The sequence below is a fragment of the Kineococcus rugosus genome (assembly GCF_050871975.1).
In the GTDB taxonomy this organism is placed as follows: domain Bacteria; phylum Actinomycetota; class Actinomycetes; order Actinomycetales; family Kineococcaceae; genus Kineococcus.
Genome location: NZ_JBJLSJ010000007.1, coordinates 55644 through 112904, shown reverse-complemented (window position 1 = coordinate 112904; position 57261 = coordinate 55644). Strand labels below are relative to the sequence as shown.

At 74.4% G+C, this 57261-nt stretch carries 56 protein-coding genes (2 of these 56 running past the window's edge); 38 read left to right on the top strand and 18 right to left on the bottom strand.

The genetic code is table 11. The features are described from left to right. The 3 genes from ACRYM6_RS05660 to ACRYM6_RS05650 all read right to left on the bottom strand — a co-directional run. Nucleotides 1–1465: the 5' portion of a SulP family inorganic anion transporter gene (locus tag ACRYM6_RS05660; protein WP_432541755.1), read on the bottom strand. Its footprint begins 14 nt before the window's first position; only the first 1465 of its 1479 coding nucleotides appear in the window; its start codon is at nucleotides 1463–1465; the stop codon falls past the left edge of the window. A 61-nt stretch (nucleotides 1466–1526) separates the two neighbouring features. Continuing rightward, nucleotides 1527–1700 (bottom strand): hypothetical protein, encoded by a 174-nt coding sequence (locus ACRYM6_RS05655; protein ID WP_432541753.1) that lies wholly within the window; start codon nucleotides 1698–1700, stop codon nucleotides 1527–1529. Nucleotides 1701–1797: 97 nt separating this feature from the next. Then, nucleotides 1798–2505 carry a methyltransferase domain-containing protein gene (locus tag ACRYM6_RS05650; RefSeq protein ID WP_432541752.1) on the bottom strand — a complete coding sequence of 236 codons (708 nt, stop codon included), beginning with the start codon at nucleotides 2503–2505 and terminating at the stop codon, nucleotides 1798–1800. Between the two features lie 293 nt (nucleotides 2506–2798). On the opposite strand from ACRYM6_RS05650, the gene ACRYM6_RS05645 reads away from it, so the two are divergent. Further along, nucleotides 2799–3938 (top strand): glycosyl hydrolase, encoded by a 1140-nt coding sequence (locus ACRYM6_RS05645; RefSeq protein WP_432541750.1) that lies wholly within the window; start codon nucleotides 2799–2801, stop codon nucleotides 3936–3938. A 20-nt stretch (nucleotides 3939–3958) separates the two neighbouring features. After that, nucleotides 3959–5302, top strand: coding sequence for an MATE family efflux transporter (locus ACRYM6_RS05640; protein ID WP_432541749.1), 1344 nt, complete (start codon nucleotides 3959–3961; stop codon nucleotides 5300–5302). 65 nt (nucleotides 5303–5367) lie between these two features. Here the strand turns inward: ACRYM6_RS05640 and ACRYM6_RS05635 are convergent, their stop codons facing one another. Together ACRYM6_RS05635 and ACRYM6_RS05630 are read right to left on the bottom strand one after the other, a co-directional pair. Further along, nucleotides 5368–5961, bottom strand: coding sequence for a serine O-acetyltransferase (locus ACRYM6_RS05635; protein ID WP_432541747.1), 594 nt, complete (start codon nucleotides 5959–5961; stop codon nucleotides 5368–5370). Further along, entirely contained in the window at nucleotides 5958–7415 is a 1458-nt protein-coding gene (locus tag ACRYM6_RS05630; protein WP_432541745.1) for a hypothetical protein, read from the bottom strand. Before ACRYM6_RS05630 ends, ACRYM6_RS05635 begins: the two co-directional genes overlap by 4 nt. A 435-nt stretch (nucleotides 7416–7850) precedes the next feature. Here ACRYM6_RS05630 and ACRYM6_RS05625 point away from each other — a divergent pair, with 435 nt between their 5' ends. Then, on the top strand, nucleotides 7851–9278 hold the full coding sequence (locus ACRYM6_RS05625) for a GumC domain-containing protein (RefSeq protein WP_432541743.1): 1428 nt from the start codon (nucleotides 7851–7853) through the stop codon (nucleotides 9276–9278). Nucleotides 9279–9377: 99 nt separating this feature from the next. On the opposite strand, the gene ACRYM6_RS05620 is transcribed toward ACRYM6_RS05625, so the two are convergent. Beyond that, the gene (locus ACRYM6_RS05620) at nucleotides 9378–10205 is read right to left on the bottom strand and encodes a hypothetical protein (RefSeq protein WP_432541741.1); all 828 of its coding nucleotides are present in this window, start codon (nucleotides 10203–10205) and stop codon (nucleotides 9378–9380) included. Between the two features lie 225 nt (nucleotides 10206–10430). Here ACRYM6_RS05620 and ACRYM6_RS05615 point away from each other — a divergent pair, with 225 nt between their 5' ends. Then, nucleotides 10431–12011 (top strand): malectin domain-containing carbohydrate-binding protein, encoded by a 1581-nt coding sequence (locus ACRYM6_RS05615; protein ID WP_432541739.1) that lies wholly within the window; start codon nucleotides 10431–10433, stop codon nucleotides 12009–12011. Between the two features lie 100 nt (nucleotides 12012–12111). Here ACRYM6_RS05615 and ACRYM6_RS05610 read toward each other — a convergent pair whose 3' ends face one another. Then, complete coding sequence (locus ACRYM6_RS05610) at nucleotides 12112–13110, bottom strand: glycosyltransferase family 2 protein (protein WP_432541738.1); 999 nt, start codon at nucleotides 13108–13110, stop codon at nucleotides 12112–12114. Nucleotides 13111–13605: 495 nt separating this feature from the next. On the opposite strand from ACRYM6_RS05610, the gene ACRYM6_RS05605 reads away from it, so the two are divergent. The 13 genes from ACRYM6_RS05605 (at nucleotide 13606) to ACRYM6_RS05545 (ending at nucleotide 25918) form a co-directional block, all read left to right on the top strand. Then, the gene (locus tag ACRYM6_RS05605; RefSeq protein ID WP_432541737.1) at nucleotides 13606–14703 is read left to right on the top strand and encodes a glycosyltransferase; all 1098 of its coding nucleotides are present in this window, start codon (nucleotides 13606–13608) and stop codon (nucleotides 14701–14703) included. Further along, nucleotides 14700–15845, top strand: coding sequence for a glycosyltransferase (locus tag ACRYM6_RS05600; protein WP_432541735.1), 1146 nt, complete (start codon nucleotides 14700–14702; stop codon nucleotides 15843–15845). Before ACRYM6_RS05605 ends, ACRYM6_RS05600 begins: the two co-directional genes overlap by 4 nt. A gap of 249 nt (nucleotides 15846–16094) precedes the next feature. Beyond that, a complete protein-coding gene (locus tag ACRYM6_RS05595; protein ID WP_432541734.1) occupies nucleotides 16095–16922 on the top strand; it encodes a glucose-1-phosphate cytidylyltransferase in 828 nt (275 codons plus the stop codon). A 20-nt stretch (nucleotides 16923–16942) separates the two neighbouring features. Next, nucleotides 16943–17989 carry an NAD-dependent epimerase/dehydratase family protein gene (locus tag ACRYM6_RS05590; protein ID WP_432541732.1) on the top strand — a complete coding sequence of 349 codons (1047 nt, stop codon included), beginning with the start codon at nucleotides 16943–16945 and terminating at the stop codon, nucleotides 17987–17989. Beyond that, a complete protein-coding gene (gene rfbC, locus ACRYM6_RS05585) occupies nucleotides 17986–18531 on the top strand; it encodes a dTDP-4-dehydrorhamnose 3,5-epimerase (RefSeq protein WP_432541730.1) in 546 nt (181 codons plus the stop codon). Before ACRYM6_RS05590 ends, rfbC begins: the two co-directional genes overlap by 4 nt. Continuing rightward, complete coding sequence (locus ACRYM6_RS05580) at nucleotides 18528–19817, top strand: NAD(P)H-dependent oxidoreductase (protein WP_432541728.1); 1290 nt, start codon at nucleotides 18528–18530, stop codon at nucleotides 19815–19817. Before rfbC ends, ACRYM6_RS05580 begins: the two co-directional genes overlap by 4 nt. Before the next feature lie 72 nt (nucleotides 19818–19889). Then, a complete protein-coding gene (locus ACRYM6_RS05575; RefSeq protein ID WP_432541726.1) occupies nucleotides 19890–20753 on the top strand; it encodes a Rossmann-like and DUF2520 domain-containing protein in 864 nt (287 codons plus the stop codon). Then, nucleotides 20750–21619, top strand: coding sequence for a pantoate--beta-alanine ligase (gene panC / locus ACRYM6_RS05570; protein ID WP_432541724.1), 870 nt, complete (start codon nucleotides 20750–20752; stop codon nucleotides 21617–21619). The genes ACRYM6_RS05575 and panC overlap by 4 nt, the downstream gene beginning before the upstream one ends. A gap of 20 nt (nucleotides 21620–21639) precedes the next feature. Then, a complete protein-coding gene (lysS, locus tag ACRYM6_RS05565) occupies nucleotides 21640–23154 on the top strand; it encodes a lysine--tRNA ligase (RefSeq protein WP_432541722.1) in 1515 nt (504 codons plus the stop codon). A gap of 44 nt (nucleotides 23155–23198) precedes the next feature. After that, on the top strand, nucleotides 23199–23378 hold the full coding sequence (locus ACRYM6_RS05560) for a hypothetical protein (protein ID WP_432541720.1): 180 nt from the start codon (nucleotides 23199–23201) through the stop codon (nucleotides 23376–23378). 120 nt (nucleotides 23379–23498) lie between these two features. Next, nucleotides 23499–23858 (top strand): histone-like nucleoid-structuring protein Lsr2, encoded by a 360-nt coding sequence (locus ACRYM6_RS05555; protein WP_432541718.1) that lies wholly within the window; start codon nucleotides 23499–23501, stop codon nucleotides 23856–23858. 231 nt (nucleotides 23859–24089) lie between these two features. Continuing rightward, entirely contained in the window at nucleotides 24090–25085 is a 996-nt protein-coding gene (locus ACRYM6_RS05550; RefSeq protein ID WP_432541716.1) for an ABC transporter ATP-binding protein, read from the top strand. Further along, a complete protein-coding gene (locus ACRYM6_RS05545) occupies nucleotides 25082–25918 on the top strand; it encodes a hypothetical protein (protein ID WP_432541714.1) in 837 nt (278 codons plus the stop codon). Before ACRYM6_RS05550 ends, ACRYM6_RS05545 begins: the two co-directional genes overlap by 4 nt. Nucleotides 25919–25921: 3 nt before the next feature. Here the strand turns inward: ACRYM6_RS05545 and ACRYM6_RS05540 are convergent, their stop codons facing one another. Both ACRYM6_RS05540 and ACRYM6_RS05535 read right to left on the bottom strand, forming a co-directional pair. Further along, the gene (locus tag ACRYM6_RS05540) at nucleotides 25922–26950 is read right to left on the bottom strand and encodes a LacI family DNA-binding transcriptional regulator (protein WP_432541712.1); all 1029 of its coding nucleotides are present in this window, start codon (nucleotides 26948–26950) and stop codon (nucleotides 25922–25924) included. A 31-nt stretch (nucleotides 26951–26981) separates the two neighbouring features. Continuing rightward, entirely contained in the window at nucleotides 26982–27581 is a 600-nt protein-coding gene (locus ACRYM6_RS05535) for a citrate/2-methylcitrate synthase (protein ID WP_432541708.1), read from the bottom strand. A gap of 369 nt (nucleotides 27582–27950) precedes the next feature. Here ACRYM6_RS05535 and ACRYM6_RS05530 point away from each other — a divergent pair, with 369 nt between their 5' ends. From ACRYM6_RS05530 to arfB, 5 genes are all read left to right on the top strand, one after another. Further along, on the top strand, nucleotides 27951–28421 hold the full coding sequence (locus ACRYM6_RS05530; RefSeq protein WP_432541706.1) for a citrate/2-methylcitrate synthase: 471 nt from the start codon (nucleotides 27951–27953) through the stop codon (nucleotides 28419–28421). A 231-nt stretch (nucleotides 28422–28652) separates the two neighbouring features. Then, complete coding sequence (locus ACRYM6_RS05525) at nucleotides 28653–31154, top strand: ATP-dependent Clp protease ATP-binding subunit (RefSeq protein WP_432541704.1); 2502 nt, start codon at nucleotides 28653–28655, stop codon at nucleotides 31152–31154. Between the two features lie 84 nt (nucleotides 31155–31238). Further along, complete coding sequence (locus ACRYM6_RS05520; protein ID WP_432541703.1) at nucleotides 31239–31769, top strand: amino-acid N-acetyltransferase; 531 nt, start codon at nucleotides 31239–31241, stop codon at nucleotides 31767–31769. Between the two features lie 17 nt (nucleotides 31770–31786). After that, entirely contained in the window at nucleotides 31787–32260 is a 474-nt protein-coding gene (locus tag ACRYM6_RS05515) for a gluconokinase (RefSeq protein ID WP_432541801.1), read from the top strand. 75 nt (nucleotides 32261–32335) lie between these two features. Beyond that, nucleotides 32336–32755: an alternative ribosome rescue aminoacyl-tRNA hydrolase ArfB gene (gene arfB, locus ACRYM6_RS05510; RefSeq protein ID WP_432541701.1), complete on the top strand. Its 420-nt coding sequence runs from the start codon at nucleotides 32336–32338 to the stop codon at nucleotides 32753–32755. Nucleotides 32756–32776: 21 nt separating this feature from the next. On the opposite strand, the gene ACRYM6_RS05505 is transcribed toward arfB, so the two are convergent. Next, entirely contained in the window at nucleotides 32777–33676 is a 900-nt protein-coding gene (locus ACRYM6_RS05505; protein WP_432541699.1) for an HhH-GPD family protein, read from the bottom strand. Nucleotides 33677–33741: 65 nt separating this feature from the next. Here ACRYM6_RS05505 and ACRYM6_RS05500 point away from each other — a divergent pair, with 65 nt between their 5' ends. Next, on the top strand, nucleotides 33742–34425 hold the full coding sequence (locus ACRYM6_RS05500; RefSeq protein ID WP_432541698.1) for a hypothetical protein: 684 nt from the start codon (nucleotides 33742–33744) through the stop codon (nucleotides 34423–34425). A gap of 44 nt (nucleotides 34426–34469) precedes the next feature. Here ACRYM6_RS05500 and disA read toward each other — a convergent pair whose 3' ends face one another. From disA to ACRYM6_RS05485, 3 genes are all read right to left on the bottom strand, one after another. Beyond that, nucleotides 34470–35549, bottom strand: coding sequence for a DNA integrity scanning diadenylate cyclase DisA (disA, locus tag ACRYM6_RS05495; RefSeq protein ID WP_432510328.1), 1080 nt, complete (start codon nucleotides 35547–35549; stop codon nucleotides 34470–34472). A 102-nt stretch (nucleotides 35550–35651) separates the two neighbouring features. After that, nucleotides 35652–37085, bottom strand: a complete 1434-nt coding sequence (gene radA / locus ACRYM6_RS05490) for a DNA repair protein RadA (protein WP_432541697.1) — start codon at nucleotides 37083–37085, stop codon at nucleotides 35652–35654. Nucleotides 37086–37176: 91 nt separating this feature from the next. Further along, nucleotides 37177–37542 carry a hypothetical protein gene (locus tag ACRYM6_RS05485; protein WP_432541695.1) on the bottom strand — a complete coding sequence of 122 codons (366 nt, stop codon included), beginning with the start codon at nucleotides 37540–37542 and terminating at the stop codon, nucleotides 37177–37179. Between the two features lie 115 nt (nucleotides 37543–37657). On the opposite strand from ACRYM6_RS05485, the gene ACRYM6_RS05480 reads away from it, so the two are divergent. Together ACRYM6_RS05480 and ACRYM6_RS05475 are read left to right on the top strand one after the other, a co-directional pair. Next, a complete protein-coding gene (locus tag ACRYM6_RS05480; RefSeq protein ID WP_432541694.1) occupies nucleotides 37658–38809 on the top strand; it encodes a GGDEF domain-containing protein in 1152 nt (383 codons plus the stop codon). Next, nucleotides 38806–40584, top strand: coding sequence for a putative bifunctional diguanylate cyclase/phosphodiesterase (locus ACRYM6_RS05475; protein WP_432541693.1), 1779 nt, complete (start codon nucleotides 38806–38808; stop codon nucleotides 40582–40584). The genes ACRYM6_RS05480 and ACRYM6_RS05475 overlap by 4 nt, the downstream gene beginning before the upstream one ends. Here the strand turns inward: ACRYM6_RS05475 and ACRYM6_RS05470 are convergent. Continuing rightward, nucleotides 40551–41237, bottom strand: coding sequence for a class I SAM-dependent methyltransferase (locus ACRYM6_RS05470; protein WP_432541692.1), 687 nt, complete (start codon nucleotides 41235–41237; stop codon nucleotides 40551–40553). The genes ACRYM6_RS05475 and ACRYM6_RS05470 overlap by 34 nt on opposite strands. Nucleotides 41238–41247: 10 nt before the next feature. Next, nucleotides 41248–42081 (bottom strand): hypothetical protein, encoded by an 834-nt coding sequence (locus ACRYM6_RS05465; RefSeq protein ID WP_432541691.1) that lies wholly within the window; start codon nucleotides 42079–42081, stop codon nucleotides 41248–41250. 86 nt (nucleotides 42082–42167) lie between these two features. Between ACRYM6_RS05465 and ACRYM6_RS05460 the strand changes: the two genes are divergently transcribed. From ACRYM6_RS05460 to ACRYM6_RS05435, 6 genes are all read left to right on the top strand, one after another. Continuing rightward, entirely contained in the window at nucleotides 42168–43130 is a 963-nt protein-coding gene (locus ACRYM6_RS05460; protein WP_432541690.1) for a Ppx/GppA family phosphatase, read from the top strand. A gap of 10 nt (nucleotides 43131–43140) precedes the next feature. Next, nucleotides 43141–43959: a sugar phosphate isomerase/epimerase family protein gene (locus tag ACRYM6_RS05455; protein ID WP_432541689.1), complete on the top strand. Its 819-nt coding sequence runs from the start codon at nucleotides 43141–43143 to the stop codon at nucleotides 43957–43959. Nucleotides 43960–44047: 88 nt separating this feature from the next. After that, nucleotides 44048–44815 (top strand): pyrroline-5-carboxylate reductase, encoded by a 768-nt coding sequence (gene proC, locus ACRYM6_RS05450; RefSeq protein WP_432541800.1) that lies wholly within the window; start codon nucleotides 44048–44050, stop codon nucleotides 44813–44815. Between the two features lie 82 nt (nucleotides 44816–44897). Continuing rightward, nucleotides 44898–46013, top strand: a complete 1116-nt coding sequence (locus ACRYM6_RS05445; protein WP_432541799.1) for an acetoin utilization protein AcuC — start codon at nucleotides 44898–44900, stop codon at nucleotides 46011–46013. Between the two features lie 189 nt (nucleotides 46014–46202). Further along, nucleotides 46203–46403 carry a helix-turn-helix domain-containing protein gene (locus ACRYM6_RS05440; RefSeq protein WP_179750884.1) on the top strand — a complete coding sequence of 67 codons (201 nt, stop codon included), beginning with the start codon at nucleotides 46203–46205 and terminating at the stop codon, nucleotides 46401–46403. Between the two features lie 169 nt (nucleotides 46404–46572). Continuing rightward, on the top strand, nucleotides 46573–46671 hold the full coding sequence (locus ACRYM6_RS05435) for a 30S ribosomal protein bS22 (RefSeq protein WP_012085056.1): 99 nt from the start codon (nucleotides 46573–46575) through the stop codon (nucleotides 46669–46671). A 75-nt stretch (nucleotides 46672–46746) separates the two neighbouring features. On the opposite strand, the gene ACRYM6_RS05430 is transcribed toward ACRYM6_RS05435, so the two are convergent. Next, nucleotides 46747–47949, bottom strand: a complete 1203-nt coding sequence (locus tag ACRYM6_RS05430) for a GH12 family glycosyl hydrolase domain-containing protein (RefSeq protein WP_432541688.1) — start codon at nucleotides 47947–47949, stop codon at nucleotides 46747–46749. Nucleotides 47950–48019: 70 nt separating this feature from the next. After that, a complete protein-coding gene (locus tag ACRYM6_RS05425; RefSeq protein ID WP_432541687.1) occupies nucleotides 48020–48838 on the bottom strand; it encodes an HAD family hydrolase in 819 nt (272 codons plus the stop codon). Between the two features lie 41 nt (nucleotides 48839–48879). Here ACRYM6_RS05425 and ACRYM6_RS05420 point away from each other — a divergent pair, with 41 nt between their 5' ends. From ACRYM6_RS05420 to ACRYM6_RS05390, 7 genes are all read left to right on the top strand, one after another. Further along, nucleotides 48880–49167 carry a glutaredoxin family protein gene (locus ACRYM6_RS05420; protein WP_432541686.1) on the top strand — a complete coding sequence of 96 codons (288 nt, stop codon included), beginning with the start codon at nucleotides 48880–48882 and terminating at the stop codon, nucleotides 49165–49167. Nucleotides 49168–49363: 196 nt separating this feature from the next. Continuing rightward, complete coding sequence (locus tag ACRYM6_RS05415) at nucleotides 49364–50083, top strand: redox-sensing transcriptional repressor Rex (protein ID WP_432541685.1); 720 nt, start codon at nucleotides 49364–49366, stop codon at nucleotides 50081–50083. Further along, nucleotides 50084–51418: a glutamyl-tRNA reductase gene (locus tag ACRYM6_RS05410; protein WP_432541684.1), complete on the top strand. Its 1335-nt coding sequence runs from the start codon at nucleotides 50084–50086 to the stop codon at nucleotides 51416–51418. After that, nucleotides 51415–52401 (top strand): hydroxymethylbilane synthase, encoded by a 987-nt coding sequence (gene hemC / locus ACRYM6_RS05405; protein ID WP_432541683.1) that lies wholly within the window; start codon nucleotides 51415–51417, stop codon nucleotides 52399–52401. The genes ACRYM6_RS05410 and hemC overlap by 4 nt, the downstream gene beginning before the upstream one ends. 5 nt (nucleotides 52402–52406) lie before the next feature. After that, complete coding sequence (locus tag ACRYM6_RS05400; RefSeq protein ID WP_432541798.1) at nucleotides 52407–54200, top strand: bifunctional uroporphyrinogen-III C-methyltransferase/uroporphyrinogen-III synthase; 1794 nt, start codon at nucleotides 52407–52409, stop codon at nucleotides 54198–54200. A gap of 23 nt (nucleotides 54201–54223) precedes the next feature. Then, a complete protein-coding gene (gene hemB / locus ACRYM6_RS05395) occupies nucleotides 54224–55204 on the top strand; it encodes a porphobilinogen synthase (protein ID WP_432541682.1) in 981 nt (326 codons plus the stop codon). A 725-nt stretch (nucleotides 55205–55929) separates the two neighbouring features. Next, the gene (locus ACRYM6_RS05390) at nucleotides 55930–57090 is read left to right on the top strand and encodes an aldose epimerase family protein (protein WP_432541681.1); all 1161 of its coding nucleotides are present in this window, start codon (nucleotides 55930–55932) and stop codon (nucleotides 57088–57090) included. Nucleotides 57091–57121: 31 nt separating this feature from the next. Here ACRYM6_RS05390 and ACRYM6_RS05385 read toward each other — a convergent pair whose 3' ends face one another. Continuing rightward, nucleotides 57122–57261 carry the final stretch of a metallophosphoesterase family protein gene (locus tag ACRYM6_RS05385; protein ID WP_432541680.1) on the bottom strand. Its footprint extends 1012 nt past the window's final position, so 140 of the gene's 1152 nt are visible here — the last part of the coding sequence; the start codon falls outside the window, past its right edge; its stop codon occupies nucleotides 57122–57124.

The following is a 57261-nucleotide window of genomic DNA, read 5'->3' as shown; positions in this document are numbered from 1 at the left end:
CCCGGCCGGCGAGGCGGCCGTGCAGCGCGGCCGTGGCGGGGTTCATCCCGGTGATGACGGCCTCCTTGCCGTGCTCGGCGTACTTGCGGCTCACGGCGTCGAGGGCGGCGATGGAGCTGGCGTCCCACACGTGCGCGTCGCTGAAGTCGATCGTCACGCGGTCGGGGTCGCCGGCGTAGTCGAACTGCGTCACGAGGTCCCCGGAGGAGGCGAAGAACACCTGGCCGTGGACCGTGTAGGCCCCGCCCTCGCCGCGGACCTCGACGAGGTGCGCGACGCGGCGGGCGAACAGCACGCACGCCAGCAGGGTCCCGCCGAGCACGCCGTAGGCGAGGTTGTGGGTCAGCAGCACGATGACGACGGTGACGAGCATGACGCTGGTCTCGCTGCGCGGCATGGCCCTCAGCGTCGCGGGCCGGACGCTGTGCCAGTCGAAGGCGCCGTAGCAGACGAGGAACATCACGGCGACGAGCGCGGCCGTCGGGATCTGCGCGACGACGTCGCCGAACACCACGACCAGCACCAGCAGGAAGGCGCCGGCGAGGAACGTCGACAACCGGGTGCGGGCCCCGGAGACCTTCACGTTGATCATGGTCTGGCCGATGACGGCGCAGCCGCCCATCCCGCCGAACAGCCCGGTGAGGATCTGCGCGGTGCCCTGGCCGACGCACTCGCGCGCCTTGTTCGAGCCGGTGTCGGTGAGCTCGTCGACGAGCTGGGCCGTCATGAGGGACTCCATGAGCCCCACGAGCGCGACGCCGACGGAGAACGGCGCGATGGTCCGCAGCGTGTCCAGGGTCAGCGGGACGTCGGGCAGCCCGAGCGCCGGCAGCGCCCGGGGCAGGTCGCCGTCGTCGCCGACGGTGCGGACGTCGACGTGCAGGACGACGGTGAGGACGGTCAGCAGCGCGACGGTGACCAGCGGGGCCGGGACGGACTTCACGAAGCGCGGCACCACGACGAGCAGGGCCAGGCCCGCGACGAGGACGGCGTACCCGGTGACGCCCGCGCCGCGCAGGTTGGGCAGCTGGGCCAGGAAGATCGAGATGGCCAGGGCGTTGACGAAGCCGGTGGTGACGCTGCGCGGGACGAAGCGCATCAGCCGGGCCACGCCGAGGAGGCCGAGGGCGATCTGCAGGACGCCCGCGAGCAGGATCGCGGCGACGAGGTACCCGACGCCGTGGCTGTGCGAGAGCGGGGCCACGACGAGCGCGACGGCGCCGGTGGCGGCGGAGATCATCGCCGGGCGGCCCCCGACGAAGGCCGTCGTGACGGCCATGACGAACGAGGAGATCAGCCCGACGCGCGGGTCGACCCCGGCGACGATCGAGAAGGAGATGGCCTCGGGCACCAGGGCGAGCGCGACGACGAGGCCGGCGAGGACCTCGGTGCGCAGCACCCGGGCGGACCGCAGCCACGACGGCCGGCGCAGGGCAGCGCCGGGCGGGGCGGGGGCGGAGGGCACCGACGAACTCTAACCTCGCGTCAGGGTGGCCCCCGCCGGGCGGCCCGCCCGGCTCACCCGATCAGCGCGGCCGGCCCGCTCCCGTGCCGCCCGCGCCGCCGCGGAACTTCGAGACGGCGTCCGTGAGCTTGCGCCGCGTCGCGGGGTCCTTCAGGGCGCGCTGCGCCTGCTGCGCGACCCGCCTGCCCTCGGGCGACTTCAGGAACTGCCCCAGCTTGCCCACCAGGCCTGCCACCGTGACCTCCTCCTGCGCGTTCGCGCTGTGCGCTCGGTGCGCTCCGTCCGTGAGGGTCCAACGGTGCCGCCCGCGGGGCGGTTCCGCGAGTCGGCGCCTACTTGCGCAGGACGACGGCGACGTCGGTGACCGCGAACAGGAACGTCCCGGCGCGCGCCGCGCGGCGCAACCCCTCGACCCAGCCCGCGGCGCGGCCGGCGAGGTCGGGGTCGTCGCCGGCGGCGGCGAGGATGCCGGTGGCGACCTTCCAGGCCACCGACCCCTCGTCGAAGCGGCGGTGCGGGTCGGCCCAGGAGTGCACGGACTCGACGGTGAAGGGGCTGGCGGCGGCGTGCCGCAGCAGCTTGCGGCCCGCGAAGCCGTCGGTGCGGGCGCCGCGGGCGGGCACGTGGGCGACGAAGCGGTCCAGCAGCTCGCGGGTCAGGTCGTCGTCGTCGCTGGTGAACAGCGCGGTGTCCCAGTCGGAGTGGGCCAGGACGGCCGTCCCGCCGGGGCGCAGGACGCGGTGGACCTCGTGCAGGTGGGCGCCGACGTCGGCGAGGTGCTCGACGGCGTTGAGGGTGACGGCCGCGTCGACGCTGCCGTCGTCGAGGGGGAGGTGGTCCAGCTCGGCGATGTGGGCGCGCACCCGCGGGTCGAGCAGGAGGTCGTCGTCGAGGGCGGAGCCGACGTCGACGGCGTGGACCAGGCGCGGGCCGGCGGCCAGCAGCGCGCGGGTCGTGCGGCCCTGCCCGCAGGCGAGGTCGAGGGCGACCGACTCCGGGGCGATGGCGGCGAGCTCGGCGACGTTCTCGAATCGGCCCACGCCGGAAGCCTACGATCACGGGCCGCGTCCGCGTCCCGGAACGGGATCGGCGCCTCGTTCCCTCACCGCCGGTACCGGCTCCGGAGCTGACCGTGACGGCGGTCGGCCACCCGGTCGAAGATTCGGTGAACGGCCACTCTCACGTGGCGTCAAAGTGTCGCGACCTCACCTACAGTTCCAGCAGCACCGACCAGCGGGTGCTCGCATGGCCGGGGGGCGGTGCGGTCGACGGCGACGGGGGTCCGGCAACGCCGGCGACCCCTGTCCGAGGGGGAAGGCGGAGTCGCGCAGTGGTGGACACGACGCACCAGGAGAGCCCCGCGACCGGTGGCCCGCAGGGGCCCCGCCGGCACGGGCGACGCAAGGTCATCGGCGCCGGGATCGGCGTCCTGGCGGTCGCCGCCGCCGGCGGTGGCGTCTACTGGGCCACCCGCGACGGCGGCGACCCCGTCGTGCGGACCCCCGCCCCGGACTGGACGCCCAAGGCGCACGTCCCCGCGAGCGACCTCGACACCAAGTGGGTCGGCATCCAGACCCACGACACCGCCGCGGCCGCCGCGTTCGGCGAGTGGCTGGGCCGGCCGCTGGACGTCGTCGTCGTCTTCAACTCCGACGCGAACTGGGCCGCGATCTCCGGCCCCTGGTTCGCGATGGTCCCCACCGAGGGCCAGGACTGGGGCCAGTGGGTCCGCGACGCCCCGGACGAGCGCACCCTCGTCGTCTCCACCGGCCTCGTCCCGGCCGACCCGCCGGACGACTGGCGCGAGCGCGGCGCGGCGGGGGAGTACGACGAGCACTGGCGGTTGTTCGCGTCCAACCTCGTGTCCAAGGGGCTCGGCTCCTCGATCGTCCGCCTCGGCTGGGAGCTCAACGGCGACTGGTACGAGACGCACTACATCGGCGAGACGCAGGAGAAGCGCGAGCAGTGGAAGGCCTACTTCCGCCGCATCGTGGAGACGATCTCGGCCGTGGAGGGCGCGGCCTTCGAGATCGACTTCAACATCGCCGAGGGCCAGCAGGACTCCGTCGTCATCGACGAGATGTACCCCGGCGACGACTGGGTCGACATCATCGGGGTCGACGTCTACGACTCCTACATCTCCCCGATCGACCCGACCGCGCGGTGGGAGGAGAAGGACTCCCGGGTCAACAGCCTGTCGGCCGTCATCGCCTTCGCCCACGAGCACGACAAGCCGATCAGCATCCCCGAGTGGGCCATGGTCGCCGAGGGCAGCACCCAGGGCGGCGGGGACAGCCCGGAGTTCATCGACCAGATCGCCGACGCCGTCGTGAGCGCGGAGGTCCGCTACCAGGCGTACTTCAACGTCCCCGACGGCGGGGTGGGCATGACCCTGGCCGACGCCCCGAACGGCTCGGCCACCTTCCGGCAGCGCTTCGGCGCTTCGGGTGACGCCGGGCCGACCGACGCGTGACGGCCGGTAACCTCGACGGCGTGACGGAGGTCGAGCAGGCGGTTCCGGGCGGCGGGTCCGGCCCGCTGGGCAAGCTCCGCAAGCTGCGCAGCGCGGGCATGACCCGCAGCCTGTGGAACATCGGCGACCAGGTCGTCGCCAGCGCGAACAACTTCCTCATCCAGTTCGTCATCACGCACGCCTTCACCAAGGACGTCTTCGGCGCGTTCGCCATCGCCTTCTCGGTGTTCTCGATCTCGACCGGGTTCTTCCGGGCGCTGTCGACCGCACCGGTCAGCATGCGCTTCGCCGACGCCGACGACCGCGAGTTCTCCCGCGCCGCCTCCTCGTCGGTGGCGCTGACCGTGGCCGGCAGCGCCCTCGTCGGCGTCGTCCTGGTGCTGCTCGGCCTGTTCGCGCCCTTCACCGAGTCGCTGTCGCACGTCTTCGTGGCGCTCGGCTTCGTCCTGCCCGGCCTGATGCTCCAGGACGCCTGGCGGCAGGTGTTCTTCGCCCGGCTCCGCCCCGCCGGGGCGTTCTTCATGGACGTCAGCTGGGTCGCGCTGCAGCTGCTCGGCCTCGGCGGCCTGGTCCTGTTCACCGACGAGGCGGACATCGCCGCGTACACCGCGGTGTGGGGCGGGGCGGCGTACCTGGCCTCCCTGCTCGGGCTGCTGCTCATGAAGCTGCGCCCGCGGCTGTCGATGGTCCGCGCCTGGCTGCGCGAGCAGGCCGACGTCACCCGGTACCTCGTGCCCGAGTACGTCATCATCCAGACCGGCGGGCAGCTCGCGCCCGTCCTCGCCGCGGCCGTCACGACGATCGACGCGGCCGGGTCGCTGCGCGGGGCGAACCTCGTGACCGTCCCGGCCACCATCGTCTCGACCGGGCTGATGAGCTTCGCCGTCCCCGAGCTGGTGCGGCGCCGCGCGCGCATGACGCCGAGGACGTGGCAGCTCGCCGCGGTCGCCGTCTCCGGGATCGTCGTCAGCGTCGGCGTGGTGTGGGGGGCGGTCCTGCTGCTGCTGCCGACCTCCGTCGGCGAGCTGATCCTCGACGACACCTGGGCCGGTGCCCGCACCGTGCTGCTGGCGACCATCGTGGGCCAGGCCGGTTCCGGCGTCACCGTCGGCTGCGCCGCGGTGCTCTACGCCACCGAGGGCGCGAAGGTCACGATGCGCCTGCACCTCGTCTTCGCGGTGTTCCTCATCGCCCTGTCGACGGTCGGGGCCTTCACGTACGGCGCGCAGGGCACCGCGTGGGGCATCGCCGCCGCCTTCTGGATCGTCGCGCCGTGGTGGCTGGTCTCGGTGCGCCGGCACGTGCGCTCCCTGCCGCCCGAACCGGCGCCCGAACCGGCGCCCGGTCCGGCCGACCCGGCCTGACCCGGCCCCGCACGCAGGACGCCCCCTCCGGCCACGGCCGGAGGGGGCGTCCTGCGTCCAGCGGCTCAGACGGCGCTGGGGGTGACCCCGGCCTCCCGCGCGAGCGCGTCGAGGCGCGGGTCCGACCCCGGCCGCCGCGGGCGGCTCGTCGCGGGCACCCCGACGGCGACGTGGTCGGCGGGGACGTCGCGGGTGACGACGGCGTTGGCGCCGATGACCGCGCGGTCCCCGACGGTGACCCCGCCCAGGACGCAGGCCCCGGCGCTGATGGTGACGTCGTCACCGATCGTCGGCTGCCCCGGCGTGGAGCCGTCGCCGAGGGTGACGTTCTGGTAGATCCGCAGCCCGCGGCCGATGCGCACGTCGGGCCCGATGACGATGCCGGTGGAGTGCATGAGGCACAGCCCCGGGCCGATCCGCGCGAACGGGGAGATCTCCGCGCCGGCCGACCGCAGCGCCCGGGCCTGCAGCAGGAGCGCGGCGGGCGTGAACCGGGGCGCGAGGACCTGCGCGGCCCGCAGTTGCACGACGGCCCGCACGCGCGGCACGAGCGCGACGCGCGCCGCGACGTCGGGCAGCCACGACCGGGTGGGGCGGCCCTGCGGCTCGACCATGTGCTCCAGGTCGCCGCGCAGGGCGGCGAGGGGACGAGGGCTCAACGGTTTCCTCCGGGGTTCCACGCGGGGACGGTGACGGCGACGGACGGTTCGGCAGCCCGGTCGCGCTGCTGCCGCTCCCGGACCGACAGTTCCGTGCGGCGGCCGACGAACAGGACGGCCATCGGCAGCAGCACGTAGAAGATGTTCGCCGCGAGGAAGCTCGAGGAGGTCACGGCGTTGAGGAAGATCCCGGCGAGCGCCACCGTCGGGGACGGCGACCGGCGCACGACGGCGACGTAGAGGAACACCCCGGCGAGGACCGAGGCGGGGACGCCGTACTCCAGGACCATCTTCACGGCCCCGGCGAAGCTGATCGGCAGCCCGGTGGCGGCGAAGATCTGGTCGGAGATGCGGTCGGCCATGCCGGGCCCGAGGCCGGTGAGGATCGACCACGGGTCGCTGGACCAGCGTTCGAGCAGGTACTCGTAGGGCTGGACGAACCGCAGGCTGCCGGAGGAGTTCGTCTCCCCGGCCTCGCCGGTGCGGCTGAGCAGGATGGAACCGACGGGGGAGAGCAGGGCGGCGACGCCGGCGACGGCCAGGACGACCGCCGCGCGCACGGCCCACCCGCCGCCGCGGCGCACGGCCAGGACGAGCAGCCCGAAACCCAGGACCATCATCCCGGTCCCGGTGACGGTGGCGACCAGCGCGACGGCGAAGACGGCGACGCGCCAGTACTGCCGCCCGCGGCTGAGCACCGACAGCAGGGCCAGGGCGAGGAACTGGGAGAACACCGACGGCTCGACGAACACGAACGCGTTGGCCTTGATGACCGGCGACCCGTACTCGATCGGGTAGGAGGTGTTGTAGCCCAGGAACAGCAGGTCCCTCGGGACGACGGTGGCCAACAGGTCGGTGTACGTCCAGACCCCCGCGAACTGCACGAGCATCTGCACGATCCCGATGCCGGCGAACACCAGCATGAACGCCTCGAAGCGCTGCTGGACGCGCGGGAACAGGTGCAGCCGGCGTTCGTCGACGCGGAAGCACAACGCGGCCCAGGTGACGACCAGCAGCAGCAGTGAGGTGAGCGAACCCGTTCCGCGCCAGGCGATGTCGACGAGGGCGAACACCGACAGGGCGCCCATCGCGAGGGCGTAGGTGCGCACGGCGGCACCGTCCTCGCGCACGAGCCCGTGGTAGGCGAGGTAGCCCAGGACGGCGGCGACGACGACGAGGGTCACCGGGACCGGCGAACCGAGGGGCAGCGCGATCCGCTGCAGGACGGTGAGCGCCACGATGACGACGGTCACGCCGACCATGACGCGGGCGTCGGCGGTGCTGGTGGTGCGGGGCGCGTCGGGGCGGCGGCGGGCCGTGACGTGGCTCGAGGGGTCGTCGGGTTCGGGCGCGGCGGCCCCGGCGGGCAGTCCCGGCGTCGCGGGCCGGACCGTCGGTGCCGGTGGTCGCAGCCCGCCGGCGTGGTCACCCGTCAGGTGCAGCGCGTCGTCCACGCGTCGATCCCCCCGTTCGTCGGCGTGCCCGCCGGGCGAGGGGCGGATCGTCCCTCGCCGAGCGTGCCGTCGCGGTCCCCCCGCGGGGGTTCATGCTAGGCCGAACCCGCTCGCGCCCGGGGCCGCTCGGGGACCCCCGGCGGCCGATCGGGCGGTGCCGGGGGGAGTCTGCGTGACAACTTCACACGTTCGCAGCACACCCCTCACCCCCGTTCGGCCGCCGGTGTGACAAGGCTCCGCGCAGCCCCGGAAGAGGTGCAATAGTGGCGCCCGCAGCAGTCGCCGCGTGCCCGATCACGCGGTGTGGGTGGACCTCAGCACTGAGTAGCGGAGCGGTGGGGGCCGCGAGGTCGGACCGACTGCTCGCACCGAGGGGGGCGCTGTCCTGCGTCACGTCAGGGAGAGGACTGGTAGTCGGTGACAACGAGCTCGCACGTGCGGAGCGGTTCTGGTGCGTGGGGTGCCATCAGCCGCCAGCGGTGGAAGATCCTGGTGGTCGCCGTCCTCATGGCCGTCCTGGGGTACGTCCTGCCGTCGCAGCTGCTGACCCCGTCCTACCAGGCCACCTCGACCATCACGCTGTCGAAGGACCGGCCCTACGACCCGACCACGTCGAACGCCTCCTCGCTGGGCGACCCGACGAAGTGGGCGACCCTGCAGGCCGCCGTCGCCGGCTCCGAGACGGTCCTGACCGTCGCCGGCCAGACGCTGCCGACGACGCTGCAGGACACCTTCCGCGACGGCCTGGACATCGTGGCCGTCGACGAGAGCAACCAGATCACCGTCACGGCCACCGCCGGCGACGCGCAGGACGCGGCGACCATCGCCGACGCCGTCGCCGTCGCCTACCAGACGGTCAACACGCAGAAGGTGCAGCAGGCCACCGCCAACGCCCTCACCGCGGTCGGCGACGACACCGCCCAGCAGCAGCAGATCAACCTCAACGCCAGCGCCTACGGCAACGGGATCTCCGTCCTGGACGCCGCCACGGTCCCGACCGCGGCCGCCCCGCCGTACGCCTGGCAGATCGCCGTCCTGGCCGGGCTCATCGGCCTGTTCGCCGCGGCCGGGGCCGTCGCCTGGCGCGCGCACCTCAACCAGCGCGTCGACACCCCCCCGCTGGAGGGCGTCGCCGAGCTCGGCCGCTGGAACGCGGTCCCGCGCGGCCGCGGCATCGGCGACCAGAACTCGGTGGAGTCCCGCAACGCGGGCATCGTCCTGGTCGGCCTGCAGCACCTGGGCCACCTGCGGACCCCGCGCCTGGAGGTCTCCAGCGTCCTGGTCACCGCCGCCAGCGGCAACGCCGGCGCGCTCGCGACGGGTCTGGCCGCCTCGGCCGCCCGCGCCGGCCGCCGCGTCGTCCTGGTCGACGCCGACGAGGCCGGCAGCCGGCTGGGCGCGTTCGGCGCCCCCGTCGCCGACGCCGACCAGCGCGTCCTGCCCGAGCGCCGCTGGAGCGACGAGATCCACCCGTGGGTCATCGGCGGCGGCGCCGTCGTCGGCGTCCTGCCCCTGGAGGCCCGCTCCCTGCAGCCGCACGTGGTCGGCGCCGGGGTGCGGCACCTCGTCGAGGCCGGGTACCTGGTCATCTTCGTCGGCGGCTCCGTGGTGACCTCCCCGGTCGCCTTCGCCGTCGCCGGTGAGGTCGACGCGGTCCTCGTCCAGATCGACGCCGAACCGCGCGCCGAGGTCGTCAGCAAGACCGTCGCGCAGCTGTCCATCGCGGCCCCGGCCGTCGTGGCGCAGGTCGTGGTGGGCGACACCAGCGGCGGGAGCCCGGCCACCGGTGACCGCGCCGAGCCGCTGCGCCAGCGCCCGGTCGCCCCGCCGCAGCAGGCCCCCGAGGTCTCCCGCCGCGGCTGAACCCCGCCCCGCACGCACGACGGGCCGGTCCCCTCCCGGGGGACCGGCCCGTCGTGCGTGCGGGCCCGTCCAGGGGCCCCCGGGGGACCTCAGAGCGCCTCAGGGGGCGGGGGAGGCGGCGATCTGCTCCCACGGCCCCGGCACGATCCAGCCGGTCTCCATGTGCGTCGCCAGCGCCGGCTGCGCGCCGAGCAGCACCCGCCGCCGCGAGGGCCGCCGCAGGGAGCGCACGTCCACCGCGGTGCGCATGCCCACCAGGTAGCCGCGGCGCAGCGCCGACTTCCACGCCGGCGTCCCGGTGGCCGGGTCGTGGTGCTCGACGACCTCGCGCAGGGTGAACCGGCGCCGGCCCTGGAGCGTCAGGCAGCTGGCGTAGTCGAAGTTGCCGCCGGACAGGGCGCACAGCCACAGCAGCCGCTCGTCCTCCCGCAGCGCCCCGACCCGGGCCGCGAAGGTGCTCGTGGTGCTCTCCACCCGCGTCCAGCGCGCCGGCAGCCCCGTGTCGGGGACGTCGTCGCCGTAGGGGGCGAAGTAGTCGGCCCGGGCGTGCTGCGGGTCCCGCGCCGCGTCCACGAGGGCCGTCAGCGCCTCGGGGCGCCACAGGTAGTCGTCCTCGGCCAGCAGCAGCAGGTCCCCGTCGTCCCAGCGCCGCCGCCTCGGCAGGCCCAGCGCCGTGAGGTAGCTGCGCCGGTTGGAGCCGCCGTCGATGGTCACCGGGTCGCCCCAGGTGCGCATCAGCTCCAGCCGGTCGGCCGGGATGGGCCCGTCGTTGAGGAAGAGCACCTCCGGGTCGGCGTCCGGGCGCTGGGCGCGGACGTGCTCGACGGCCCGGCAGAAGGACTCCAGCCCCACCCGCTTGTCGTACCAGTCCGGGCGGCCCTTGGCGTTCTCCCCGCCGTGCGAGCGGTAGACGACGTGAAGTCTCACCCCCCGATGGTAGCCGCGCGCCGGCCGCCGGCCGGGTGCCGCGATCAAGGACGGGCACTCCTATCGCTGCAGGTCGGCGCCGCGTTACAGATTTTTCGAAAATTCCCCTCAAGGACGCAGCGGTGCCTGCCGAAGGGACTGGTGTCACCCCGAACGGGCCCCCTCGGCTCCTCCGCACCCCTCCAGCGGACGGCGCCCTGAGCACAGCGAGGTTGATCCACCCCCATGAGCAAGCTTTCGAAGTTCCTCCTCTCCACCGTCGCCGTCGCCACCGTCGCCGGCAGCCTCACCACCGCCGCGGTCACCGCGGCCCAGGCCGCGGACGCCCCCACGATCCGCGTGAGCACCCAGCGCAGCGCCTTCACCGACGCGGCCGGCCAGGTCTGGAGCGCCGACACCGGGTTCGAGGGCGGCTGGCAGAACGCCAGCACCACGACCTCGCCGATCGACGGCACCGGCGACGACAAGCTGTACCAGTCCGAGCACTACGGCATGAAGGGCTGGAGCGCGAAGGTCCCCAACGGCACCTACGACGTCACCCTGAAGACCGCCGAGACGTACTGGACCCAGAAGGGCGCCCGCGTCTTCTCGGTGACCGCCGAGGGCCGCAGCGTCCTGTCGAACCTCGACATCTTCGCCGAGGTCGGCAAGAACAGGGCCCTGGACAAGAAGTTCTCCGTGACCGTCGCGGACGGCACCCTGAACCTCGGGTTCACCCAGACCCGCAACTACGCGACCGTCGACGCGATCCTCGTCCAGCCGACCGGCACCGCCGGTGGCGGCACCGGTGGCGGCACGGTGACGCCGTCGCCGCGCCCGACCAACTCCACGCCCGTCGTGACGACCCCGCCGCCCACCACGGCGCCGCCCACCACGCCCCCGGTGACCACCGCCCCGACCACCCCCCGGCCCGGGACGAAGAACGTCTCCGGCCACGCGTGGATGTCCGGTTCCTCCGGCGTCGGTGCGGCCAACGGCGGGTTCGGCGCCTGGCGCGGCAGCAACCTGGACATCGTCTCCAGCTGGGCCGGCAACGCCGACAACTCCGCGAACTTCTACACGCTGTGGAAGGGCGCCGAGTACGGCAACTGGAACGGCTCGATGGACATGGCCGTCGGCGGCATCGACTCCGGCGAGACCTGGGCGCAGGCCGCCAGCGGCAAGTTCGACGCCCGCTGGGCCGCCTCGCTCACCAAGCTGAAGCAGCTGTGGGCCGGCCGCGAGGGCACCATGTACATCCGCTTCGCCCACGAGATGAACGGCTACTGGTTCTCCTGGAGCGTCAACAAGAACAACCACCAGGACTTCATGGCGTCCTGGAAGCGCTACCGCGCCCTCCAGCAGCAGATCTTCCCGCAGGCCAAGCTCGTCTTCTCCGTGAACAAGGAGACGAACGGTGCGGGCATGGACTGGACGAAGTTCTTCCCGGGCAAGCAGTACGTCGACGTCCTGTCGGTCGACTACTACAACAACTGGCCGTACGCGGCGACGCTGGCCCAGTTCCAGCAGCAGTCGTGGGACAAGGACGGGTACGGCGCGCCGAAGGGCATCAACGCCCACCTGGCCTTCGCCCGGAGCCAGGGTCTGCCGCTGTCGGTCTCGGAGTGGTCCGGCAACGCCGACGACGGTGACTCGCCCGCCTTCATCCAGGGCATGTACGACTTCTTCAAGGCCAACGCCGGGACCGGTGCCGGGCAGCTGATCTACGAGGTGCAGTTCAACTGCGACATCGACAACAAGCGCTGGCTGCTCAACGGCGGTACCCGCATGCCGAACTCGGCGGCGAAGTACAAGGAGCTCTTCTGAGCCCCTGCCACCGCTGAGGTGAGCTGAACGGACGACCAGACCCTCCCCCGACCGGGCGCGCAGCCCGGGCGGGGGAGGGTCTCGTCGTCCGCGGGGGCGACTACTTGATGCGCTCCATGACGACCCGGCCGGCGACCGAGGCGCGCCCGGTGGTGATCCCCTTGACGTAGGCCCAGTGCTGGTCCGCCCGGCCCTGCCGGCGCAGCAGCCGGCACTGCACCGTCCGCACGGCGTAGCCGAGGGCCAGGACGGAGCTGATCCCGCGGACCGTGGCCCCGGAGTGGTGCCGGGCCAGGTAGCGGCGCATCGCGGCGCCGCGAAGCCGCAGCATCTCCAGGTTCGGGGCCCCCGAGCCGCCCGCGGCGTGCGGGACGACGACGTCGGTGCGCAGCCGCTCGCGCAGCCCGGCGGCGCGGGCGGTCCGGCCGAACATCATGTCCTCGTTGTAGACGTAGAAGTCCTCGTCGAAGCAGCCGAGCTCGAGGAACGTGCTGCGCCGGACGGCCATGCAGGCGCCGGTCGTCCAGTCGACCTCCAGCGCCTCCCCGGGCTCGGGGCGGGCGTACAGCCCGGCCCGGGGGAAGACCTTGTGCAGCCCGGTGGAGTGCACGAGGGCGCGCACCGCGGTGGGTTCCCAGCCGCCCACGCCGAGCTCGACGCGGCCGTCGACCCCGGCCATCGTGGCGGCGGAGGCGGCCAGCCCGGCGTCGCGCGCGACGTCGGCGACCAGGGCCTCGAGGTGCTCGGCCGTCGGCCGGGAGTCGGGGTTGCCGAAGACGACGAACTCGTGGGTGGAGGTCCGGGCCCCCATGTTCGCGGCCTTGGCGAAGCCCTTCCCGCCGCCGGAGTCGAGGTAGCGGGTGCGGGGCCGCTCCCGCGCCAGCTGCGAGAGGCCGTCGACGTCGGAGGCGTTGTCGACCAGGACCACGGGCAGCTCCGCGGGCAGCCCGGCGAGCAGGGCGCGGATCTGGTGGGCGCTGCGGTAGCTGACCAGGACCAGCTCGACGTCGTGCGCCAGCGCTCCCCGGTCCCCGGCCGCGGCGCTCGTCCCGTCCTGCGGCGTCCCGTCCGCCGGTGCCCCGCCCGTGGTGTTCGTCACGTCCACGCTCACAACCGTCCCGTCCCCTTCCAGCGTTCCCCCGACGGCTCACCCCGGGACCGGTGCGCGGTGGCGGGGTCCGGGGGTGGCCGACTCGATCGTGGCCGAGGGGCCACGCCGGGGTCCAGTGTGACCCCCCGGGGCCGGTCGTGGGGGTGACGGCGCCCGGCGAACGGGTGGTTGCCGCGAAGGTGCACCGGTGTGGCGTTCGGGTTATCACTTGGTGCTCATGAGTGACGACAGGGCGTCACAATCCGCTGGTCGCAACGGCTTCGGGAGCAAGAAACTACTTTCTGTGATCAGTTGAACACGCAAAGGGTTTGTTGCTCACCCCCTGCCGCCCTTGCAAGAATGCCGCGATCACCCCGCGATCAGCGCGGGGGGTCACGGGGGCGGTGAGGGGGGTCCGGCGGCCGGCAGGCCGACGGGTTTCACCGTTACCCCACGGTCGTCTGGGGGGTTCATCACGTGAAACTGCGTCGTCCGAGTCCGACGGTGAGCGCGCTCACCGTCATGTCCTTCGCGGGTCACGTCATGTACCCGCTCTACCTGCTCGCCAGCGAGCGCCTCGCGCCGCGCAGCCCGTCCCGCCCCCGGCCCGGTGAGGCCGGCTGGACGTGGGACGACGTCGACGTCCTCATCCCGGCCTTCGGCGAGGCGAGCATCCTCGCCGAGACCGTGCCGCAGCTGCTGGGCGAAGGCGTTCCGCTGGACCGCATCACGATCGTCGTGGACGAGGACGAGAAGACGCGCGCCGCGGCCGAGGAGCTCGGCTGCCGCGTCGACTGGTCGCCCACCCGCGCCGGCAAGGCCGCCGCCGTCAACCGCGGCGTGCAGAACTCGAAGGCCGACATCGTCGTGCTGCTGGACGCCAACGCGTTCGTGCCGGGCGAGGGCCTGCGCGCGCTCGTCGACCGCGTCGCCACCGACCTGCACCTGGCCTCCGGCGTGCGCAAGGAGTCCGGCGCCGCCGACGAGGGCCTGTACTGGCGCTACGAGAACTGGATCAAGCAGACCGAGGCCGGTCGCGGGGGCTCGCTCGCCCTCGTCGGCGAGGCCGTCGCCCTGCGCCGGGAGTCGTTCCGGCCCATCCCCGGCTCGGTCCTGAACGACGACCTGTTCCTCGCCTTCGACTTCGCCCGCCGCGGCCTGAACGTGGGCGTCGTGCCCGAGTGCGTCGCGGTCGAGGACTCCGCGCCCCGCAACGACCAGCTCGAGCGGCGCGTCCGCATCATGAGCGGTCAGCTGCGCCTGTTCTGGGGCTTCCGCCGCTCGTTCCTGTCCGGCGACGACAAGTTCGTGCACTTCGCCATGCACAAGGGGTGGCGCTCGACGCTCGGCCCGGCCGCGCAGCTCGCGCTGACCGCGGCGTGCCTGGCCCGCCCGAAGAGCCGCTTCAGCCAGGTGTTCCTGCTCGGCGAGGCCGTCTCGGTGGCCGCCTACCTCAAGGGCGACAAGCTGCAGGGCAAGGCGGCGGCCCCGCTGCGCGTCCTGGGCCAGGCCGTCGGCATGCCGCCGGTCATCTTCGCCCTGTCGATCCCGCGGGCCCTCGGCCGCTCGCGCTCCGGAGCCTGGAAGAAGCGCATCAGGTGAGCTCCCCCCGCACGGCCTGGGTCGTCGCCAAGCAGCTGCCCGCGAGCACCGACTCCGGGGGGCGGCAGCGGGTCCGGGCCGTCATCGACGTGTACGCGCAGTCCTTCGACCAGGTCCACGTCGTCGGTTTCGACGTCTGGCCGGGGTGGCGCGAGGTCCTGCCGCCGCACGTGACGGTGCACGAGGTCGCCGCCCCGAAGCCGACGCCCGCCGCGGTCCTGGCCGGCTCGCTGTTCGCCGGGAAGTGGTACTCCCGGCAGATCCACGACCTGCTCGCCGCGGGGGTCCGCAAGCGCGACGTCGTCCACGTCGACTTCCCCCAGATGGCGGTCAACGTCCCGGCCGGCGTGCGCATCGACGTGCTCGACCTGCACAACGTCGAGTCCGACCTGGTGGCCCGGCGGCTGCGGAACGAGAAGCCGCTGGCGGCCCGGCTGCTGGCGCCCGAGGTGGCGCGGTTCCGCCGGTTCGAGTTCTCCGTCGCCGCCCGCGCCGAGCACGTGACCGCGTGCAGCCGGCGCGACCAGGAGGTCCTGGCGGCACGCGGCATCGCGAGCACCTTCGTGCCCAACGGCGTGACGAGCGTGGACCACGACCCGACCGTCCCGCCGGCGACCCGCACGGCCCTGTTCGTCGGGGCCGCGGACTACGGCCCCAACAAGGCCGCGCTGCGCTGGTTCCTCGACGAGGTCTGGCCGCGGGTGCTGGAGCAGGTCCCCTCGGCGCGGTTCCTGGCCGTCGGGCGGGGGCTGTCGAACGTGCACCCGCGCGCCACCGGGGAACCCGGTGGTGTCGAGTTCCACTCCGACGTCGCGTCGGTGGACCCGTTCTACGAGCGCGCCGACGTGTGCGTCGTGCCGCTGCTGTCCGGCGGGGGGACGAAGATCAAGCTCGTGGAGGCCCTCTCGCGCGGCCGGGCCGTCGTCACCACGACCCTCGGCCTGGAGGGTCTGGAGGAGCACCGCGCGGTGCTCCGCGTGGCCGACGGGGCCGAGCAGTTCGCGGCCGCGCTGGCCGAGCTGTTCCAGGACCCCGCGCAGGCCGCCGAGCTCGGCGCCGCGGCGGCCGAGGTCGCCCGGTCGTTCTCGTGGGAATCCGCGATGACTCCGTTGCGTGACCTGCTGTCTTCTGTACGTAGTTGATTGCCGCAGAGCGGGTTGGTTTTCACCCGCTCTGCGCAATCTCACGCTCCGTGTTCGTGCCGCTGTAGTAGATTCGCGGCAGCACCTCGACGGGGAAACCGGTGGCTCGGATTCGTGGGGGGTTCGAACCGCCACCGGAGATCTCGCCCGTCCATCGACGGGTGCTGCGTTCCCCCACGTGTGGCCGGACCGGGGTTCCCCGTCCGGGCCGACGAGATCCGACCGATCCAGGTTCGAGTGAGGGAAGACATGACCGAGTCCGTTGCTCCCGGCGGGACGCCCGTCTCCGAGATCCCCGTCGTCATCCTCTGCGGTGGCATGGGCACCCGGCTGCGGGAGGCCAGCGAGAAGCTGCCGAAGCCGCTGGTCGACATCGGGGGCCGCCCGATCCTGTGGCACATCATGAAGCTGTACAGCTCCTACGGCTTCCGCAAGTTCGTCCTGTGCCTGGGCTACAAGAGCGACCTCATCAAGCGCTACTTCCTCGACTACCGGATCAACGCCGGGGACTTCACGCTGAACCTGTCCTCCCAGGACGCCCCGACCTACCACACCAACGGTGTGCAGGAGGACTGGGACATCACGTTCGTCGAGACCGGCCTGACCACCGCGACCGCGGCCCGCATCAAGCGCGTCTCGCAGCACCTGACCGCCGACAAGTTCCTGCTCACCTACGGCGACGGGCTCGGCGACGTCGACATCGCCAAGTCGCTGCGCGACCACGCCGCCGGCGGCCGCATGGCCACCGTCACCGCGGTGCACCCGAGCTCGCGCTACGGCGAGATGCACGTCACCGGTGACACCGTCACCGAGTTCAACGAGAAGCCGACCCTGGCCGACGGCTGGGTCAACGGCGGGTTCTTCGTCTTCGACCGCGAGTTCGCGGACAAGTACCTCGAGGACGACCCCGACATGATGCTCGAGCAGAAGCCGCTGCAGACCGTGGCGCGCGACGGCCAGCTGACCGTCTCTCAGCACGAGGGCTACTGGCTGGGCATGGACACCTTCCGGGAGTGGACCGAGTTCAACAAGCTCTGGGACGCCGGCAAGGCTCCGTGGAAGACCTGGGAAGACTGAGGGTGGGGGACCGGAACACCATGAAGATCGTCGTCACCGGCACCGAGGGCTACCTCGGCGCCCTGCTCGCCCCGACCCTGCTGGAGTCCGGCCACTCGGTGCTGGGCATCGACACCGGCTACTACAAGCAGGGCTGGCTCTACAACGGCGTCACGGCCTCGGTCGAGACGCTCGCCAAGGACATCCGCCACGTCACCGTCGAGGACCTCGCCGGGGCCGACGCCGTCGTGCACATGGCCGAGCTGTCCAACGACCCGCTCGGTGAGCTCATCCCGGACGTCACCTACGTGGTGAACCACAAGGGTTCGGTCCGCCTCGCCGAGACCGCCAAGGCCGCGGGTGTCTCCCGCTTCGTCTACATGTCGAGCTGCTCGGTCTACGGCGTGGCCGAGGACACCGTCGACGAGACGTCGGCCGTGAACCCGCAGACCGCCTACGCCGAGTGCAAGGCGCTCGTCGAGCGCGACGTCGCCCCGCTCGCCGACGACGACTTCTCGCCGGTGTTCATGCGCAACGCGACCGCCTACGGCGCCTCGCCGCGCCAGCGGTTCGACATCGTCCTGAACAACCTCGCCGGCCTGGCCTACACGACCGGCAAGATCGCCATGACCTCCGACGGGTCGCCCTGGCGCCCGCTGGTCCACGGCCTGGACATCGCCAAGTCGATCCGCGCCGTCCTCGACGCCCCGCGCGAGGCCATCCACAACCAGATCTTCAACGTGGGTGACTCCGAGCAGGTCTACCGCGTCCGCGAGATCGCCGAGGCCGTCGGCCGCGCGCTGCCCGAGGCCGAGATCACCTTCGGCGAGAGCAACGGCGACAACCGCTCGTACAAGGTGAACTTCGACAAGATCCACTCGACCCTCGAGGGGTTCCGCTGCGACTGGAACGCCGACAAGGGCGCCCAGCAGCTCGTGGACGTCTTCAAGGCGATCGACCTGGACGAGGCCACCTTCAAGGGCAAGGGCCACACCCGGCTCAAGCAGCTCGAGCACCTCATCCGGACCGAGCAGCTCGACAAGGAGCTGTTCTGGAAGGTCCAGCCGACCTCGGGGATCACCAAGTGAAGATCCAGACCACCCACATCGAGGGCGTCGCGATCGTCGAGCTCGAGGAGCGCGCCGACGACCGCGGGTTCTTCGCCCGCTCGTTCTGCCGCGAGGAGTTCCTCGCCGCCGGCCTGAACCCGGCCGTCGAGCAGTGCAACCTGTCCTACAACCACAAGGCCGGGACGCTGCGCGGCATGCACACGCAGATCGACCCCGCGCCCGAGGCGAAGCTGGTCCGCTGCACCGCCGGCGCCATCCAGGACATCATCGTCGACCTGCGCCCGGGGTCGCCCACGCGGTTCCAGCACGTCGCGGTGGAGCTGACCGCCGAGAACCGCAAGGCGCTGTACGTGCCGGAGTACTTCGCGCACGGCTACCTGACGCTGACCGACGGCGCCGAGGTCGTCTACCAGGTGTCCCAGAGCTACACCCCGGGCACCGAGCGCGGCCTGCGCTGGGACGACCCCGAGCTGGCCCTGCCGTGGGCCCGCGACGTGGCCGTCATCAGCGAGAAGGACGCGAGCTGGACGCTGCTGGCGGACGGGGCTGACCTGTCTTGATCATCGTCGACAGGGCGCTCCAGCAGCGCCAGGCCGAGGGGCGGCCCATCCGGGTCGCCCTCGTCGGCGCGGGCTTCATGGGCCGCGGGTTCGTCAACCAGGTCGTGAACTCCGTGCCGGGCATGGAGCTCGTCGCCATCGCCAACCGCACCGTCTCCAAGGCGCGCGACGCCTACGAGCAGGCCGGGGTCACCGGCGTGGTCGAGGCCGACGACGCCGCGGCGGTCGACCGGGCCATCGCCCAGGGCAAGCCCGTCGTGTCGGGGTCGTACGAGGCCGTCGTCGACGCCGGTCAGGTCGAGGCGGTCGTCGAGGCGACCGGCAACACCGAGTACGGCGCGCACGTCGTCGTCCGGGCCATCGAGCAGGGCAAGCACATCGTCCTGCTCAACGCCGAGGTCGACGGGACCGCCGGCCTCGCGCTGCGCACCCGCGCCGAGAAGGCCGGTGTCGTCTACACCGGCTGCGACGGCGACCAGCCCGGCGTGCAGATGAACCTCATCCGCTTCGTGCGGTCCATCGGCGTCACGCCGCTGGTCTCGGGGAACATCAAGGGCCTGCAGGACGAGTACCGCAACCCCACCACTCAGGAGGGTTTCGCCAAGCAGTGGGGGCAGGACCCCTACATGGTGACGAGCTTCGCCGACGGCACCAAGGTGTCGTTCGAGCAGGCCCTCGTCGCCAACGCGGCGGGTTTCTCGGTCGAGAAGCGCGGCATGCGCGGCGCCGACCACCGCGGGCACGTCGACGAGCTGACCACGCACTACGACGTGGACCAGCTCAAGGAGCTCGGCGGCGTCGTGGACTACGTCGTCGGGTCCAAGCCGGGCCCGGGCGTCTACGTCCTCGGCACGCACGACGACCCCAAGCAGCAGCACTACCTGAACCTGTACAAGCTCGGCACCGGGCCGCTGTACTCGTTCTACACGCCGTACCACCTGTGCCACTTCGAGGTGCCCCTCACGGTGGCCCGCGCGGTGCTGTTCGCCGACGCCGCGATCGTGCCCGGTGACGAGGTCAAGGTCGAGGTCGTCACCACGGCCAAGACCGACCTGAAGGCCGGCAAGGAGATCGACCGCCTCGGCGGCTACGACTCCTACGGCGTGGCCGAGACGTACGCGGCCACGAAGGCGCAGAACCTGCTGCCGATGGGCGTCGCCGAGGGCTGCGTCCTCAAGCGCGACGTCGCCAAGGACCAGGTCCTCACCTACGACGACGTGGTCCTGCCCCAGGGGCGCCTCATCGACGCCCTGCGCGCCGAGCAGGCCGCGCTCCTGGCGCGCTGATCCACCGCGCGCACCGACGGCCCCGGGTCCCCGACCCGGGGCCGTCGCGCGTCCCGGGTTAGGGTTCGGCCCGTGGAACCAGCGGGCAGGCTCGACGTCGCGGTCGTCGGAGCCGGTCGCGTCGGCCCCGTCCTCGGGGCCGCGCTGCGCGCCGCCGGGCACCGCATCACCGGCGTCGCGGCCCGCACGCGGCAGGCCGCCGATCGGGTCGAGGCGGTGCTGCCCGACGTCCCGTGGATCGCGCCGGCCGACGCCTTCGCGGCCGACCTGGTGCTCCTCGCCGTCCCCGACGACGTCCTCGGGCCGCTGGTCGCCGACCTCGCCCCGCACGTGCGGGCCGGCCAGCTCGTCGTGCACACCTGCGGCCGGCACGGCCTGGGCGTCCTGGACCCCGCCGCCGGGCGGGGCGCGCTGCCGCTGGCCCTGCACCCCGCGATGACCTTCACCGGCACCTCGCTGGACCTGCAGCGGCTGCTCGGCGCGGCGGTGGCCGTCACCGCCCCCGCGGTCCTGATCCCCGTCGCCGACGCGCTCGTGCGCGAGTGGGGCGCCACGCCCGTCCCCGTCGCCGACGCCGACCGCCCGCTCTACCACGCAGCCCTCGCCCACGGCTCGAACCACCTCGTGACGCTGGTGGCCCAGGCCCTCGACGCCGCGCGCGCCGCCGTGGGCGACGACGCCGAGCGCGTGCTGCGCCCGCTGCTGCAGGCCGCGCTGGACAACGCGCTGCGCTCCGGCGACGCGGCGCTGACCGGGCCCGTCGCGCGCGGGGACGCCGGGACGGTCGCCACCCACCTGCGGGTCCTGGACCCGCCCACCGCCCGCACCTACGCCCTGCTGGCCGAGGTCGCCGCCGACCGCGCGCAGGCCGCGGGCCGCCTGACCGCCACCGCCGCGGACGCCGTCCGCGCCGCCCTGACCCCGGGAGAACCGTGAGCCTGCCCCCCTCGTCCCTGACCGTGGCCCGCACCCGCGCCGAGCTGGCCGCCGCCCGCGCGCGGCTGCAGGGCCCGGTCGCCGTCGTCATGACGATGGGCGCGCTGCACGCCGGGCACGCCGAGCTCATCCGCGAGGCCCGCCGCCGCGCCCGGTCCGTGCTCGTCACGATCTTCCTGAACCCGCTGCAGTTCGGGCCGGGCGAGGACCTCGCCCGGTACCCGCGGACCCTCGACGAGGACCTGGTGCTGGCCGCCGCCGGTGGTGCGGACGTCGTGTTCGCCCCCGGCCCCGACGTCGTGTACCCCGACGGCGACCCGGGCGTGCGGGTCGCCGCGGGTCCGCTGGGGGAGGTCCTGGAGGGGGCCAGCCGCCCCGGGCACTTCGACGGCGTCCTCACCGTCGTCTCCAAGCTGCTCCACCTCACCCGCGCCGACCTGGCGTTCTTCGGGCAGAAGGACGCCCAGCAGCTGCTGCTGGTGCGCCGGATGGTCCGCGACCTCGACCTGGGCGTGGAGGTCGTGGCGGTCCCGACGGTCCGCGAGGCCGACGGGCTGGCGATGTCGAGCCGCAACCGGTACCTGACGCCGTTCGACCGGGAGGTCGCGCTCGTCCTGCAGCGCGCCCTGCGCGCCGGGGAGGCCGCCTCGGCCGAGGGGCCGTCCGCGGTGCGCCGCGCCGCCCGCGACGTCCTGGTCGCCGAACCGGCCGCCCGGGTGGACTACCTCGCGCTCGTCGACCCCCACGACCTCGCCGACGTGCGCGAGCACTACCGCGGGGAGGCGCTGCTCGCGGTCGCCGCGAAGGTCGGGTCCACCCGCCTCATCGACAACCTGCCCCTCGTCGTCGGGCGACCGGCCGACTGAGCGCCACTAACCTTGACCGGGTGAGTGAACAGACGCCCGACCAGCCCGAGGACGAGTTCGAGGACCTGCCCGAGCAGGTGCGGGTCCGCCGCGAGAAGCGCGACCGCATCCTGGCCGCCGGGGGGGAGGCGTACCCGGTCTCCGTCCCGCGCACGACCTCGCTCGCGGACCTGCGGGCGAAGTACGCGCACCTGCAGGCGGGGGAGGAGACGACCGACGAGGTCGGCGTCACCGGCCGCGTCGTGTTCCTGCGCGGCACCGGGAAACTGGTGTTCGCCACCCTCCAGGAGGGCGACGGCACCCGGCTGCAGGCGATGGTCTCGCGCGACGGGGTGGGCGAGGACGCCCTGGCCGGCTGGAAGGCCGACGTCGACCTCGGCGACGTCGTGTTCGTCCACGGCACGGTCGTCTCCTCCAAGCGCGGGGAACTGTCGGTGCTCGCCGACGGGTGGCGGATGGCGTCGAAGGCGTTGCGGCCGTTGCCGGTCCTGCACAAGGAGCTGTCCGAGGAGACCCGCGTCCGGCAGCGCTACGTCGACCTCATCGTGCGCGAGGCGGCCCGCGAGAACGTGCGGGCGCGCTCGCAGGTCGTGCGCTCGGTCCGCCGCACCCTGGAGGACCGCGGGTTCCTCGAGGTCGAGACCCCGATGCTGCAGACGCTGCACGGCGGGGCCAGCGCGCGCCCGTTCGTCACCCGTTCGAACGCGTTCGACACGGACCTGTACCTGCGCATCGCCCCGGAACTGTTCCTCAAGCGGCTCGTGGTGGGCGGGATCGAGCGCGTCTTCGAGATCAACCGCAACTTCCGGAACGAGGGCGCGGACTCCACCCACTCGCCGGAGTTCGCGATGCTCGAGGCGTACGAGGCCTGGGGCGACTACGACACGATCGCCGACCTGACGCGCACGATCGTCCAGGAGGCGGCGATGGCGGCCTACGGGTCGCACGTCGTCACCTGGGCCGACGGCACCGAGTACGACCTCGGCGGGCAGTGGCGGTCCATCTCCATGTACCCGTCGCTGTCGGAGTCCCTCGGTGAGGAGATCACCCCGGAAACCCCGCGCGAACGCCTGCTGGAATGGGCGAAGAAGCTCGGGATCAGCGTCGACGAAGCGCGCTGGACGGCCGGGAAGCTCGTCGAAGAACTCTGGGAGCACCAGCTCGGTGATTCCCTGGAATCGCCGACGTTCGTGCGCGACTTCCCGGTGGAGACGTCCCCGCTGGTGCGCGGTCACCGTTCGATCCCGGGCGTCGTGGAGAAGTGGGACCTGTACGTCCACGGATTCGAGCTCGCCACCGGGTACTCCGAACTGGTGGACCCGGTCGTCCAGCGCCAGCGTTTCGTGGAACAGGCGAAGCTGGCCGCGCTCGGCGACGACGAGGCCATGCGCATCGACGAGGACTTCCTGCGGGCCCAGGAGCACGGAATGCCCCCCACGGGCGGCATGGGGATGGGCATCGACCGCCTCCTGATGGCCCTGACCGGCCTCGGGATCCGCGAGACCATCACGTTCCCGCTGGTCAAGCCCCGCTGACGGCGCGCTCGGGGAGGCAGCGGCCGGCGACGTACCCTGGACGGGTGGAATACGTCGCCGCGCTGCTGCCCTCCGCGGGCCTGGCCGTCCTCTTCGTGTTGTTGATGCGTTCGATCCTGCACGCCGATCGCCGGGAACGGGCCGCGGCCAAGCGCGCCCGCGCTGAGCGGGCCACCCCGGGGCGGTCCACCGCCGAAAGGTCCGAGGCGGACGGGACTTCCTGAGCGCGACACGCGGAATACCTTTTCGTGGTGATTTGACCTTTCCTGCGTCAATGCGACAGAGTGAACGTGCCGACGCACCTAGCGGCCGGCCGTCCACATTGTTCGGAAAGGGTGCCCAGCATGGCGCAGAAGGTCCAGGTCCTGCTCGTCGACGACATCGACGCCAGTGAGGCCTCCGAGACGGTGACCTTCTCCCTCGACGGGGTCAACTACGAGATCGACCTGTCCGACGAGCACGCCGCCGCGCTGCGCGACGCCTTCGCCCCGTGGGTGGGGCACGCCCGCAAGGTCGGCGGCCGCTCCAGCAGCACCCGCCGCGCCTCCTCCGGCGCGAGCCGGCCGTCCGCCAAGAGCGCCTCGGACGCCCCCGAGCGCGACACCGGCGAGGTCCGCACCTGGGCCCGCGAGAACGGCTACACGGTCTCCGACCGCGGCCGGATCTCCGCCGAGATCCTCCAGGCGTACGACGCAGCGCACTGACCGCCCACCGCGCGCAGCACGACGAAGGGCCCGACCGCCACCGGCGGCCGGGCCCTTCGTCGTCGTGCGGGGTCGGTCCGGCGGTGGGGCGCGGCGCCGGGGGACCATCCCTCCGCCGGACGGGGCGTGCGCCCAAAGGGTGATGTGGCCGCCGGTCACGGGGCGTGAGGATCGAGTCGTTCCGCTGGACGTCCGTCCCAGCGCTCCCACCACTCCAGAAGGGCACCCCCCATGATCGAGGCGGTCGGCCTGCGCAAGGTCTACGGCAAGAAGGTGGCCGTGCACGACCTCAGCTTCACCGTTCGCCCGGGGATCGTCACCGGGTTCCTCGGGCCCAACGGGTCCGGCAAGTCGACGACCATGCGCATGATCGTCGGGCTCGACCGGCCGACGGCCGGGCGGGTGCTCGTGGACGGGCGGCCGTTCTCGGCGCACCGCGCGCCGCTGTCCTCGGTGGGGGCCCTGCTGGACGCCAAGGCCGTCCACACGGGCCGGTCGGCCTACAAGCACCTGCAGGCGATGGCCGCCACGGCGGGCGTCCCGAACTCCCGGGTGGACGAGGTCATCGACCTCGTGGGGCTGCGCGAGGTCGCCCGCAAGCGGGCCGGCGGGTTCTCCCTGGGCATGGGGCAGCGGCTGGGGATCGCCTCGGCGCTGCTCGGCGACCCCTCCACGGTGATGTTCGACGAACCCGTCAACGGCCTGGACCCCGACGGGATCCTGTGGATCCGCAACCTCATGAAGGAGCTGGCCCGGCAGGGCCGCGCGGTGTTCGTCTCCTCCCACCTCATGAGCGAGATGGCGCTGACCGCCGAGCACCTGGTCGTCATCGGCAAGGGCCGGCTCATCGCCGACGAGAGCGTGAAGGCGTTCGTCGACCGCGTGCAGCCGCGCGGGGTGACCGTCCGGTCCCCGCAGGTCGAGGAGCTGCGGGAGCTGGTGCGGGCCGAGGGCGGGTCGCTGGCGCCCATGGACGACGGCACCTTCGACGTCCGCGGCCTGTCCGCCGAGCGCATCGGCGACGCGGCGGCCCGCCGCGGCGTGGCGCTGCACGAGCTCACCACCGTCAAGGCGTCCCTGGAGGAGGCCTTCATGGAACTCACCGCGAACGCCGTCGAGTACCAGGCCCACGGTTCGGCCGGCGGGCCCGGCGAACCCGCCGTGGTCCTGCCCCCGTCCGTCCCCACCGTCCCCGGTTCCCCCGTGCGAGAGGAGGTCGCGCGATGAGCGCGGCGACGATCGAGGTCCAGCAGTACCGCCCGACCGAGCGGCGGGTGACCTTCGGCGGCCTGGTCCGCTCGGAGTGGATCAAGTTCTGGAGCGTCCGTTCCGTGGTGGTGACGATGATCGCCGCGTTCGTCGCGATCGTCGGGATCGGCGTGCTGACGTCGTTCGCGACCCGCGCCGCCCTGGCCGACGCCGACGGCGCGCAGGCGATGGCGGCGCAGGGCATCGACGGGTTCGGGGCCAGCATGACCGGTTCCCAGATGGGCACCCTGGTCGTCGCGGCGGTCGGCGTCATCGTCATCGCCGGTGAGTTCTCCACCGGCATGATCCGCACCTCCTTCGTGACCGCCCCGAACCGGCTGGGGATCCTGGCGGCCAAGGCCCTGGTCCTGGCGGTGAACGTCGCCGTCGTCACGGGGGTCGCGGTCCTGCTGGCCTTCCTGCTGGGGCAGGCGGTGCTGAACACCCGCGACCTGGGGACCTCCCTGGGGGACGACGGGGTGCTGGTGGCGCTGCTCGGCAACGTCGCGGTCCTGGTCGGGGTGGCCCTGGCCGGTCTGGCCGTCGGTGCGCTGCTGCGCAACCCCGCGGGGGCGATCTGCACGGTCATCGCGTCGATCTTCGTGGTGCCGCTGCTGCTCATGCCGATCCCGGACAGCTGGCAGGGCGACAAGATCCAGGAGTTCTGGTTCAGCAACACGCCCCAGAACGCCGCCCTGGTCACGCCCGTCGAGGGGTACCTCAGCGCGGGCACCGGCATCCTCGTCTTCGCCGCGTGGGTGGCCGTCCTGCTCGGTCTGGCGGCGCTCGCGCTGAAGTCCCGCGACGTCTGAGCCTCAGCCCGAGGAGGCCCGGACGACGAGTTCGGGCACGTGGAGGACCTGCCGGTCGTGCGGGACGACCGGCAGGTCCTCGCCGTTCCCGGGGCGTTCGGCGTCCAGCAGCAGCTGGACCGCCGAGCGGCCCAGCCGGTGCGTCGGCTGGCGGACCGAGGTGAGCGGGACGGTCGCGGCGGCGGCGAAGTCGATGTCGTCGTAGCCGACGATCGCGAGGTCGCCGGGGACCGCCAGGCCCCGGTGGACGACCTCCTGCAGGACGCCGAGGGCCAGCAGGTCGCTGAGGCAGAACACCGCGGTCGGGCGGTCGGGGCCGGTCCGGGAGGCCAGGGCGGCGCCGACGGCGCGGCCGTCGCCGAGGTGCATGGCCGCGACCTCGACCTCGACGAGGGTGCCCCCGGGCAGCCCGGCGTCGGCGACGGCGCGGCGGGCGCCGGTGAACCGCCGGTCGAGCGCCAGGGAACCGCGCGGCCCGCCGACCACGGCGATGCGCCGGTGGCCGGCGGCGAGGAGGTGGGTCACCGCGAGGTGGCCGCCGGCGACGTCGTCGACGGAGACGGACGCGGTGCTGCCGTCGGGGACGGGGTGGTCGAGCAGGACCAGCGGGACGTCGAGGGAGCGCAGTTCGGCGAGGCGCTCGGCGGAGGTGTCGACGGGGGACAGGACGATCCCGGCGACCCGTTGCTGGCGCAGGGTCTGCAGGTGGCGCCGCTCGCGGGCGAGGTCCTCGGCGCTGCTGCACAGCAGGAGGGTGCGGCCGCCGGCCTCGGCGGTCTCCTCGGCGCCGCGGGCCAGCCCGGTGAAGAACGGGTCGGCGATGTCGAGGACCACCAGGGCCAGGAACCGGCTGCGCCCGACCCGCAGCTGCCGGGCCGACTCGTTGCGCACGTAGCCGAGGTCGTCGATGGCCTGCCGGACCTTGACGCGGTTGACGGCCGAGACGGTCTCGGGCCGGTTGAGGACGTTGCTGACCGTCCCGATGGAGACGCCGGCCCGGGCGGCAACCTCCTTGATGCTCGCGGGGGCCATCCGGCGATGCTACGCCGATGTTCTAGAAACATTACGCTCCGTGAAGTCCCCTCACCCTGAACCGGAGCCCGGGGGCGCGGTGCTCCTCCAACGCGTGCGCCAGCCCCAGGTCCACGTTCGGGAAGGCCGCCGGCCCGTGCGCGCGGACCACCTGCTCCAGCAGCCCCGGCACGACGTCCGCGACAGGCCCCGCCGGCAGCCGGTCCAGCAGCTCCTCCGCGCGCGGGTCCACCGCCGGGCGCACCACGTGCCCGAACCCCGGCGGCGCCACCCCGGTCCGCAGCTGCTCGGCCACCGCCCGCACCGGCCCGTCGTGCCGCGCCCGCTCCAGGAACCGGTGCGCCGCCCGGCTCGCGCGGGCGTGCAGCGGGCCGTCCGCGGCCCCCAGCGCCGCCGACAGCACTGACAGCACCGACGGCAGCGGCGCCCGCGCGCTGGCCGCCACCGGCGCCGCGACCGCGTCGGCGACCGTGCCCCCGCCCGCACCGGTCCCCAGCACCGCGGCCGGCAGCGGCTCGGGGTCCGCCTCCGGCGAGGCCGGGGCGACCGCTCCCGCCGCCGCGGCCGCCACCCGCAGTCGCGCCGCCGGCCCGGTGCCCGCCGGCAGCGCCGCGACGACCCCGGCGACCACCGCCGTCAGCCCTCCCTCCTGCCGCAGCGGGCCCGGCGGCGCCCGCCCCCGCGAGCGCCGCGAGCTCGGCGGCGCCGAACAGGCTGCCGCGCGGGGTCCGGCGCGCGGTCAGCAGGCCCCGGCTCACGTACGCGTACGGGGTCTGCCGCTTCACCCCCAGCCGGTGCGCGGCCTCGGCGGTCGTGGTCTCGTCCACGGTGGATCCGATCGACGTCGACCGGCCCCGTCGACCCGCCGACGCTCGGGGCACGGCTGACGCCACGACCGGCGCCACGACCGGCGCCACGACCGGCACCACGACCGGCACCACGACCGGTGCGCCGGTCCCTGCGGGCCTGCGGGGCGTGGCCGTCGCGACCACCGGGCTCGGTGACGTCCGCGGCGACGAGGGCCCCCGACCGGGCGCTGGCGGCGCTGGAGGAGATCGGCTCACCCGGGCGCGCCCCGGCGTGGGTGCGGGTCCAGCCGGCCGCCGGCGGGCGGGTCACGGGCTTCGGGCACGCCGTCCACCGGACTGCCGACCCGCGGTCGGTGCTGCTGCGCGAGACGGCGCCGGAGCTGGGCGGGCCGCTGGCCGAGCTCGCCGGGGCGGTCGAGGAGCGGGCCGTCGAGACGCTGGCCGAGCTCGAGCCCGGCCGGGCGCTGCACGCCGACGTCGAGCACTGCGCGGGGGTCGTCGTGGCGCAGTGCGGGCTCGACCCGTCGCTGTTCACCCCCACCTTCGCCACCAGCCGGGTGATCGGCTGGACGGCCCACGTGCTCGAGCAGGCCCGCGACCCGCGGACCACCCGGCCCTCGGCCCGCTGCGTCGGCCCGCCCGCCCCGGCCCCGCTGGGCTAATCGGGCCCGGCCGGCCGGGGCCGGGTCGTTGCGCCGACGGCGAACGAAGTGGCGGAACACCACGCCGGAGGCGCAGGTTGGTCAGGACAACCGGGCCACGACGGGCTCACGACCACGGTGGGGACGCCGATGGGAGTGAGAGTGTCAGAGCTCGGGACTAGCATCGGAATGGTCCGGTCGGGGGATGACCCCCCGAGCACTCCGGACCCGACCACCCGCGAGGAGCGCCGCATGTTCGAGAGGTTCACCGACCGCGCCCGACGGGTCGTCGTCCTGGCCCAGGAAGAGGCCCGGATGCTCAACCACAACTACATCGGGACCGAGCACATCCTGCTCGGCCTGATCCACGAGGGCGAGGGCGTCGCGGCCAAGGCCCTCGAGTCGCTGGGCATCTCCTTGGACGCGGTCCGCGAGCAGGTCCAGGAGATCATCGGTCAGGGTCAGCAGGCCCCGTCCGGGCACATCCCCTTCACCCCCCGCGCGAAGAAGGTCCTCGAGCTGTCGCTGCGCGAGGCGCTGCAGCTCGGACACAACTACATCGGGACCGAGCACATCCTGCTCGGCCTCATCCGCGAGGGCGAGGGCGTCGCCGCCCAGGTGCTCGTCAAGCTCGGCGCCGACCTCAACCGGGTGCGTCAGCAGGTCATCCAGCTGCTGTCCGGCTACCAGGGCAAGGAGCCCGCGACGGCCGGTGGCCCCCAGGAGGGCACCCCCTCCGGCTCGCTGGTCCTCGACCAGTTCGGCCGCAACCTGACCCAGGCCGCCCGCGAGGGCAAGCTGGACCCGGTCATCGGCCGCGACCCGCAGATCGAGCGCGTCATGCAGGTCCTGTCCCGCCGCACCAAGAACAACCCGATCCTCATCGGGGAGCCGGGCGTCGGCAAGACCGCCGTCGTGGAGGGCCTGGCCCAGGCCGTCGTGCGCGGCGAGGTGCCGGAGACGCTGAAGGACAAGCAGATCTACACCCTCGACCTCGGCGCCCTCGTCGCCGGGTCCCGCTACCGCGGTGACTTCGAGGAGCGGCTGCGCAAGGTCCTCAAGGAGATCCGCACCCGCGGCGACATCATCCTGTTCATCGACGAGATCCACACCCTCGTCGGGGCCGGTGCCGCCGAGGGCGCCATCGACGCCGCCAGCATCCTCAAGCCGATGCTGGCCCGCGGCGAGCTCCAGACCATCGGCGCGACGACGCTGGACGAGTACCGCAAGCACATCGAGAAGGACCCCGCCCTCGAGCGGCGCTTCCAGCCGATCCAGGTCCCCGAGCCGACGCTGGCGCACGCCATCGAGATCCTCAAGGGCCTGCGCGACCGGTACGAGGCGCACCACCGCGTCTCCATCACCGACGCCGCGCTGGTGGCCGCCGCGACGCTGGCCGACCGCTACGTCAACGACCGGTACCTGCCGGACAAGGCGATCGACCTCATCGACGAGGCGGGCGCGCGACTGCGCATCCGCCGCATGACCGCACCGCCGGACCTGCGCGAGTTCGACGAGCGCATCGCCGACGTCCGCCGCGAGAAGGAGAGCGCGATCGACGCGCAGGACTTCGAGAAGGCGGCCTCGCTGCGCGACAAGGAGAAGAAGCTCCTCGCGCAGAAGGGCGAGCGCGAGAAGCAGTGGAAGTCCGGTGACATGGACGTCGTCGCCGAGGTCGACGAGGAGCTGATCGCGGAGGTCCTCGCGACCGCCACGGGCATCCCCGTCGTCCGGCTGACCGAGGAGGAGTCCTCGCGGCTGCTCAACATGGAAGGCGAGCTGCACAAGCGCGTCATCGGCCAGAACGACGCCATCAAGGCGCTGTCGCAGGCCATCCGGCGCACCCGTGCGGGTCTGAAGGACCCCAAGCGCCCCGGCGGGTCGTTCATCTTCGCCGGCCCCACCGGCGTCGGGAAGACCGAGCTCGCCAAGGCGCTCGCGGAGTTCCTCTTCGGCGAGGAGGACGCGCTCATCCAGCTCGACATGAGCGAGTTCTCCGAGAAGCACACCGTCTCGCGGCTGTTCGGCTCGCCCCCCGGCTACGTCGGGTACGAGGAGGGCGGCCAGCTCACCGAGAAGGTGCGCCGCAAGCCGTTCTCGGTCGTCCTGTTCGACGAGGTCGAGAAGGCCCACCCGGACATCTTCAACTCGCTCCTGCAGATCCTGGAGGACGGTCGCCTGACCGACTCCCAGGGCCGCATGGTCGACTTCAAGAACACCGTGATCATCATGACCACGAACCTCGGCACCCGGGACATCTCCAAGGGCGTCGGCACCGGGTTCGCGGCCGGCTCGCAGAGCCAGCTGACGAACTACGAGCGGATGAAGTCGAAGGTCAACGAGGAGCTCAAGCAGCACTTCCGGCCCGAGTTCCTCAACCGCGTCGACGACATCGTCGTGTTCCCGCAGCTGACGCAGGAGGAGATCGTCCAGATCGTCGACCTGTTCATCAAGCGGGTCGACGACCGCCTCAAGGACAAGGACATGGGCATCGAGCTCACCCCGCCCGCGAAGGTCCTCCTCGCGACCAAGGGGTACGACCCGGTCCTGGGCGCCCGCCCGCTGCGCCGCACCATCCAGCGCGACATCGAGGACGTCCTGTCCGAGAAGATCCTGTTCGGCGAGCTGCGCGCCGGCCAGATCGTCTCGGTCGACGTCGAGGGCGAGGGCAAGGACGCGAAGTTCACCTTCGAGGGCACCTCGAAGGAGGACGTCCCCGAGCCGGTCTCGTTCACCAAGACCGCCGAGGACTGATCCCGCACCACCCACGACGGCCCGGCACCCCGCAGGGGTGCCGGGCCGTCGTGCGTCCCGGGGGGCGTCTGGAAGGATCGGGGGATGCCCAGCGCCGCCACCCGCCCGGACGTCGTGGTCCGACCCGCCCGCACGGGCGACGTCCGCGCCGTCCGGAGCCTCGTGGAGGAGTACGCGCGGCAGCGGATCCTGCTGGGCAAGGAGCTCATCACCCTCTACGAGGCCGTCCAGGAGTTCGTCGTCGCCGAGGCCGACGGCCGCGTCGTCGGCTGCGGCGCCCTGCACGTCCTGTGGGAGGACCTCGCCGAGGTCCGCACCCTCGCCGTGGACCCATCCGTGCGGGGCAGCGGCGCCGGTCACCTCATCCTGTCGGCCCTGCTGCGCAGGGCCGACGACCTCGGCGTCACCCGGCTGTTCTGCCTGACGTTCGAGAAGGCCTTCTTCGAGCGGCACGGGTTCACCGAGATCGAGGGCACGCCCGTCGAGCCCGACGTCTACGCCGAGATGCTCCGCAGCCACGACGAGGGGGTCGCGGAGTTCCTCGACCTGGCCCGCGTCAAACCGAACACGTTGGGCAACAGCCGGATGCTCAGGATCGCAGGAGGTGCGTCGTGACCACGTCGGTCATCGTCATGGGGGTCTCGGGCAGCGGGAAGACCACGCTCGCCACGGACCTCGCCCGGGCCAGGGGCTGGACGTTCGCCGAGGGCGACGAGTTCCACTCCCAGGCCAACGTCGAGAAGATGCGCTCGGGGCACCCCCTGACCGACGAGGACCGCTGGCCGTGGCTGCGGTCCATCGCGGACTGGATCGGCGAGCGCGCCGCCGCGGGGGAGTCGGTCGTCGTGACCTGCTCCGCGCTCAAGCGCGTCTACCGCGACCTGCTGGCCGGCCCCAACCCGTCGGTGGTCTTCTGCGAGCTGCAGGTCCCCGACGAGGTGCTCGAGGACCGCCTGGCCCACCGCGAGGGGCACTACATGCCCGCCTCGCTGCTGCGCAGCCAGCTCGACACCCTCGAGGACCTCGGCCCCGACGAGCGCGGGTTCCGGGTCCGGGTGCAGGGTGGACCCGCCGACGTGCTCGAAGAGGTCCTGCGCCACCTCTGAGCTGCCGCTGACCCCGGCGACGGCCCCGCCGGCGCCGTCGCGCGAGAACCGTCCGAGAGCCGTCCAGGGAGCGTGGTGGACCTCCTCGTCAACCGCCGGGTGAGCATCCCGGAGGCCGAGCTGCGCGAGCGCTTCTCGCGCTCCGGCGGTCCCGGGGGCCAGGGCGTCAACACCACGGACTCCCGGGTCGAGCTGTCCTTCGACCTGGCGCGCTCGCCGTCGGTCCCGGAGGACCTGCGGGCCCGGGCGCTGGAGCGGCTGCGCGGGCGGCTCGTGGACGGGGTCGTCACGGTCGTGGCCTCCGAGCACCGCGCGCAGCTGCGCAACCGCGCCGCCGCCGCGGAGCGGCTGCGGGTGCTGCTCGGCGAGGCCTTCGCGCCCGGTCCCGCGGCCCGGCGCGCGACGCGGCCCACGAAGGGGTCCCAGCGCCGCCGGCTGGAGGCCAAGAGCCGGCGCGGGCAGACCAAGCGCCTGCGCCGCGGCCACGACGACTGACCCCGCTCGCCGGGGGAGCGGTCAGGAGCGGGGGAGGCGGAAGCGGCCGTCGTCGAGGGGCTCGACGAGGCCGTCGGCCACCAGCCCGTCCAGGCACCGGGCCCGCTGGGCGGCGTCGGCCCAGCAGGCGGCGAGGTCCCCGGCGGTGACCGGGTCGGGGGACTCCCGCAGGACCGCCAGCAGCCGGCCCCGCACCTGCCGGTCGGTCCCTGCCCACGCCTGCCCCCGCCGGGCGGGGCCGGTGCGCGGGGGGCGGCCGGCGAGCACCCACGCGCACCGGTCCAGCAGGGGGCAGTCGTCGCAGCGCGGGGAGCGGGCCGTGCAGACCAGCGCCCCGAGCTCCATGACGGCCACCGCCCACCGGGCGGCGGTCGCCTCGTCGTCGGGCAGCAGCCGCTCGGCCAGCCGGTTCTCGGCCGCGGTGAGGGAGGCGGCGGGTTCGGCGTCGCCGGTGACGGCGCGGGCGTGGACCCGGCGGACGTTCGTGTCGACGACGGCGTGCCGCTGCCCGAAGGCGAAGGAGGCCACCGCGGCCGCGGTGTACGCGCCCACGCCCGGCAGCGCCAGCAGCCCGGCGTGGTCGGTGGGCACCTGCCCGCCGTGCTCGTCGCGGATCGCGACGGCCGCCGCGTGCAGCCACAGCGCCCGCCGGGGGTAGCCGAGCCGGTCCCACGCCCGCACCGCCTCCCCGGGGGGCTCGGCGGCCAGGTCCGAGGGGGTGGGCCAGCGCTCCAGCCACGCCTGCCAGCGCGGCAGGACGCGCGCGACGGGGGTCTGCTGCAGCATGACCTCGCTCACCAGCACTCCCCAGGGGGAGCACCCCGGCTCGCGCCAGGGCAGCACGCGGGCGTGGTCGGCGTACCAGTCCAGCACCCGGGTGTGCAGCGTCGCGTGCGCGGTCGGTCCCTCGGTGGTGGTCATCGCGGCCGATCGTCGCACGGCGCGCCTCCACCGCCGGGCCCGGACCGGCCCCTACCTTCGCTCCGGTGAGCAGCGTCCTGCACCCGGTCGGACCGGAGGACAAGGGCACGTACTGGCGACGACGCCTCGTGGTCATCCTCGCACTCCTGGTGATCGTGGTGCTGGCGGCCCTGGGGATCCGCGCGCTGACCGCCCCGGACGACGCCGCGGCGCAGGGACCGACGAAGCTCGACCCCAGCACCGTCGCGACCACCACCGGCCCCACGGACGCACCCACGAGCACCCCCACCGGCTCGGGCACCGGCACGCCCACCGGGTCCGGCACCGCCACCGCGACGGGCACCGCCACCAGCGGCGGCGCCTGCTCCGACCAGTCCCTGAGGGCGACGCTGCGCACCAGCGCCACCACCTACGGCCCCGGCAAGGCCCCCAGCCTCGTGCTGACCGTCGAGAACACGTCGCAGACGACGTGCACCGTCGAGACCAGCAGCGCCGTCCGCCTGTTCACCATCACCGACGCGGCCGGGGCGCAGGTGTTCTCCACCGCCGACTGCCAGACGAAGAGCGACTCCGCCACCGACGAGCTCGCCCCCGGCGCCACCCGATCCAAGACCACCGTCTGGTCGCGCCAGCACTCCGCGGCCGGGTGCCCCACCGGCCAGACCGCGGTCCCCGCCGGCAACTACACCGTGAACGCGAGCTGGGACGGCGTCGCCGCCGAGCCCGTCACCTTCGCCCTCACCGACTGAGACCGGCTGGAGCGGCCGGGAGCGGCCGGCAACGGCCCGGCGGGTCAGACGTAGCGTTCGAGGATCGAGCTCTCCGCGAGCCGGGACAGCCCCTCGCGCACCGCGCGGGCGCGCTGCTCCCCGACGCCGTCGACGGTCATCAGGTCGTCGATGCTCGCCGCGAGCAGCTTCTGCAGGTCGCCGAACTGGTCGACGAGCCGCTCCACGATCGCCCCGGGCAGGCGCGGGACCCGGTTCAGCAGCCGGAAACCGCGCGGGGACACCGCCGAGTCCAGCGAGTCGCCGCCGACGGAGAAACCCAGCACCCGCGCGACCGAGGCCAGGTCCACCAGGTCGGCGGACTGCAGACCGGCCAGCGCCTCCAGCACCGCCTCCAGCGGCCCCTCGTGGCGGGAGGCCTCCAGGTAGTCGCGGACCACGAGCTCGCGGTCGGGCCCGACGCCGCCGACGAGCTCGTCGAGCTGCAGGGACAGCAACCGGCCGTCGACGCCGAGCTCGACGACGTAGCCGGAGATCTCGTCGGCGATGCGGGAGACCATCTCGATGCGCTGCACGACCGAGCAGACGTCCCGGACGGTCACGAGGTCCTCGATCTCGAGGGCCGACAGCGTGCCGGTCACCTCGTCCAGGCGGGCGCGGTAGCGCTCCAGCGTCTGCAGGGCCTGGTTCGCGCGGCCCAGGATCGCGTCGGACCCCTCCAGCACGTACCGGCGGTTGCCGGTGTAGACCGCGACGATCCGCATCGACTGCGACACGGAGATGACGGGGAAACCGGTCTGCTTGGCGACCCGCTCGGCCGTGCGGTGCCGGGTGCCGGACTCGCTCGTCTCGATCGAGGAGTCCGGGACGAGCTGGACGGCGGCGCGGACGATGCGGGACGCGTCACGGTCCAGCACGATCGCCCCGTCCATCTTCGCCAGCTCGCGCAGCCGCGTCGCGGAGAACTCGACGTCGAGGGCGAAACCACCGGTCGACAGGGAGTCCACGAGCCGGTCGAACCCCAGGACGATCAGCGCGCCCGTGCGCCCGCGCAGGATGCGCTCGAGGCCGTCGCGCAGCTCCGTGCCCGGCGCGACGACCGCCAGCGTCGCCCGGAGGACCTCCTCGGGGGTGCGGTCCACCACCGGCCACCTCCGAACCTCACGCCGCGCCCGGGCGGCGTCAACTCGTCACGAACTCTCGTGCCGGAGTCTAGCGGGGTACGGGTGTGACGGGTGGGTCGACGCTCAGCCGCCGTCGCGCCCGGCGCGCGGGGACCACCCGCGGACGGTCCGGACGGCGTCCAGGAGGGTGGGGACCTCGACGATCTCGGCCTTCACCTTCAGCCGCGCCACCGCCTCCACGGTCCCCGGCGGCGCCAGGATGCGCCGCTGCCCCAGGCGGGCGGCCTCGGCGACGCGCTGCCCCAGCATCGTGACGCGCCGGATGTCCCCCGACAGCGACACCTCCCCGACGGCCGCGACGTCCAGCGGCACCGGGAAGCCCCCCGCGGCCGAGGCGATCGCGAGGCACACCGCCAGGTCCCCGCCGGGGTCGGTCGAGCGCAGCCCGCCGACGGTCGCGGTGTAGACGTCCTGCTCCCACAGCCGCAGCCCCGCGCTGCCGTCGGTCACCGCGACCAGCATGGTGACGCGGGCCGAGTCCAGGCCGCTGACCCCGCGGCGGGGGTTGGGCGCCTTGGTGTGCGACACCAGGGCCTGCATCTCGGTGATCAGGGGCCGCCGGCCCTCCACGGTGACCGTCAGGCACGTCCCGGGCACGGGCGCCTCCCGCGAGGCGCGGAACAGCGCGCTGGGGTCGGGGACCTCCACCATCCCGGCGTCGGTCTGCTCGAAGCAGGCGATCTCGTCGGCGGCCCCGTAGCGGTTCTTCACCGCCCGCAGCAGCCGCAGGGTCGTGTGCCGATCGCCCTCCAGCGCCAGGGTCGTGTCGACCACGTGCTCCAGGGCGCGCGGCCCGGCGACCGTCGACTCCTTGGTGACCTGACCGACCAGGCAGTGGGCGATGCCGCGGGCCTTGGCCAGCCGCGTCAGCGTGGAGGCGACCTCCATCACCTGCGTCACCCCGCCCGCGCGGCCCTCGACCTCCCCGGAGGCCATCGTCTGCACCGAGTCCACGATGACCAGCGCGACGTCGTCGCCGAGGGCGTCCAGGTGCCCGATGGCCTCGGCCAGGTCGTTCGTGTCGGCCAGGTACAGGTGCTCGGAGGTCGCGCCGACGCGCCGCGCGCGGGTGGCGATCTGCTCGACCGACTCCTCCCCGGACACGTACAGCACGGGCCGGCCGGTGGAGGCGGCCACCGTGTTCGCCGTCGTCAGCAGCAGCGTGCTCTTGCCCGCCCCCGGCTCCCCGGACAGCAGCAGCACCTGCCCCGGGACCAGCCCGCCGCCCAGGACCCGGTCGAACTCCGCCAGCCCCGTGCTGAGCCGCTCGCGCACCTCGGCCCGGGAGACCTCCGAGACCCGGCGCGCCGGGCGCACCGGGGCCGTGCCGGTCGCCGAGGAGCGCAACCCCACGACCCGGGCCGCGCCGGCGACCTCCTCGACCGTCCCCCACGCCTGGCACTCCCCGCAGCGACCGACCCACTTGGCCGTCGTCCACCCGCACTCGGCGCACTTGTACGAGGGGCGGGGCGGCTTCGCGGTGGTCTTGGCAGGCACCCGCGCACCGTAGGCGGCGGGTACGACACGGCCCCCCACCGGTGTGCCGGTGGGGGGCCGTCTCGGAGCGCCGGGCGAGCCCGGGAGGGGGTCAGGAGGCGTACAGCAGCTTCATCGTCGTCATGAGGATGCCCAGGACGGCCAGGACGAAGCTCGGGACGAACGCGAGGATCGCGGCGCCGATGCTGTCGGTCTTGCGGTAGAGCAGGTACGCCGAGAAGACCATGATCAGCGAGCCGACGAGCGTGAAGGCCAGCCCGACCGCGATCCGCGAGCCCGGCGCCGCCTCGTAGGGGTCGGCCCCCAGCAGCAGCAGCGGCACGAGCGCGGACACGACGACGCCGACGACCCAGATGGCCAGGGCGACGACGGTGCCGCTGCTGGGCTTGGACCAGCGGATCGGGGCGATGGCCCGTTGTTCCTCGTGCCGGGTCGGCGGGGTGGCGTGCGCGCTCATGCCTCCATCATCCACGGTCCGGGCCCCCGGCGGCGACCCAGGTCGGCGCGTCGCCGGTGCGCCGCCCGGGTGAGCCCCCCTCCGGTCGCGCCCCCCGCCCGCCGACACCCCGGGGGTGAGCCGACCGCGACGAGCCGCCCCGCTGCTGCCCGTGCCCTTCCACACCGGGCTGGAGCAGGAGTACGCGCAGGCCCGCAACGCCGCCCGCGCCCGCTGGTTCACGCCCACGGCGCTGCTCGGGCTCGCCTGCTTCGACGCCTACGCCCTCGTCGACCTCGCCCTGGCCCCGCAGGTCCTGGCGCTGTCCCTGGCGCTGCGGCTGGGCGTCGTCACCCCCGTCGTGCTCCTCGGGCTCTGGTGGCGCACCCGGCGGCTGCGCGCCCGCCCCGCCGCGCAGGTCGACGGCCCGCTCGTCACCGGGGCCGCCGCGCTCGTCGTGGTCGCCCTGGCCCTGGTCCAGCACAGCGCCCCGGGCGCCCTGGGCGGGGCCTACTTCGCCGGGGCGTTCATCGTCGTCGTCTTCTTCGGCACGATGCTGCGCGACGACGTCCGGTGGTCGGCGACCTGCCTGACCACGATGCTCGCCGCCTTCGCCTGGGGCCAGAACCTCGTCGGCGTCGACGCGGGGACGACCGCGGTCACCGCGCTGCTCGCCGTCGCGGTCAGCGGCGCCTTCGGGCTCATCACCACCGCCACCGTCGAGCGCGGCGACCGGGCCCGGTTCACCGCCCGGCGCCGCGCCCGCGAGCTGGCCGCCGAGCGCGAGCGCCTCCTCGCCGCGCTCGCCGAGGCCGCCGTCCGCGACGAGCTCACCGGCCTGCTGAACCGCCGCGGGCTGCTGGAACGGGCACCGCTGAACCGCCCCGTGGGCGTCCTGGTCCTCGACGTCGACCACTTCAAGACCTACAACGACCGCTTCGGGCACCTCCAGGGCGACCGCTGCCTGGCGCTGGTGGCCGCGGCGCTCGCCGCCCACGCGCGCCCCGGCGACTCGGTGGCGCGCTGGGGCGGGGAGGAGTTCGTCGTCCTCCTCGACGGCGACGCCGGGGAGGCCCTGCCCGGCGACGGCGCCCTGGCCGCCGGGGAGCGGATGCGCGCCGCCGTGCGCGACCTCGCGCTGCCCGCCGGGGACGGGCGGGTCGTCACCGTCAGCGTCGGCGCCGCCACCGGCCCGTGGGACGTCGCGCTGGCCGCTGCCGACGAGGCCCTCTACGCGGCCAAGGCGGCGGGGCGCGACACCGTCGTGCGGCAGGGGGTGCCGGCGTGAACCGGGCGCGGCGGCTGCGGTTCGGGGAGCGCTGGCGCGCGCTCGGCCTGCCGGCGCCCTCACCCGGCTACGAGGCGCTGGCCCGCCAGGCCGCCGACGAGGTCCTGGTCACCGACGTCGAGGGCACCATCTCCTTCTGCAGCCCGTCGTTCAGCCGCCGCTGGAACCTCGACCGCTGGGCGCTGGTGGGCCGCGACGCCTTCGCCTGGGTCCACCCGGCGGACCGGGACGGGGCCCGCGCGGCCCTGGCCCGCGCCTGCCTGCCCGGGGCGGCGCCCGTCGACACCGAGCACCGGTACCTCGTGCGGGCGACCGGTGAGGTGCGCTGGTGCCGCGCGCGGTTCAGCGACGGCCGCGGGGTCCGCGGCGTGCGCGGGGTCATCTGGAACTGCGTCGACACCACCGACGAGCGCCGCGCCCTGCAGGCGCTGCAGCACGCCGCCGCCCACGACGGCCTGACGGGGCTGCCCAACCGGGCCCGCCTGTTCGAGGCGTTCGCCGCGGCGCCGGGGCGGGCGCGCGGCCTGGTGCTGCTGAACCTCGACGGGCTCAAGGCCGTCAACGACCGGCACGGGCACGGCACCGGGGACGAGGTCGTGCGCCGCGTCGCCGAACGCCTCACCGTCCTCGCCGGCGACGACGGTCTCGTCGCCCGCCTCGACGGCGACGAGTTCGCCGTCCTGGTGACCGGGGACGAGGCGGTCGTCGGCCGGGGCCTGCCGGTGCTGGCCGCGCGCGCCGTGCACGCCGTGCGCGAACCGCTCACCGTCGCCGGTCGCCGGCTCGTCGTGACGGCCTCGGCCGGGACGGCGCTGGTCCCCGGCGACGTCGACGAGGGGGCCACCGAGCTGTTCCGCCGCGCCGACATCGCGCTGCTGGCCGCCAAGGCCACCGGCGGCGGTCGGTGCGTGGCGTTCTCCCGCAGCCTGCTCGACGCCGCGCACGAGCGCGCCGAGCTGGCCGCCGACCTGCGCCACGCCGTGGCGGCGGGGGAGGTCCACGTCGTGTACCAGCCCCTCGTCGACCTCGCGCGCGGCGCGACCGTCGGCTTCGAGGCGCTGGCGCGCTGGCAGCACCCCGAGCGCGGGAACGTCCCCCCGACGGTTTTCGTGCCGCTGGCCGAGGAGTCCGAGACGATCCTGGAGCTCGGGGAGTTCGTGCTGGACACCGCGCTGCGGGCCCTGGCCGGTTTCCAGCGGCGGTCCGCGGTCGAGCTGGAGATCAGCGTCAACCTCTCCGGGCACCAGCTGCTGCAGCCGGGGCTGGACGCCCTCGTGTCCGCCGCCCTGGCCCGGCACGTCGTCGCCCCCCGCGCGCTGTGCCTGGAGATCACCGAGAGCGCCGCCGTGGCCGACCTCACCGCCGCGCGCGCCACCCTGGAACGGTTGCGCGCGCTGGGGGTGCGGACGGCGCTGGACGACTTCGGGACGGGGTTCTCGTCCCTGTCGTACCTGCGGCGGCTGCCGGTCGACGTCCTGAAGATCGACCGGTCGTTCCTGGAGGACCTCGGCGACGTCGCGGGGGGCTCCGGGGTCGCGGTGCTGTCCGGGATCGCGGCCCTGGCCGCGGCGCTGGGCCTGGTCACGGTCGCCGAGGGCATCGAGACCGACCGGGTCGCGGGGCTGGTCGCCGCGGCCGGCTGCACCTGGGGGCAGGGGTACCACTTCGCCCGGCCCCTGACCGAGCGGGCCGCGCTGGAGCACGTCGCCGCGCAGGCCGCCCGGGTCCGGGACGGCGGGGGTCAGAACGACCGGTGGCGCAGCACGACCGCGTAGTCGACGCGGGTGCCCTCGTGCTCGGCGAGGACCTCCTCGGCCAGCCGCGGGGTGAACTCGATGCGCACCACGGACTCCAGGTCGGCGCGGGAGTCGAACTCCCACGCCACGTCCAGCCGCTCGGCCGACCAGCCGCGGCGGGCGAAGAACCGGTCCACCGCGACCGGGTCGTACCCCGGCAGCGACCGGGAGAACCAGCGCCCGAACGTCGAGCGGGTGGCGTCGTTGTCGACGACGAACGCCGTCCCGCCGCGCCGCACGACCCGGTCCAGCTCGGCCAGGCCCGGTTCGCACCCGGGCCCGAAGAAGTACGCCCAGCGGGCGTGGACGACGTCGACGCTGGCCGCGGGCAGCGGCAGCGCACCCGCCTCGCCGTGCAGGACCCGCACCCCCGGGACCGCGCGGACGCGTTCCAATGCGCGGCGCAGCAGCGGCGGGTGCGGTTCGACACCGGTCACCGACCGGGCGGTGGCCGCGAACCGGGGCAGGTGGAAACCCGTCCCGCAGCCGACGTCCAGGACGTCGAGCCCGGCCCAGTCGTGGACCCGGGCCATCGCGGCCTCGATCAGCCCGCCGCGGTCGACGGCGAGGTTCTCGACCTCGTACACGTCCGGTGAGCCCCAGACGTTGGGGCTGGGGATGACGGTGCCCACCGCGGGCCCCTCAGCCCGGCGGGCGCAGGCCGGCGCGGGCCCGGTCGGCGGGGTGGACGGTCAGCGGCAGCAGCCGGCGGTGCGCCGACCCGGTGCGCGTGCGGGCCACCAGCGCCTCGCAGTGCCGGGCCAGCTCCTCGTAGGGGGCGTCCCCGATCATCTCCCGCAGCTCGTTCTCGCAGCTGCGGAACACCGGCCGCTCCCCGACGTGGGCGGCGGGGTTGCCCGTGCAGTACCAGTCGAGGTCGTGCCCGCCCTCGCCCCAGCCGCGGCGGTCGTACTCGCCGATGCTGACCTCCAGGTACTCGGTGCCGTCGCCGCGGGTCACCGTCCGGTAGGAGCGCTTCAGCGGCAGCTGCCAGCAGACGTCGGGCTTGTACTCGAGGGGGTCCACGCCGTCGCGCAGGGCCTGCAGGTGCAGCGCGCAGCCCGCGCCGGCGGCGAACCCGGGGCGGTTGGCCAGGACGCAGCCGCCCTCGTGGACGCGGGTCTTGCGGGCCCCGTCCTCCACCTCGGTCCAGCCGCCCGCGCGCCCCACGTCGTGGAACTGCCAGACCTCCGGGGTCAGCCGGGCCACGACCCGCGCGACGCGCTCCTCGTCGGCGTCCTCGGTGAAGTGCGCGCCCAGGGCGCAGCAGCCCACGTCGGGGCGGTCGGCGTAGATGCCGGGGCAGCCCGCGCCGAAGATGCAGGTGTAGTCGCTCGTGAGCCACGTCAGGTCGACGCGGTAGACGGTCGCGGGCTGCTGCTCGGGGTCGGCCGCGTCCGTGGCGTCCGCGACGTCCTGCGGGTCGGGGAACTCCAGCCACAGGCGGGCGGTGTCCAGCGGGGTCTCGACGCTCACCGGTGCAGGGTAAGCACGCCGGCGGTGCCCCCGGTGCGCCCCGGCGCCCGTCCGGAGCACCGCGCCGGGGACAGTAGGGTCGCGGCGTGCGCTTGGGTGTCCTGGACGTGGGCAGCAACACTGTCCACCTGCTGATCGTCGACGCCCACCCCGGGGCCCACCCGCTGCCGGCGAACTCGATGCGCCGGCTGCTGCGGCTGGCCGAGCACCTCACCCCCGACGGGGCCATCGACGACCCCGGCGTCGCGGCGCTGACCAGCGCCGTCGCCGCCGCGACCGCGGCCGCCGAGGACGCCGGCGTGGAGGAGCTGCTCGCCTTCGCGACCTCCGCGGTGCGCGAGGCCGCCAACGGCGAGGACGTGCTCGACCACGTCGAGGCGCGGACCGGGGTCCGCCTGCAGGTCCTGCCCGGCACCGCCGAGGCGGACCTGACCTTCCTGGCCGTGCGCCGCTGGTTCGGCTGGTCCTCGGGCCGGCTGCTCGGCCTCGACATCGGCGGCGGGTCCCTGGAGGTCGCCGCCGGGCTCGACGAGGCCCCCGACGTCTCCTTCTCGCTGCCCCTGGGGGCCGGCCGGCTGACCCGCGACCGGCTCGCGGGGGACCCGCCGGCGGCCGAGGCCGTGCGCGACGTGCGCCGCTACGTGCGCCAGCAGATCGCCTCCCGCGTGCGCGACGTCACCCGCGCCGGCACCCCCGACCGGGTCGTGGTGACGTCCAAGACGTTCCGCAGCCTGGCCCGGCTGACCGGCGCCGCCCCCGCCGAGGAGGGCCCGATGGTGCGCCGGGTGCTGCGGCGCGACGAGCTGGCCCCCTGGGTGCCGAGGCTGGCGGGCATGACGTTCCGGCAGCGCGCCGAGCTGCCCGGCGTCAGCGAGGAGCGCGCCCCGCAGCTGCTGGCCGGGGCGCTGGTGGCCGAGGCCGCGTTCGAGCTGCTGGGCGTCGAGGAGGCCCTGGTGTGCCCCTGGGCGCTGCGCGAGGGCGTCATCCTGCGCCGCCTGGACGCCTTCACCGCGGGCAGCGCGGCGGTCTCGCCGGGAGCGGGCCTCTAGCGTGGTGGACGTGGACCGCGCGCCCGCGCCGGGGCGGATCGAGGTGGGGCTGTCGACCTCCTGCTCCTACCCGGAGTCGACGACGGCGGCGTTCGAGATCGCCGCCCGGCTCGGCTACGACGGCGTGGAGGTCCTGGTGTGGACCGACCCGGTGAGCCAGGACCCGGCCGCGCTGCACCGGCTCGTGGAGCACTACGGCGTGCCGGTCCTGTCGGTGCACGCGCCGACGCTGCTGCTGACGCAGGGCACCTGGGGCCGTGACCCGTGGGGCAAGCTGGAGCGCTCCGCCGAGCTCGCCGCCTCCCTGGGGGCCCGCACCGTCGTCGTGCACCCGCCGTTCCGCTGGCAGCGCGAGTACGCCGCCGGGTTCGTCGACGGCGTCGCGGCGCTGGAGGACCGCACGGGCGTGGTGATGGCCGTGGAGAACATGTTCCCGTGGCGCGCGCGGGGCCGTGAGCTCGTCGCCTACGCGCCCGGCTGGGACCCCACGCACGTCGGCTACCGGCACCTCACCCTCGACTGCTCGCACGCCGCGACGGCCGGGCAGGACTGCGCCGAGCTGGCCCGCGCCTTCGGCGCCCGGCTCGCGCACGTGCACCTGTGCGACGGCACCGGGTCGGTCAAGGACGAGCACCTGGTGCCCGGCGACGGCTCCCAGCCCGTCGCCGCGGTCCTGGCCGAGCTGGCGCGCGGCGGTTTCGGCGGCACGGTGGTCGCCGAGGTGAACACCCGCCGGGCCCGCGGCCGCGCCGCGCGCGAGGCCGCGCTGGCCCGCACCCTGGAGTTCGCCCGCGAGCACCTGGCCCGGACGCCGGAGGTCACGGCGTGAACGCCCCGGGGACCGCCCGGGGGACCGCGAACGGGACGACCGACGGGAAGGTGCGGGTGTGACGCTGGCTCTGGTGGGTGCGGGGGTGATGGGGCAGACGCTCCTGGGCGGGCTGCTGCGCGCCGGTCGCGACCCGGGCGAGGTCCTGGTCGTGGACCGCCGCGCCGGTCGCGGGCAGGAGCTGCACGAGCGGTTCGGGGTGCGCGTCGTCGACGACGTCGGCGCCGTCCGGGCGGCCCGCACGGTCCTGCTGGCGGTCAAGCCGCAGGACCTGCCGGCCCTGCTGGACTCGATCGCGCCGCACCTGTCCGACGACGCCCTCGTGGTCTCCCTCGCGGCGGGCGTCACGACGGCCGCGATCGAGGCCCGGCTGCGCGCGGGCACCGCGGTGGTGCGGGTCATGCCGAACACCCCCTCCCTGGTCGACGAGGGGATGGCGGCGCTCGCGGCGGGCGCCGCCTGCGCGGACTCCCAGCTGGCCGAGGCCGAGGACCTGCTGCGCTCGTGCGGCCGGACGGTCGTGCTGGCCGAGAAGCACCTGGACGCCGTGACGGCGCTGAGCGGGTCCGGCCCGGCGTACGTCTTCTACGTGGTGGAGGCCATGGTCGAGGCGGGTGTGCTGCTGGGGCTGCCGCGGGCGACGGCGACCGAGCTGGTCGTGCAGACCGTCGTCGGCGCCGGGGCCATGCTGCGCGAGACGGGCCAGCACCCGACGGTGCTGCGCGAGCAGGTGACCTCGCCGGCCGGGACGACGGCGGCGGCGCTGCGCCAGCTGGACGACTCCGGGGTGCGGGCGGCCCTGGTCTCCGCGGTGGAGGCCGCCGCGGACCGGTCGAAGCAACTGTCGGGGGGCTGAGGTGTCCGTGCCGTCGAGCGACGAGGTGCACGTCGTCTGGGACCCGGTGTTCAACGGTTACGACTTCGGCCGCTGGCACCCGATGGCGCCGGTCCGGCTGGAGCTGACGGCCCGGCTGTGCGAGCAGCTGGGGCTGTTCGACCGGCCGGGGGTGAGCGTCGTGGGGGCCGAGCCGGCCGACGACGAGCTGCTCACGACGGTCCACGACCGCGCGTACGTCGAGGCCGTCAAGGCCGCGTCGGCGGACCCGCGGCAGGCCCAGGAGGTCTTCGGCCTGGGCACCGAGGACGACCCCGCCTTCCCCGGCATGCACGAGGCGGCGGCGCGGATCGTGGGCGGGTCGGTCGACCTGGGGCGGGCGCTGGTGGCCGGTCGGGTGCGGCACGGCGTCAACTTCACCGGCGGGATGCACCACGCCAAGCCGGGCTGCGCGAGCGGGTTCTGCGTCTACAACGACGCGGCGGCGGCCATCGTGGCGATGCTGCGCGAGGGGGCCGAGCGGATCGTCTACGTCGACCTGGACTGCCACCACGGCGACGGCACGGAGGCGGCGTTCTGGGACGACCCGCGGGTGCTGACGGTCAGCGTCCACGAGTCCGGGACGACGCTGTTCCCGGGGACGGGCTTCGCCGACGAGCTGGGCGGGCCGGGGGCGCTGGGCAGCGCGGTGAACCTGGCCCTGCCGGCCCGGACGGGGGACGCGGGCTGGTTGCGCGCGGTGCACGCCGTCGTCCCGCCGCTGGTGCGCTCGTTCGCCCCGGACGTCCTGGTGACCCAGCACGGCTGCGACACGCACGGCCTGGACCCCCTGGGGCACCTGCAGGTGTCGGTGGACGCGCAGCGGGTGGCGGCGGCGTCGATGCACGCGCTGGCCCACGAGGCCAGCGGGGGCCGCTGGCTGGCGCTGGGCGGCGGCGGGTACGAGGTCGTCGACGTGGTGCCGCGCACGTGGGCGCACCTGGTGGCGGAGGCGTCCGGGCAGCCGCTGGCGCCGGGCACGCCGGTGCCGGTGGCGTGGCGCGACCACGTGCGGGAGGCGTTCGGCCGGGAGGCGCCGGCGACGATGTCGGACGGGGCGCCGGCGACGTTCACGGGCTGGGAGTCGGGCTACGACCCGGACGACGCGGTGGACCGGGCGGTCCTGGCGACGCGGCGTGCGGCGTTCCCGCTGCACGGCCTGGACCCGGACTTCGACTGAGCGCCCAGGAATTTACGGAGCGTAAGTGCTGGTCACGGCCTGTTTAGATCACTCTGTGTGACTTTTCGGACACGGAGATCTTCCACGCACGTCACACGTGCCCCTACAGTGGACAGTGAACGCGCCCCCACCGGGCCGTCCGCGGGGGACGGTGCGCAAACGGCGCGCGAACTGAAGGGTGCTGTGGGGATGCCTGAGGATCGCCCGCTGTCCGAGGTCCGGTTCCTGACCGTGGCCGAGGTCGCGTCGATGATGCGCGTGTCGAAGATGACGGTGTACCGCCTGGTGCACAACGGGGAGCTGCCCGCCGTGCGGGTCGGCCGCTCCTTCCGCGTGCCCGAGGACGCCGTCCACGAGTACCTGCGACAGTCCTACATCGACACGGCCTGAGGATCGTGGACGTGGGCGCGCGACACTCCGGGGGTGCGCGGGCGGGTAGACTCGGTCGCGGTCTGCCGCTCACGGGCGGCACGTCCGTCCGCCGGTGGTCCTCCCGCAGTCCGGGTGGCCGCCGGGTCGACGGGCAAGCAACCAGCCGTATCGAGTGAGCGAGGACCCCTTGGGCTCTGTCATCAAGAAGCGTCGCAAGCGCATGGCGAAGAAGAAGCACCGCAAGCTGCTCCGCCGCACGCGCCACCAGCGCCGCAACAAGAAGTGAACCGCCGGAGGGCGGGCTCCCCGGTCGGGGGGCCCGCCCTCCGCGCGTCCCGGGGGTCTCGCCCGGCCGGACGGGTCAGGTGCAGGTGAGGGCGGGGACGGCGGTGCTGCCGGTCGCCGCGAGCTGGTAGCCGAACGTCGTCGTGGCACCGGCGGCCAGCGACCCGTTGTACGGCAGGTTGCGCACCGTCAGGGTCCGGCCCGACTGGGTCCAGGAGCCGTTCCACAGGTTCGTCACCGTCTGCCCCGCCGGCAGCGTCGCGACGGCCGTCCAGCCCGTGCGGGCGCCGGTGCCGTTGGTGACGGTGACGGTCTGCACGGCGCCGCCGTCCCAGGCCGCGTCGGTGCGCGGCACCGCCGAGCAGACCGGGCGGCCCGACGTCGGGCGGGCCGACCGGGTCACGGTCGGTACGGCCGTGGCGGTGGGCGTGCCGGTGGCGGGCGCGGTGGGGGAGGCCGTGGACGTCGGTGCGGGCGCCGCCGCACCGGTGCCGGCGGAGAACGACGTCACCGCCAGGCCCGTCCCGCCGGTCCACGGCTCGAACCCGGCCTGCACGCTCGTGAGGTACCAGGAGCGGTCCACCCAGCCCCGGGCCAGGGCGTCGTCGAAGAAGGTGCTGACCGCGAACTCCAGCGACGACGTCGGCGTCTGCCGGACGTAGGAGACGACGTTCCAGCCGGTGTTGCCGAACCAGACGTCCCAGGTCGCCCCGGCGAGCGTGACGGACCCGACCCGGCGGCCGACCGGCTGCGGGCGGCCGGCGTGGTTGAGCCACACCATGACCTCGGCGCCGGTGTTCTGGCCGTCGGTGCGCGGCGTGGGGTCGAACCACAGGTCGTAGGCGGCGTCCCACTCGCCCGTCGCGGGGTAGGTCATGGCCACGCTCGTCCGGACCGCCCTGAAGGTGCTGCCGGCGGCCGGCACCGGGGAGAACCCGGGCGTGCAGTCCCCGTAGTGGCAGCCCCAGTAGATCGACGGGTAGCTCTTGGGGGCGCCGGTCGTGGGGGCGGTGCCGTCGGCCCGCGTGACGGCGAACCCGGTGGCCGTGGGCTCGATGCACTGCTGGGCCGAGGTGCCCCACCGGTTGTTCTGGATGCGGTAGCGGCCGTCGGCGGTGGTCGCCTTGCCGTACTGGTCGCACAGCGCCGTCGCGGCGGCCGCCCGCGGGGTGTCCAGGGCGGCGACGGTGGTGGCGGCCCCCGCGACGAGGGCGGTGACGGCCGCGACCGCCCCGATCCGGGTTCCGACGGTGGCGGCGAGAGCACGGGCGCGGGGCACCCCGCTGTCTCGGTCCCCGGGCCCGGCACCTTGAGGGCCCGGGGGTGTGGTGTGCGTCACATCTCCTCCGTCACCGGCGTCGGGCCAGGGTCGCGACCACCACGACGACCGCGGCGCCCGCGGCCACGCGCCGGACGGGGACCGTCCAGCGGGCGAGGTGCCACCACCCGCGGAACTCGTGGACGGGCCAGGCGTGCGCCGCGGCGTGCCGCCGCAGGGCGCGGTCGGGGTTCACCACCGCGGGCGAGCCGACCAGCGTGAGCAGCGGCAGGTCGTTGGCGGAGTCGGAGTAGGCGGCGCAGCGCCGCAGGTCGAAGCCGTGGCGCTCGGCCAGGGCGCGCACGGCGTCGGCCTTGGCCGGCCCGTGCAGGGGCTCGCCGAGCAGCCGCCCGGTGTAGGTGCCGTCCACCGACTCGGCGACCGTGCCGAGGGCGCCGGTCATGCCCAGGCGCCGGGCGACGACGTCGGCCAGCTCGACGGGGGCGGCCGTGACGAGCCACACCGGCGCGCCCGCGCGCAGGTGCTCCCGGGTCAGGGCCCTGGTGCCGGCGCTGACGTCGGCCTCCAGGTGCTCGTCCCAGACCTCTTCGCCGATCTGCCGGATCTCGGCCGTGGTGTGCCCGGCGACGAAGGCCAGGGCCAGCTCGCGGACCTCGCCCAGGTGCCCGAGGTCCTCCCCGCGCAGGGCGAAGCTCGCCGCCCGGCGGGCGAAGCGCTGCAGCTCGCGGCGGGAGAAGAAGCCGCGCGCGGCCAGGCCGCGGGCGAGGTGGAACAGCGAGGCCCCGCGGACCACCGTGCCGTCGAGGTCGAAGAACGCCGCGTCGACCCGCGGGCCCACCGCGCCGACCGGGCCGACCGGGACGACCGGTGCTGGGCTGCGACGGGGCACTGCGGCATCGTAGGCCGCGACGACGGCCGGGAGGGGGACGCGTGGCCCAGGTGGGGGAGAGCGCGCGGGCGCGGGTGGTGCTGGTCTCGCGGGTGGGCTGCCACCTGTGCGACGCCGGGCGCGAGGTCGTGCGGGAGGTCGCGGCGGCCGCGGGCGTCGGGTGGGCCGAGGTCGACGTGGACGCCGACCCGGACCTGCTGCGGCGGTTCTCGGACAAGGTCCCGGTGGTGCTCGTCGACGGCGCCGAGCGCGACTTCGGGCGGCTGGACGCGGAGCGGCTGCGCGCCGCGCTGGCCGGTCGCCGCTGGTGGCGCCGCCGCCGGTCCTGAGGGCCGCGACGAGCGGTGAGGTGAGCCTTCCCTACCTGCGAAGCCGCAGCTCAGGGGCGACGTGGCGCTCGTCACGACCACCCGCCACGACTTTGTGCATGGCTTCACAAGAGCCTAGGCTGCTGGCGCACGACCAGGGCTCCCGGGTCCCTCCGGAGCCGGGAACGACGCGTACGAGGATGCCGGTCTGACCGCTGTGGACGAGGACGACGTGGGGACGGTCGACGTACCCGAAGCGACCGTGGCGCGCCTGCCCCAGTACCTGCGCGCGCTGTCCGTCCTGGCCGACGCCGGGCTGCGGACCGTGTCCTCCGACGCCCTCGCCGAGGCCGTCGGCGTCGGCTCGGCCAAGCTCCGCAAGGACCTGTCCCACCTCGGCAGCTACGGCACCCGCGGCGTCGGCTACGACGTCACCGAGCTGCACCGGCGCATCGCCGACCACCTCGGCCAGACCACCCCGTGGAACGTCGTCATCGTCGGCATCGGCAACCTCGGCCACGCCCTCGCCGGGTACGCCGGGTTCGCCAGCCGCGGCTTCCGCGTCGTCGGCCTGTTCGACGACGGCGCCGGGGTCGTCGGGGAGGTCGTCAACGGCCTGCGGGTGCGCCCGCTCGCCGACCTCCCCCTCGCCGTGCGCCCCGGCGAGCCCACCATCGGCGTGCTCGCCGTCCCGGCCGAGCACGCCCAGGCCGTCTGCGACCGGCTCGTCAGCGCCGGCGTCACCAGCGTCCTGAACTTCGCCCCGACCGTGCTGCGCGTGCCCGCCGACGTGGACGTGCGCAAGGTCGACCTCGCCTCGGAGCTCCAGATCCTCGCCTTCCACGCCCAGCGCCGCGCGGTGCGCACGAACACCCCCGCGATCGTCCCCGCCGCCGCCGGTGCCCCGGTGAGCGAGCGGATCGGGGAGGTGGTCTGAGTGGCGCTCATGGTGGTCGGCCTGTCCCACCGCACGGCCTCGCTGGACGTCCTGGAGCGCGCCAGCTTCGACGCCGGGGCCGCCGCGCAGGTCGTCGACGCCCTGACGGCCTCCCCGCACGTCGACGAGGTCTTCGTGCTGTCCACGTGCAACCGCGTCGAGCTGTACTGCGACGTCTCCCGCTTCCACGGCGCGGTCGCCGACGTCGGCGACGCCCTGTGCCGCCGCATCGGGCTCGGCCTCGACCAGCTCGGGGAGCAGCTGTACGTCCACTACGAGGACGCCGGTGTCGAGCACCTGTTCCGGGTGGCCTGCGGGCTGGACTCCATGGCCGTCGGCGAGAGCCAGATCCTCGGCCAGCTGCGGCTGGCGCTGCGGGACCTGCACGAGCGCGGCCTGGCCGGCGGGGCGCTGGACCGGCTGCTGCAGAGCGCCCTGCGCGTCGGCAAGCGCGCGCACTCCGAGACCGGGCTGGACGCCGCCGGGGCCTCCCTCGTCGACGCCGCCCTCACCCGCGCCGCCGCGGTCGTCGGCGGCCCGCTGGCCGGCCGCCGGGCCCTGGTCGTGGGCGCCGGGGCCATGAGCGCCCTCGTCGCGACGACCTTCGCGCGCGCCGGCCTCGACGTCGTCGTCGCCAACCGCAGCCCCGAGCGCGCCCAGCGCCTGGCCGCCGCCGTCGGCGGTCGCGCCGTCGGGCTGGAGGACCTGCGCGCCGAGGTCGCCGCCGCCGACGTCGTCACCAGCTGCACCGGCGCCGTCGGGCACGTCCTGGACGTCGCGATCGTCGCCGCCGCCCTGCTGGACCGGCCCGAGCGCCCCCTGTTCCTGGCCGACCTCGCCCTGCCCCGCGACGTCGACCCCGAGGTCGCGACCCTGCCGGGCGCGCACCTGGTCGACCTGGAGGGGCTCGGCGCGGACCTGGCCGCCTCGGCTGTCGCCGACGACCTGCGCTCGGTGCGCGCCATCGTCCGCGAGGAGGTCGCCGCGCACGCCGCCTCGCTGCGCGCCGCCGACGTCGCCCCCACGGTCGTCGCGCTGCGGGCCCAGGCCCGCCACGTCGTCGACGTCGAGATGCGCCGCCTGGGCAGCCGCGTCGCCCTGGACGACACCGTCCGCGCCGAGGTCGACCGCACGGTGCACCGCATCGTCGAGAAGCTGCTGCACACCCCCACGGTGCGCGTGAAGGAGCTCGCCGAGGCCCCCGGCGGCGTCGGGTACGCCGCCGCGCTGCGGGCGCTGTTCGACCTCGAGGTCGGCGCCGGCGGGGGCGGCGCCCTGCCCGGGGACGCCCCGCTGTCGGGGACCGTCGCCGACGCCGTGGGACGCGTGTCGTGACGCGGGTGCTCCGGCTCGGCACCCGGCGCAGCGCGCTGGCGACCACCCAGAGCTCGTGGGTGGCCGACCTGCTGCGGCGCGACGGGTTCGACGTCGAGCTGGTGGAGGTCACCACCCGCGGTGACGTGGACCGCGCGCCGCTGGCGCAGATCGGCGGCACCGGCGTCTTCGTCTCGGCGCTGCGCGACGCCCTGCTGGCCGGCGAGGTCGACCTGGCCGTGCACTCCCTCAAGGACCTGCCGACGACCCCCGCCGACGGGCTGGCCCTGGCCGCCGTCCCCGAGCGCGAGGACCCGCGCGACGCGCTGGTCGCCGCCGCGGGCCGCGCGCTGGCCGACCTGCCCGCGGGCGCCCGCGTGGGGACGGGCTCCCCGCGCCGGCAGGCCCTGCTGCGGGCCCTGCGCCCCGACCTGGAGGTCGTCGCGATCCGCGGCAACGTCGACACCCGCGTCGGCTTCGTGACCTCCGGCGAGCTCGACGCCGTGGTCCTGGCCGCCGCCGGGCTCAGCCGGCTGGGCCGGGCCGGCGACATCACCGAGCTGTTCGCCCCCGACGTGTACGTCCCGGCCCCCGGGCAGGGCGCGCTGGCCGTGGAGTGCCGCGCCGACGACGACGCGGTCCGGGCCGCGCTCGCCGCCCTCGACGCGCCCGCCGTGCGGCTCGCCGTCGCCGCCGAGCGCCAGGTGCTGGCCTCCCTGGAGGCCGGGTGCTCGGCCCCCGTGGGCGCCCACGTCGCGGCGGGGACGCTGCACGTGGCCGTCCAGGACGCCGCCGGGGCGCTGGTGCGGCGCGCCCGCGCCTTCACGGCTGTCCCCGACGAGGCCTCCGCGCGTAGGTTGGGCGCCGACGTTGCTCGCGACCTCCTGGCGCGCGAACTGCGCTCCCCGCACACCACGCCGGGGCCCGGTGCGGCCACGGCCCAGAACCACCCCCAGGACCGTCGTGACGACGGTCCACGTCCCGATCCGGAGAGTGGCTCGTGAGCACGATGACGAACAGCCCCCTGGTCGCCGAGCCGGTGCCGGCGCCGGTCCAGGCCGCTGCGGACGCTCCCGAGGTGAGCGTCCTGACCGAGGTGGTCGACGCGAAGAGGGTTCGCGACGAGGTGCCCGCGCAGTCCCGGTCGAAGAAGACGTCCACCCGGACCGGCGCGAAGGCCGCCAAGGGGACCGACAAGGGGTCGGAGAGGACCACCGGCAAGGAGCTGGGGCACGTCTCGTTCGTCGGGGCCGGCCCGGGCGACCCGGGCCTGCTGACCGTCCGCGCGGTCGACCTGATCGCCGCGGCCGACGTCGTGGTGCTCGACCAGGCCAGCCGGGAGGACCTCGTCGCGCGGTTCGGCCGCGACGGCGTGGAGGTCGTCGACGCCGGCTTCGGCGGTGACGGGCAGCCGCTGACCCGCGCGCACCGCGCCAAGCTCGTCGTGAAGGCCGCCAAGGCCGGCGGCCGGGTCGTGCGGCTCATGGACGGCGACCCGTCCACGTTCACCGGCCTGGTCGACGAGGTCGCCGCCTGCCGCAAGGCGGGCGTCTCCTTCGACGTCGTCCCGGGCGTCTCGGCCGTCAACGCCGTCCCCGCGTACGCCGGTGTGCCGATGACGACGCCGAGCACCTCCAGCCTGAACGTCGTGCACCCCGCGGGCCGGTCCCTGGACTGGTCCCGGCACGCCGACGCCGACGCCACGGTCGTCGTCCTGGGCACCGGTGACGACATCGCCGAGGCCGCCCGCGGGCTGCTGGCCGCCGGCCGGTCCGCCGCGACGCCCGTCGCGCTGACCTCGCACGGCACGACCACCACCCAGAGCACCACGACGGCCACCCTGGGCACCCTGGAGGCGGCCGCCGCGGCCGCCGACGGGTCCCCGACCACGGCCGTCATCGGCGACGTCGTCGCGCTGCGCGACCAGAACTCCTGGTACGAGACGAAGCCGCTGTTCGGCTGGCGGGTCCTGGTGCCGCGCACCAAGGAGCAGGCCGGGGGCATCACGGGGCGGCTGTCCGAGCACGGCGCCACCGCGGAGGTCGTCCCGACCATCTCCGTGGAGCCGCCGCGGACCCCGCAGCAGATGGAGAAGGCCGTCAAGGGCCTGGTGACCGGCCGTTACGAGTGGATCGGGTTCACCTCCGTCAACGCCGTGAGGGCGGTGCGGGAGAAGTTCACCGAGTACGGCCTCGACGCCCGCGCGTTCTCCGGCCTGAAGGTCGCCGCGGTCGGCGGCGTGACGGCGGACGCGTTGCGCGAGTGGGGGATCGAACCGGACCTGCTGCCCGCGAAGGAGCAGTCGGCGGCCGGTCTGCTCGACGCGTGGCCGCCGTACGACGACGTGCTGGACCCCATCGACCGGGTGTTCCTGCCGCGCGCCGACATCGCCACCGACACCCTCGTGGCCGGGCTGGTCGAGAACGGCTGGGAGGTCGACGACGTCACCGCGTACCGGACGGTGCGCGCCGCCCCGCCGGCCGCGCCGGTGCGCGACGCCATCAAGACCGGCGCGTTCGACGCGGTGGTCTTCACGTCGAGCTCGACGGTCCGCAACCTCGTCGGGATCGCCGGCAAGCCGCACCCCTCGACCGTCGTGGCCTGCATCGGCCCGGCGACGGCGAAGACCGCCGAGGAGCACGGCCTGCGCGTCGACGTCCTGGCCGCCGAGCCCAGCGCGGACTCCCTCGTCGAGGCGCTGGCCGCGTACGGGCAGGGTCTGCGCGCCGCGGCGCTCGAGGCGGGCGAACCCGTCCTGCGGCCCAGCCAGAAGAAGTCCTCGGCGCGCCGCCGGGCGCGCTGAGCCCCGATCGAAGGAGTTCCCCCGTGGTGCAGCTGCCGATCCGCCCGCGCCGTCTGCGCTCCACCGCGGCGATGCGCCGGCTGGTGACGGACGTGCACCTGCGCCCGGGGGACCTCGTCCTGCCGGTGTTCGTGCGCGAGGGCATCGGTGAGCCGCAGCCCATCCGCACGCTGCCGGGAGTCGTGCAGCACACCCGGGAGTCGCTGGTGGCCACCGCGGAGGAGGCCGTCGCGGCGGGCCTGGGCGGGATCATGCTGTTCGGGGTGCCCGAGCGGCTGGACGCCACCGGTTCGGGGGCCGACGACCCCGACGGCATCCTGAACGTCGCGCTGAAGGACGTGCGCGACGCCGTGGGCGACGACCTCGTGGTGATGGCCGACCTGTGCCTGGACGAGTTCACCGACCACGGCCACTGCGGGGTGCTGGACTCCCGCGGCCGCGTCGACAACGACGCCACCCTGGAGCGGTACGCGTCGATGGCGCTGGCGCAGAGCGCCGCGGGGGCGCACGTCCTGGGGCCCAGCGGGATGATGGACGGGCAGATCGGGGTCCTGCGGGAGACCCTGGACGGCGCCGGCTTCGACGACGTGGCGCTGTTCGCGTACGCCGTGAAGTACGCCAGCGGGTTCTACGGCCCGTTCCGCGAGGCGGTGAACTCCCAGCTCAAGGGCGACCGGCGCACCTACCAGCAGGACCCGGCGGCGAACGTCTCCGAGGCGCTGCGCGAGGTGCGGCTCGACCTCGACGAGGGCGCCGACATGGTGATGGTGAAACCGGGTCTGCCGTACCTGGACGTGCTGCGCGCGGTCGCGGACGTCGCCGACGTCCCGGTGGCCAGCTACCAGGTGTCGGGGGAGTACGCGATGGTGGAGTTCGCCGCGCAGGCCGGCGCGGTGGACCGCGAGCGGGTGGCGCTGGAGTCGCTGCTCGCGCTGCGCCGCGGCGGGGCGTCGATCGTCCTGAGCTACTGGGCGCTGGAGGCGGCGCGCGACTGGCTGGGCTGACGCCGCGACCGTCAACGCCCGCACCGCCCGGGGTACCGCCGCCGGTTCGTCCATCGAGGGCACCGCTCCGTCCAGCGAGAACGTCGCGGTCGCCGAACTCGCGCAGACCGAGCACGTCCAGCGGGTCGGCGAGCAGGCTCAGCTGGTCGCCCGGGACACCACCACCGTCCGCCGGGCCACTGAGGAACTCGTCGCCGGCTCAACGGGTCCCACCCCCCTCGGGCAGGCCGCGCTGGTGCGCGCCCGGTCCGGGACCACCCACCCGTTCACGGACGGCGACGGTCGCGTCGGTCGCGCCCCCGCCCACACCGTGCTGGCCCGTCGGGGCCCGACCCGCCGGGCCGTGCTGCCCCTCAGCCTCGTCCCGCCGGCCCTCCGGGACGAGTACGTCCAGGGACTCACCCGGTCCCGGTTCGAGGGGCCCGCCGGTGCCGAGGCCGCGGAACTCGTCGCCGCGGTCGGGGGCCTGCGCCGCGAGCGGGTTCGGCCACCGCCGGGCTCCTGGCGCTGCTGCCGGAGGCACCCGTGGTGACGGCGCGCACCGTCGAGCGGGTCCGGAGGATCGACGACGAGGTGGCGCGGACGTGAACACCGCCGGTCCCGGTTCCCCGTGGAGGGTTCCGGCGCCCGGGAGGCGTTGACGCAGGGCAACCACTGGCTTACGGTCCCAACCGTCACACAGGTCACGCCTGGGTCACACCCGCCGCTCGAGGAGGAGCACACCGATGACCTTCACCCCGTCCCGCCGCAGCGTCGTCCTGGCCGCCACCGGCGCCGCCGCGCTGATCGGCACCGCCGCGGCTCCCGCCGTCGCCGCCGCCGAACCCGGCCTGTCCACCGAGGCGTGGGGCCTGCTGCCCGACGGCCGGTCCGTCGAGCGCTGGACCCTCACCAACGGCGAGGTGACCGCGCGGGTCCTGACGTACGGCGGGATCGTGCAGAGCCTGGAGTTCCCCGACCACCGCGGCCGGGTCCGGAACGTCGTCCTGGGTTTCGCCGACCTCGACGGGTACCTCGACGGCAACAACCCCGGCCCCTACTTCGGCGCCCTCATCGGCCGCTACGGCAACCGCATCGGCGGGGGGAGGTTCACGCTGGACGGGGTGGAGCACCAGCTGCCGCTGAACGACGGGCCGAACACCCTGCACGGGGGCACCGACTCGTTCGACAAGCGGTTGTGGGCGGCGACGCCGCTGACCGGTGACGGCAAGGTCGGGGTGCGCCTGGCCCTGGACAGCCCCGACGGCGACCAGGGTTTCCCGGGGAACCTGCACGTGGAGGTGGACTACACCCTCGACCGGTTCGGGCAGCTGACGCTGGAGTACCGCGCGACCACGGACGCGGCCACCGTCGTGAACCTCACGAACCACACGTACTGGAACCTCGCCGGCGAGGGGTCCGGCAGCGTCCTGGACCACGAGCTGACGATCCGCGCCGACCAGTACACCCCGGTGGACGCCACGCTCATCCCGACGGGCGACCTGGCTCCGGTGGCGGGGACCCCGCTGGACTTCCGCCAGCCGACGCGGATCGCGGCCCGCATCCGGCAGCCGTTCGAGCAGCTGCTGATCGCCCAGGGGTACGACCACAACTGGGTGCTGGACCGCGGCGGCGACGACCTCGAGGAGGCCGCCGTCCTGCACGACCCGCGCAGCGGCCGCACGCTGCGGATCTCCACGACCGAACCGGGTCTGCAGTTCTACTCGGGCAACTTCCTCGACGGGACCCTGGTGGGGACCGGCGGCGGGACGTACCGGCAGGGCGACGGGCTGGCCCTGGAGACGCAGCACTTCCCGGACTCCCCGAACCAGCCCGGGTTCCCCTCGACGGTCCTGCGGCCGGGGGAGGAGTACCGCTCGACGACGGTGTTCGCGCTGTCGCGCTGAACCTCGCGCTGAACTCCTCCCCGGCCGCCGGTCAGCCGCCCAGCGGCCGCGGTTCGGGGGACAGGTCGATCCCCAGGTCGGCGGCGCGGACCACCCGGGTGTCCTTGAAGACGCCCGGGTGGTTCTCGTCGAGGTCGAACACGCGGGCCCCGCGCATCCGGTGGACGTCGG

Coding starts and splice junctions, on each gene's coding strand:
- ACRYM6_RS05615 (WP_432541739.1), top strand. CDS start 10,431: ATGAGCAAGCTTTCGAAGTTCCTCCTCTCCACCGTCGCCGTCGCCACC.
- ACRYM6_RS05595 (WP_432541734.1), top strand. CDS start 16,095: ATGACCGAGTCCGTTGCTCCCGGCGGGACGCCCGTCTCCGAGATCCCC.
- ACRYM6_RS05590 (WP_432541732.1), top strand. CDS start 16,943: ATGAAGATCGTCGTCACCGGCACCGAGGGCTACCTCGGCGCCCTGCTC.
- ACRYM6_RS05555 (WP_432541718.1), top strand. CDS start 23,499: ATGGCGCAGAAGGTCCAGGTCCTGCTCGTCGACGACATCGACGCCAGT.
- ACRYM6_RS05550 (WP_432541716.1), top strand. CDS start 24,090: ATGATCGAGGCGGTCGGCCTGCGCAAGGTCTACGGCAAGAAGGTGGCC.
- ACRYM6_RS05545 (WP_432541714.1), top strand. CDS start 25,082: ATGAGCGCGGCGACGATCGAGGTCCAGCAGTACCGCCCGACCGAGCGG.
- ACRYM6_RS05540 (WP_432541712.1), bottom strand. CDS start 26,950: ATGGCCCCCGCGAGCATCAAGGAGGTTGCCGCCCGGGCCGGCGTCTCC.
- ACRYM6_RS05525 (WP_432541704.1), top strand. CDS start 28,653: ATGTTCGAGAGGTTCACCGACCGCGCCCGACGGGTCGTCGTCCTGGCC.
- ACRYM6_RS05520 (WP_432541703.1), top strand. CDS start 31,239: ATGCCCAGCGCCGCCACCCGCCCGGACGTCGTGGTCCGACCCGCCCGC.
- ACRYM6_RS05515 (WP_432541801.1), top strand. CDS start 31,787: ATGGGGGTCTCGGGCAGCGGGAAGACCACGCTCGCCACGGACCTCGCC.
- ACRYM6_RS05505 (WP_432541699.1), bottom strand. CDS start 33,676: ATGACCACCACCGAGGGACCGACCGCGCACGCGACGCTGCACACCCGG.
- ACRYM6_RS05485 (WP_432541695.1), bottom strand. CDS start 37,542: ATGAGCGCGCACGCCACCCCGCCGACCCGGCACGAGGAACAACGGGCC.
- proC (WP_432541800.1), top strand. CDS start 44,048: ATGGGGCAGACGCTCCTGGGCGGGCTGCTGCGCGCCGGTCGCGACCCG.
- ACRYM6_RS05445 (WP_432541799.1), top strand. CDS start 44,898: ATGGCGCCGGTCCGGCTGGAGCTGACGGCCCGGCTGTGCGAGCAGCTG.
- ACRYM6_RS05440 (WP_179750884.1), top strand. CDS start 46,203: ATGCCTGAGGATCGCCCGCTGTCCGAGGTCCGGTTCCTGACCGTGGCC.
- ACRYM6_RS05400 (WP_432541798.1), top strand. CDS start 52,407: ATGACGAACAGCCCCCTGGTCGCCGAGCCGGTGCCGGCGCCGGTCCAG.
- ACRYM6_RS05390 (WP_432541681.1), top strand. CDS start 55,930: ATGACCTTCACCCCGTCCCGCCGCAGCGTCGTCCTGGCCGCCACCGGC.